This window comes from Pantoea dispersa (assembly GCF_014155765.1).
In the GTDB taxonomy this organism is placed as follows: Bacteria; Pseudomonadota; Gammaproteobacteria; order Enterobacterales; family Enterobacteriaceae; genus Pantoea; species Pantoea dispersa.
Window position 1 is genome coordinate 167,893 of record NZ_SCKT01000008.1, and the last position, 55,158, is coordinate 223,050.

The 55,158-nt window shown below is 56.9% G+C and carries 55 protein-coding genes (1 of these 55 only partly in view); 31 read left to right on the plus strand and 24 right to left on the minus strand.

What is annotated here, in order from left to right; all coding sequences use genetic code 11:
- From H7K56_RS19430 to coaD, 6 genes are all read left to right on the plus strand, one after another.
- On the plus strand, positions 1-866 hold the 3' portion of the coding sequence (locus H7K56_RS19430; protein ID WP_150361002.1) for a glycosyltransferase. Its footprint begins 124 nt before the window's first position; the window shows 866 of its 990 coding nt (coding positions 125-990); its start codon lies beyond the left edge, outside the window; its stop codon occupies positions 864-866.
- A gap of 73 nt (positions 867-939) precedes the next feature.
- Entirely contained in the window at positions 940-2,016 is a 1,077-nt protein-coding gene (rfaQ, locus tag H7K56_RS19435) for a putative lipopolysaccharide heptosyltransferase III (RefSeq protein ID WP_088516670.1), read from the plus strand.
- Positions 2,009-3,142 carry a glycosyltransferase family 4 protein gene (locus H7K56_RS19440; RefSeq protein ID WP_150361003.1) on the plus strand — a complete coding sequence of 378 codons (1,134 nt, stop codon included), beginning with the start codon at positions 2,009-2,011 and terminating at the stop codon, positions 3,140-3,142. The genes rfaQ and H7K56_RS19440 overlap by 8 nt, the downstream gene beginning before the upstream one ends.
- Before the next feature lie 85 nt (positions 3,143-3,227).
- Complete coding sequence (gene waaA, locus H7K56_RS19445) at positions 3,228-4,502, plus strand: lipid IV(A) 3-deoxy-D-manno-octulosonic acid transferase (protein WP_021507071.1); 1,275 nt, start codon at positions 3,228-3,230, stop codon at positions 4,500-4,502.
- A gap of 3 nt (positions 4,503-4,505) precedes the next feature.
- On the plus strand, positions 4,506-5,282 hold the full coding sequence (locus tag H7K56_RS19450; protein ID WP_150361004.1) for a glycosyltransferase family 2 protein: 777 nt from the start codon (positions 4,506-4,508) through the stop codon (positions 5,280-5,282).
- Positions 5,279-5,764, plus strand: a complete 486-nt coding sequence (gene coaD, locus H7K56_RS19455) for a pantetheine-phosphate adenylyltransferase (protein WP_021507073.1) — start codon at positions 5,279-5,281, stop codon at positions 5,762-5,764. Before H7K56_RS19450 ends, coaD begins: the two co-directional genes overlap by 4 nt.
- Here coaD and mutM read toward each other — a convergent pair whose 3' ends face one another.
- The 4 genes from mutM to radC form a co-directional block, all read right to left on the minus strand.
- Positions 5,765-6,574 (minus strand): bifunctional DNA-formamidopyrimidine glycosylase/DNA-(apurinic or apyrimidinic site) lyase, encoded by an 810-nt coding sequence (mutM, locus tag H7K56_RS19460; RefSeq protein WP_150361005.1) that lies wholly within the window; start codon positions 6,572-6,574, stop codon positions 5,765-5,767.
- Positions 6,575-6,644: 70 nt separating this feature from the next.
- Positions 6,645-6,812: a 50S ribosomal protein L33 gene (rpmG, locus tag H7K56_RS19465; protein ID WP_001051798.1), complete on the minus strand. Its 168-nt coding sequence runs from the start codon at positions 6,810-6,812 to the stop codon at positions 6,645-6,647.
- Between the two features lie 11 nt (positions 6,813-6,823).
- A complete protein-coding gene (rpmB, locus tag H7K56_RS19470; RefSeq protein WP_010616494.1) occupies positions 6,824-7,060 on the minus strand; it encodes a 50S ribosomal protein L28 in 237 nt (78 codons plus the stop codon).
- A 243-nt stretch (positions 7,061-7,303) separates the two neighbouring features.
- Positions 7,304-7,960: a RadC family protein gene (gene radC, locus H7K56_RS19475; RefSeq protein ID WP_021507076.1), complete on the minus strand. Its 657-nt coding sequence runs from the start codon at positions 7,958-7,960 to the stop codon at positions 7,304-7,306.
- A gap of 190 nt (positions 7,961-8,150) precedes the next feature.
- Here radC and coaBC point away from each other — a divergent pair, with 190 nt between their 5' ends.
- From coaBC to slmA, 3 genes are all read left to right on the plus strand, one after another.
- Positions 8,151-9,380 (plus strand): bifunctional phosphopantothenoylcysteine decarboxylase/phosphopantothenate--cysteine ligase CoaBC, encoded by a 1,230-nt coding sequence (gene coaBC / locus H7K56_RS19480; protein ID WP_104094253.1) that lies wholly within the window; start codon positions 8,151-8,153, stop codon positions 9,378-9,380.
- A complete protein-coding gene (gene dut / locus H7K56_RS19485) occupies positions 9,349-9,807 on the plus strand; it encodes a dUTP diphosphatase (protein WP_031279631.1) in 459 nt (152 codons plus the stop codon). The genes coaBC and dut overlap by 32 nt, the downstream gene beginning before the upstream one ends.
- 115 nt (positions 9,808-9,922) lie before the next feature.
- Positions 9,923-10,519 carry a nucleoid occlusion factor SlmA gene (gene slmA, locus H7K56_RS19490; RefSeq protein WP_021507079.1) on the plus strand — a complete coding sequence of 199 codons (597 nt, stop codon included), beginning with the start codon at positions 9,923-9,925 and terminating at the stop codon, positions 10,517-10,519.
- 451 nt (positions 10,520-10,970) lie between these two features.
- Here slmA and pyrE read toward each other — a convergent pair whose 3' ends face one another.
- The 5 genes from pyrE to H7K56_RS19515 form a co-directional block, all read right to left on the minus strand.
- Positions 10,971-11,612, minus strand: a complete 642-nt coding sequence (pyrE, locus tag H7K56_RS19495; RefSeq protein ID WP_021507081.1) for an orotate phosphoribosyltransferase — start codon at positions 11,610-11,612, stop codon at positions 10,971-10,973.
- A gap of 49 nt (positions 11,613-11,661) precedes the next feature.
- Positions 11,662-12,378 (minus strand): ribonuclease PH, encoded by a 717-nt coding sequence (gene rph, locus H7K56_RS19500; RefSeq protein WP_021507082.1) that lies wholly within the window; start codon positions 12,376-12,378, stop codon positions 11,662-11,664.
- Positions 12,379-12,463: 85 nt separating this feature from the next.
- Entirely contained in the window at positions 12,464-12,745 is a 282-nt protein-coding gene (locus H7K56_RS19505) for a DUF3574 domain-containing protein (protein WP_249042727.1), read from the minus strand.
- 133 nt (positions 12,746-12,878) lie between these two features.
- Positions 12,879-14,273, minus strand: coding sequence for a PglL family O-oligosaccharyltransferase (locus H7K56_RS19510; RefSeq protein WP_170264757.1), 1,395 nt, complete (start codon positions 14,271-14,273; stop codon positions 12,879-12,881).
- A 331-nt stretch (positions 14,274-14,604) separates the two neighbouring features.
- Positions 14,605-15,018 (minus strand): winged helix-turn-helix domain-containing protein, encoded by a 414-nt coding sequence (locus H7K56_RS19515; RefSeq protein WP_170264758.1) that lies wholly within the window; start codon positions 15,016-15,018, stop codon positions 14,605-14,607.
- A 329-nt stretch (positions 15,019-15,347) separates the two neighbouring features.
- Between H7K56_RS19515 and H7K56_RS19520 the strand changes: the two genes are divergently transcribed.
- The 6 genes from H7K56_RS19520 to H7K56_RS19545 all read left to right on the plus strand — a co-directional run bounded on the left by H7K56_RS19520 (position 15,348) and on the right by H7K56_RS19545 (position 20,874).
- The gene (locus H7K56_RS19520) at positions 15,348-16,211 is read left to right on the plus strand and encodes a YicC/YloC family endoribonuclease (protein WP_021507096.1); all 864 of its coding nucleotides are present in this window, start codon (positions 15,348-15,350) and stop codon (positions 16,209-16,211) included.
- 604 nt (positions 16,212-16,815) lie between these two features.
- Entirely contained in the window at positions 16,816-17,739 is a 924-nt protein-coding gene (gene lpxP / locus H7K56_RS19525) for a kdo(2)-lipid IV(A) palmitoleoyltransferase (protein WP_150361009.1), read from the plus strand.
- A 53-nt stretch (positions 17,740-17,792) separates the two neighbouring features.
- The gene (locus tag H7K56_RS19530; RefSeq protein ID WP_182689042.1) at positions 17,793-18,935 is read left to right on the plus strand and encodes an alanine racemase; all 1,143 of its coding nucleotides are present in this window, start codon (positions 17,793-17,795) and stop codon (positions 18,933-18,935) included.
- Between the two features lie 121 nt (positions 18,936-19,056).
- Positions 19,057-19,452, plus strand: coding sequence for a hypothetical protein (locus H7K56_RS19535; protein WP_058771009.1), 396 nt, complete (start codon positions 19,057-19,059; stop codon positions 19,450-19,452).
- 436 nt (positions 19,453-19,888) lie between these two features.
- Positions 19,889-20,155 (plus strand): hypothetical protein, encoded by a 267-nt coding sequence (locus tag H7K56_RS19540; protein WP_058771008.1) that lies wholly within the window; start codon positions 19,889-19,891, stop codon positions 20,153-20,155.
- A 74-nt stretch (positions 20,156-20,229) separates the two neighbouring features.
- A complete protein-coding gene (locus H7K56_RS19545) occupies positions 20,230-20,874 on the plus strand; it encodes an oligosaccharide flippase family protein (RefSeq protein ID WP_021507100.1) in 645 nt (214 codons plus the stop codon).
- A gap of 79 nt (positions 20,875-20,953) precedes the next feature.
- On the opposite strand, the gene H7K56_RS19550 is transcribed toward H7K56_RS19545, so the two are convergent.
- Positions 20,954-21,643 carry a response regulator transcription factor gene (locus tag H7K56_RS19550; RefSeq protein WP_058759435.1) on the minus strand — a complete coding sequence of 230 codons (690 nt, stop codon included), beginning with the start codon at positions 21,641-21,643 and terminating at the stop codon, positions 20,954-20,956.
- Positions 21,644-21,931: 288 nt separating this feature from the next.
- Here H7K56_RS19550 and H7K56_RS19555 point away from each other — a divergent pair, with 288 nt between their 5' ends.
- A complete protein-coding gene (locus H7K56_RS19555) occupies positions 21,932-22,549 on the plus strand; it encodes a trimeric intracellular cation channel family protein (RefSeq protein WP_031279636.1) in 618 nt (205 codons plus the stop codon).
- On the opposite strand, the gene ligB is transcribed toward H7K56_RS19555, so the two are convergent.
- A complete protein-coding gene (gene ligB, locus H7K56_RS19560) occupies positions 22,463-24,232 on the minus strand; it encodes an NAD-dependent DNA ligase LigB (protein WP_150361011.1) in 1,770 nt (589 codons plus the stop codon). The genes H7K56_RS19555 and ligB overlap by 87 nt on opposite strands.
- A 238-nt stretch (positions 24,233-24,470) precedes the next feature.
- Here ligB and gmk point away from each other — a divergent pair, with 238 nt between their 5' ends.
- From gmk to recG, 5 genes are read left to right on the plus strand one after another with little or no spacing between them, the layout of a single operon-like run.
- On the plus strand, positions 24,471-25,094 hold the full coding sequence (gene gmk, locus H7K56_RS19565) for a guanylate kinase (protein ID WP_021507104.1): 624 nt from the start codon (positions 24,471-24,473) through the stop codon (positions 25,092-25,094).
- 57 nt (positions 25,095-25,151) lie between these two features.
- A complete protein-coding gene (rpoZ, locus tag H7K56_RS19570) occupies positions 25,152-25,427 on the plus strand; it encodes a DNA-directed RNA polymerase subunit omega (RefSeq protein ID WP_021314198.1) in 276 nt (91 codons plus the stop codon).
- A gap of 20 nt (positions 25,428-25,447) precedes the next feature.
- Positions 25,448-27,559: a bifunctional GTP diphosphokinase/guanosine-3',5'-bis pyrophosphate 3'-pyrophosphohydrolase gene (gene spoT / locus H7K56_RS19575; protein ID WP_021507105.1), complete on the plus strand. Its 2,112-nt coding sequence runs from the start codon at positions 25,448-25,450 to the stop codon at positions 27,557-27,559.
- A gap of 3 nt (positions 27,560-27,562) precedes the next feature.
- Positions 27,563-28,258 (plus strand): tRNA (guanosine(18)-2'-O)-methyltransferase TrmH, encoded by a 696-nt coding sequence (gene trmH, locus H7K56_RS19580; RefSeq protein WP_031279638.1) that lies wholly within the window; start codon positions 27,563-27,565, stop codon positions 28,256-28,258.
- Positions 28,255-30,333 (plus strand): ATP-dependent DNA helicase RecG, encoded by a 2,079-nt coding sequence (gene recG, locus H7K56_RS19585; RefSeq protein WP_150361012.1) that lies wholly within the window; start codon positions 28,255-28,257, stop codon positions 30,331-30,333. The genes trmH and recG overlap by 4 nt, the downstream gene beginning before the upstream one ends.
- Here recG and H7K56_RS19590 read toward each other — a convergent pair.
- A complete protein-coding gene (locus tag H7K56_RS19590) occupies positions 30,330-30,815 on the minus strand; it encodes a MarR family winged helix-turn-helix transcriptional regulator (RefSeq protein WP_058780488.1) in 486 nt (161 codons plus the stop codon). The two genes, recG and H7K56_RS19590, sit on opposite strands and share 4 nt — an antisense overlap.
- A gap of 69 nt (positions 30,816-30,884) precedes the next feature.
- On the opposite strand from H7K56_RS19590, the gene H7K56_RS19595 reads away from it, so the two are divergent.
- The 3 genes from H7K56_RS19595 to H7K56_RS19605 all read left to right on the plus strand — a co-directional run bounded on the left by H7K56_RS19595 (position 30,885) and on the right by H7K56_RS19605 (position 35,101).
- The gene (locus H7K56_RS19595; protein WP_150361013.1) at positions 30,885-31,820 is read left to right on the plus strand and encodes a quinone oxidoreductase family protein; all 936 of its coding nucleotides are present in this window, start codon (positions 30,885-30,887) and stop codon (positions 31,818-31,820) included.
- 90 nt (positions 31,821-31,910) lie between these two features.
- Positions 31,911-33,299 (plus strand): nucleobase:cation symporter-2 family protein, encoded by a 1,389-nt coding sequence (locus H7K56_RS19600; RefSeq protein ID WP_021507110.1) that lies wholly within the window; start codon positions 31,911-31,913, stop codon positions 33,297-33,299.
- A 122-nt stretch (positions 33,300-33,421) separates the two neighbouring features.
- Entirely contained in the window at positions 33,422-35,101 is a 1,680-nt protein-coding gene (locus tag H7K56_RS19605; RefSeq protein ID WP_150361014.1) for an AsmA family protein, read from the plus strand.
- Positions 35,102-35,263: 162 nt separating this feature from the next.
- Here H7K56_RS19605 and fabY read toward each other — a convergent pair whose 3' ends face one another.
- The 5 genes from fabY to typA form a co-directional block, all read right to left on the minus strand.
- Entirely contained in the window at positions 35,264-36,211 is a 948-nt protein-coding gene (fabY, locus tag H7K56_RS19610; protein ID WP_021507112.1) for a fatty acid biosynthesis protein FabY, read from the minus strand.
- A gap of 59 nt (positions 36,212-36,270) precedes the next feature.
- Positions 36,271-36,708, minus strand: a complete 438-nt coding sequence (dtd, locus tag H7K56_RS19615; RefSeq protein WP_021507113.1) for a D-aminoacyl-tRNA deacylase — start codon at positions 36,706-36,708, stop codon at positions 36,271-36,273.
- Positions 36,705-37,571, minus strand: a complete 867-nt coding sequence (locus tag H7K56_RS19620) for a virulence factor BrkB family protein (RefSeq protein WP_021507114.1) — start codon at positions 37,569-37,571, stop codon at positions 36,705-36,707. The genes dtd and H7K56_RS19620 overlap by 4 nt, the downstream gene beginning before the upstream one ends.
- Before the next feature lie 6 nt (positions 37,572-37,577).
- Positions 37,578-38,174, minus strand: coding sequence for a glucose-1-phosphatase (gene yihX / locus H7K56_RS19625; protein ID WP_021507115.1), 597 nt, complete (start codon positions 38,172-38,174; stop codon positions 37,578-37,580).
- A gap of 183 nt (positions 38,175-38,357) precedes the next feature.
- Positions 38,358-40,178: a ribosome-dependent GTPase TypA gene (typA, locus tag H7K56_RS19630; protein WP_058771001.1), complete on the minus strand. Its 1,821-nt coding sequence runs from the start codon at positions 40,176-40,178 to the stop codon at positions 38,358-38,360.
- Between the two features lie 440 nt (positions 40,179-40,618).
- On the opposite strand from typA, the gene glnA reads away from it, so the two are divergent.
- The 4 genes from glnA to H7K56_RS19650 all read left to right on the plus strand — a co-directional run bounded on the left by glnA (position 40,619) and on the right by H7K56_RS19650 (position 44,925).
- Positions 40,619-42,028, plus strand: a complete 1,410-nt coding sequence (glnA, locus tag H7K56_RS19635; protein ID WP_031279641.1) for a glutamate--ammonia ligase — start codon at positions 40,619-40,621, stop codon at positions 42,026-42,028.
- 198 nt (positions 42,029-42,226) lie between these two features.
- Complete coding sequence (gene glnL / locus H7K56_RS19640; RefSeq protein WP_021507118.1) at positions 42,227-43,276, plus strand: nitrogen regulation protein NR(II); 1,050 nt, start codon at positions 42,227-42,229, stop codon at positions 43,274-43,276.
- 7 nt (positions 43,277-43,283) lie between these two features.
- Complete coding sequence (glnG, locus tag H7K56_RS19645; protein ID WP_031279642.1) at positions 43,284-44,693, plus strand: nitrogen regulation protein NR(I); 1,410 nt, start codon at positions 43,284-43,286, stop codon at positions 44,691-44,693.
- A 106-nt stretch (positions 44,694-44,799) separates the two neighbouring features.
- The gene (locus H7K56_RS19650) at positions 44,800-44,925 is read left to right on the plus strand and encodes a YshB family small membrane protein (RefSeq protein ID WP_150361015.1); all 126 of its coding nucleotides are present in this window, start codon (positions 44,800-44,802) and stop codon (positions 44,923-44,925) included.
- A gap of 29 nt (positions 44,926-44,954) precedes the next feature.
- Here the strand turns inward: H7K56_RS19650 and hemN are convergent, their stop codons facing one another.
- Both hemN and yihI read right to left on the minus strand, forming a co-directional pair.
- Complete coding sequence (hemN, locus tag H7K56_RS19655) at positions 44,955-46,328, minus strand: oxygen-independent coproporphyrinogen III oxidase (RefSeq protein WP_150361016.1); 1,374 nt, start codon at positions 46,326-46,328, stop codon at positions 44,955-44,957.
- A 237-nt stretch (positions 46,329-46,565) separates the two neighbouring features.
- Complete coding sequence (gene yihI, locus H7K56_RS19660) at positions 46,566-47,084, minus strand: Der GTPase-activating protein YihI (RefSeq protein ID WP_058770999.1); 519 nt, start codon at positions 47,082-47,084, stop codon at positions 46,566-46,568.
- 555 nt (positions 47,085-47,639) lie between these two features.
- On the opposite strand from yihI, the gene yihA reads away from it, so the two are divergent.
- Complete coding sequence (yihA, locus tag H7K56_RS19665; protein ID WP_031279643.1) at positions 47,640-48,281, plus strand: ribosome biogenesis GTP-binding protein YihA/YsxC; 642 nt, start codon at positions 47,640-47,642, stop codon at positions 48,279-48,281.
- Between the two features lie 87 nt (positions 48,282-48,368).
- Here yihA and spfP read toward each other — a convergent pair whose 3' ends face one another.
- The 5 genes from spfP to H7K56_RS19685 all read right to left on the minus strand — a co-directional run bounded on the left by spfP (position 48,369) and on the right by H7K56_RS19685 (position 53,868).
- Positions 48,369-48,416 (minus strand): small protein SpfP, encoded by a 48-nt coding sequence (gene spfP, locus H7K56_RS23585; RefSeq protein WP_071892919.1) that lies wholly within the window; start codon positions 48,414-48,416, stop codon positions 48,369-48,371.
- 275 nt (positions 48,417-48,691) lie between these two features.
- Positions 48,692-51,481 carry a DNA polymerase I gene (polA, locus tag H7K56_RS19670; RefSeq protein ID WP_150361017.1) on the minus strand — a complete coding sequence of 930 codons (2,790 nt, stop codon included), beginning with the start codon at positions 51,479-51,481 and terminating at the stop codon, positions 48,692-48,694.
- 422 nt (positions 51,482-51,903) lie between these two features.
- The gene (gene dsbA / locus H7K56_RS19675; protein WP_021507125.1) at positions 51,904-52,533 is read right to left on the minus strand and encodes a thiol:disulfide interchange protein DsbA; all 630 of its coding nucleotides are present in this window, start codon (positions 52,531-52,533) and stop codon (positions 51,904-51,906) included.
- Between the two features lie 26 nt (positions 52,534-52,559).
- Positions 52,560-53,546 (minus strand): serine/threonine protein kinase, encoded by a 987-nt coding sequence (locus H7K56_RS19680; protein WP_150361020.1) that lies wholly within the window; start codon positions 53,544-53,546, stop codon positions 52,560-52,562.
- Positions 53,547-53,592: 46 nt separating this feature from the next.
- On the minus strand, positions 53,593-53,868 hold the full coding sequence (locus H7K56_RS19685; RefSeq protein WP_021313943.1) for a YihD family protein: 276 nt from the start codon (positions 53,866-53,868) through the stop codon (positions 53,593-53,595).
- Positions 53,869-53,939: 71 nt separating this feature from the next.
- On the opposite strand from H7K56_RS19685, the gene mobA reads away from it, so the two are divergent.
- Positions 53,940-54,512: a molybdenum cofactor guanylyltransferase MobA gene (gene mobA, locus H7K56_RS19690; protein ID WP_059011685.1), complete on the plus strand. Its 573-nt coding sequence runs from the start codon at positions 53,940-53,942 to the stop codon at positions 54,510-54,512.
- A complete protein-coding gene (mobB, locus tag H7K56_RS19695) occupies positions 54,512-55,015 on the plus strand; it encodes a molybdopterin-guanine dinucleotide biosynthesis protein MobB (RefSeq protein WP_059011687.1) in 504 nt (167 codons plus the stop codon). Before mobA ends, mobB begins: the two co-directional genes overlap by 1 nt.
- Positions 55,016-55,158: the final 143 nt, after the last annotated feature.

Genomic DNA, 55,158 nt, shown 5'->3' on the forward strand with positions numbered 1-55,158 from the left:
ATGATGGCTCCACCGACGGTTCCGGCGAGCGCGCCGACGCGCTGGCGCAGCAGTACCCACATATCCAGGTGATTCATCAGCCGAACGGTGGCGTGTCGCGTGCGCGCAATGCCGGGCTGGCCGTGGCGCGGGGTAAATACGTCAGCTTTCCCGACGCTGACGACACCATGGACCCGGCGATGTACCAGACGCTGGTCGACATGGCGGAGCGCGATCGTCTGGACGCTGCGCAGTGCAACGCCGAGTGGTTTTTCAAGGCCAGCCAGACAACTAAGCCGATGATTCCGCGGGATCGCCTCACCAGCACTGGCGTGTTAAGCGGGCCGGAGTGGCTCGACAAGGCGCTGAAAACCCGGCGTTACCTGCACGTCGTGTGGCTCGGTATCTACCGCCGTGAGCTGATCGAACAGCTTAATCTGCAGTTTGAACCCGGTCTGCATCATCAGGACATCCCGTGGACCACCGAGTTCATGCTCAACGTTAAGCGCGTGCGCTACACCGATCGGGTGCTGTATCGCTACTACATGCACGATGCGTCGATCAGCAACCGCAAGCGCACCGGCCAGCACAACGTCGACTATCAGCGTCACTACCTGAAAATCGCGCGCATGCTGGAAGAGATCAACACGCGCTATCGTCACAAGGTGAAGATTTACCCGAGCTTCCACGCGCAGATTACCCGCGAAGCGCTCAGCGTGTGCCACGCTATCCGGCGCGAACCGGACGCCGCAGCGCGCCAGGCAATGATCGCCGATCTGTTTAGCAGCCAGACGCACAAACGCATGTTGCGCAATGCGCGCGGCGCGCGTCAGTGGTATCAGCTGCTGCTGTGGCTGAGCCGCATTTATCGCTGGCGCAATAAATAAGCGCCCGCCGCGGCTTTAACCCCTCCAGGGTTTGCCCTACAATCAGCTCACTGAATTTTGAGATGATTTGAGTATGGCAAGCCCGATTCCAGCCCACTTTGCACCGCAAAATATTTTGCTGATAAAGCTGCGTCATCATGGCGATATGCTGCTGACCACGCCTGCCATCAATGCGCTGCGCCAGCGCTATCCGCAGGCCAACATTGATGTGCTGCTGTATAAAGAGACGCGCCCGATGCTGGAAGCGCATCCGGCGATCCGTCAGCTGCATATCATCGATCGCAACTGGAAAAAGGAAGGCGGCTGGCAGAAGTTTCGCCATGAGGTCGCGCTGGTGCGGGCGGTGCGCGCCTGCCATTACGATGTGGTGATTAATCTGGCCGACCAGTGGCGCAGCGCCATTATTACCGGCCTGTCCGGTGCGCCGGTGCGCATTGGCTTTGCGTACCGCAAGCGCGACAACGCGTTCTGGCGCTGGTGCCATAACCAGCTGGTTTCTACCGACCGTCACCATCAGTTGCATACCGTGGAACAAAACATGACGGCGCTGCAGCCGCTCGGCATTCCCACCGCCGGGGCGACAGCCTCCATGCATTTCAGCGCCGCCGACCAGCAAAAAGTGCAGGACGTCCTCGCTCAGCAGCCGATTACCGGCCCGTTTGTGGTGCTGCAGCCCACCTCGCGCTGGGTTTTTAAGTGTTGGGAAGATGAAAAGGTGGCGCAGCTGATTGATGCGCTGGCCGCTGATGGTCGCAGCGTGGTGCTGACCGCCGCGCCCGATCAGAAAGAGCTGGCGATGATCGCCCATATCCAGTCGCTGTGCCGCACGCCGAACGTGGTGTCGCTGGCGGGCCAGCTCTCGCTGCCGCAGCTGGCGGCGCTGATCGACGCGGCACAGCTGTTTATTGGCGTCGATTCCGCACCGATGCACATGGCCGCGGCGCTGCAGACGCCGTGCCTGGCGCTGTTCGGCCCGACCAAGCTGCAGCACTGGCGCCCGTGGGGCGACAATAACCGCGTTATCTGGGCGGGCGACTATGCGCCGCTGCCGTCACCGGATTCGATCAATACCAATACCGAGCAGCGCTATCTGTCTGCCATCCCGGTTGAGGATGTGCTTGCCGCCGCCAGGAGCCTTTTGCATGACTAAGTTACGGCTGGCGATTGTCCGGCAGAAATACCGGCCGGACGGCGGTGCCGAGCGCTTTATCTCACGCGCGCTGGAAGCGCTGGACAGCGAGCAGCTCGATCTCAACATCATTACCCGCAGCTGGCAGGGCACGCCGAACCCGGCCTGGCACCTGCACATCTGCAATCCGGCAAAATTCGGCCGCATTTCGCGTGAACGCGGCTTTGCCCGCGCGGCGCGCGCCTGCTGGGAGCGGGAAAAGTTCGATATCGTACAGAGCCACGAGCGCATCGCCGGCTGCGATATTTTCCGCGCCGGCGACGGCGTGCATCGCGTATGGCTGGAGCAGCGCGCGCGCATTGTTTCGCCGTGGCAGCGGCTGAGCGCCAGCCTGAGCCCGTACCATCGCTATGTGCTGCAGGCGGAAGCGGAGATGTTCAACGCGCCCTCGCTGAAAGCGGTGATCTGTAATTCGCACATGGTGAAGCAGGATATTTTGCGCCATTTCGCGCTGGATGCCAGCAAAATCCACGTGATTCACAACGCCATTGATAGCCAGCGTTTTCAGCCTGCCAGCGATACGCTGCGTCACGCCGCGCGTCAGCGACTCAACCTGCCGCAGGACGCCACGGTGATGATCTACGTCGGCTCCGGCTTCGAACGCAAAGGGCTAAAGGCCGCTATCGAAGCGGTCGCTAATAGCGATCGCTACCTGGTGGTGGTCGGCCAGGACAAACAGCTGGCGCGCTATCAGCAGCTGGCGAACCAGCTTAACTGTCTTGACCGCCTGCGCTTTGCGGGCGTGCAGCAGGACGTTCAGCCGTTTTATCACGCCGCCGATGCGCTGCTGTTGCCAACGCTGTACGATCCGTTCCCCAATGTGGTGCTGGAGGCGATGGCCTGCGGGCTGGCAATCATTACCAGCACCGGCTGCGGCGGCGCAGAATTTATCACCAACGGTGAAGAGGGTTTTGTCTGCGATGCGTTGGATATCAAAGCGTTAAACGAAGCGGTAATGGCAACGCCTGCACTTTCGCACAATCCGGCGCTGGGCGAAGCCGCACGTCGCAAAATTGAACCTTATGGTCCGCAGAGACTGGCGCAGGCACTGACTTCGCTTTATCAGCACGTCCTGCAAACCCGTTGACGAAGTGGTATGAGCAGGCGGTCAGTTTCTGTTAACATGCCGCCTTTCCTGTGTTTTTTGACGCGAACTGGTCGTAACCTTAACTATGACGACTCTCTATACAGCCCTGCTTTATCTGATTCAGCCACTGATCTGGCTGCGCCTGTGGCTGCGCGGTCGAAAAGCACCGGCCTATCGCAAACGCTGGGCGGAGCGCTACGGCTACTGCAGCGGTAAAGTGGCGCCGCACGGCATTGTGCTGCACTCGGTTTCGGTCGGTGAAACGCTCGCCGCCGTACCGCTGGTGCGCGCGTTGCGTCATCGCTATCCGACGCTGCCCATTACCGTGACCACCATGACGCCCACCGGCTCCGAGCGCGCCCAGTCGGCGTTTGGCAAAGACGTGCACCACGTCTATCTGCCGTACGATTTGCCCGGTTCAATCAACCGTTTCCTCGATACCGTCGACCCGCGGCTGGTGATTATTATGGAAACCGAGCTGTGGCCGAACATCATTCGCATTCTGCATCAGCGCCAGATTCCGCTGGTGATTGCCAATGCGCGCCTGTCTGAACGCTCCGCCAGAGGTTATAAAAAGCTCGGCGGTTTCATGCGTGACCTGCTGCAGCGCATTACGCTGATCGCCGCGCAGAACGTTGAGGACGGCGATCGTTTCCTCAGCCTCGGCCTGAAGCGCTCGCATCTGGCCGTGACCGGCAGTCTCAAGTTTGATATCTCCGTTACGCCTGAGCTGGCAGCACGCGCGGTGACGCTGCGCCGCCAGTGGGCGTCGCGCCGGCCGGTGTGGATCGCCACCAGCACGCACGAAGGCGAAGAGGCCATCGTGCTCGACGCCCATCGTCGCCTGCTGCAACAGTTCCCGGACCTGCTGCTGATTCTGGTGCCGCGCCATCCGGAACGTTTTAAAGATGCCTGCAACCTGACGCAAAAACGCGGCTTCAGCTTTACCCTGCGCAGCAGCGGCGAGATCCCCTCCAGCGCCACGCAGGTGGTGATTGGCGATACCATGGGCGAACTGATGCTGCTGTACGGCATCGCCGATCTGGCCTTTGTTGGCGGCAGCCTGGTGGAGCGCGGCGGCCACAATCCGCTCGAGCCCGCTGCACATGCCATTCCGGTGCTGATGGGCCCGCACATCTGGAACTTCAAAGATATCTGCGCCCGTCTGCAACAGGCGGAAGGGCTGATTACCGTTACTGATGTGGTGTCGCTGGAAAAAGAAGTGGCGAACCTGCTGCAGGATGACGATTATCGCCGCTACTACGGCCGCCACGCGGTAGACGTGCTGCACCAGAATCAGGGCGCACTGCAGCGTCTGCTACAGTTACTCGAACCGCATCTGCCTCCACGAGCTCATTAACGCATGTCGCAACGCCAACGTCTCTCCGTGGTTATGATCGCCAAAAACGAAGCTGAACTCCTTCCGGAGGCGCTGGCTTCCGTCAGCTGGGCAGATGAAATCATTCTGCTGGATTCGGGCAGCAGCGATGCGACCATTGAGGTTGCACGCGCGCACGGTGCACAGGTCTATCAGGCAGACGGCTGGGCCGGCTTTGGTAAGCAGCGTCAGCGCGCCCAGGCCTTTGCCAGCGGCGATATGATTCTGATGCTGGATGCCGATGAACGGGTTACGCCAGAACTGCGCCGCGCCATTGAGCAGGTGCTGATACAGCCACCCAGCGATAAGGTTTACAGCCTCGGGCGCAGTAATCTGTTTCTCGGCCGCTTTATGCGCCACAGCGGCTGGTATCCCGACCGCGTGCTGCGCCTCTATCCGCGCCATCTGCGCTATAACGACAATCTGGTGCACGAATCGCTGGAGACCCAGGGCACGCCGGTGGTGGCGCTGCCGGGTGATTTGCAGCACCTGACCTGCCGCGACCTGATCGCCTTCCAGCGCAAGCAGATGAACTATGCCGAAGCCTGGGCGCAGGAGCGCTTTCAGCGCGGTAAGCGCTGCAGTATTCTCTCTGTTTTCAGCCACACCGCAGGCGCGTTTATTAAGACACTGCTGCTGCGCGCCGGTTTTCTCGATGGTAAACAAGGCTGGATTCTGGCGGTGGTCAACGCACAATACACCTTTAATAAATACTCGGCGCTCTGGGCGCTGCATCACACCTCAACACAGGGCCGCGTATGAGCACTAAAGCGATTTATCCCGGCACGTTTGACCCGATGACGCTGGGCCATCTGGATATCGTCACGCGCGCAGCGCAGATGTTTGATCGCATCGTGCTGGCGATTGCCGCCAGCCCGAGTAAGAAGCCGCTGTTTAGCCTTGATGAACGTGTCGATCTGGCGCGCCAGGTTACGGCCCATCTGCCCAATGTTGAGGTGGTTGGCTTTAGCGATTTGATGGCGAATTTTGCCCAGGCGCAGAACGCGAACGTGCTGGTGCGCGGCCTGCGTGCGGTATCGGACTTTGAGTATGAGCTGCAGCTGGCGCACATGAACCGTCATCTGCTGCCCACGCTGGAGAGCGTGTTTCTGATGCCCTCCGAAGGCTTCTCATTTGTCTCGTCGTCGCTGGTCAAGGAAGTGGCGCGTCATCAGGGTGACGTGCAGGCATTTCTGCCTGCCGTGGTGCATCAGGCGCTGCTGGCGAAGCTGGCGCAGCCGTAATCAGTGCTGGCAGCGTGGACACCAGAAGGTGCTGCGCTGACCGTGTTTACCGCTGAGGATCGGCGTACCGCAGGCGCGACAAGGCTCGCCGGTGCGTCCATACACCTGCAACTGCTGCGCAAAATAGCCTGGCTTACCGTCGGTCTGCAGGAAATCACGCAGCGTGGTGCCGCCCTGCTCAATCGAACGCAGCAGTACGGCTTTGATGGTGTTCGCCAGCAGTTCCGCTTCCGCTTCACTCAGGCTCATCGCCGGACGATCGGGTAAGATCCCGGCGGTAAATAGCGATTCGCTGGCATAGATGTTACCCACGCCCACCACCACTTTGTTATCCATCAGCCACTGCTTGATCACCGTGCGTTTGCCGCGCGACTTTTCATACAGATACCCGCCGCTGAAGACATCACTCAGCGGTTCCGGCCCGAGGTGCGCCAGCACGCTGCTGCCTTCCGGATCGGTAGTCCACAGCCAGGCGCCAAAACGCCGCGGATCGGTATAGCGCAGCACTTTGCCATTGCTCATCACCAAATCGACGTGGTCGTGCTTCGCAGCCGGCAGTTCGCCGGGCAGAACGCGCAGGCTGCCGGACATGCCAAGATGAATGATGATCCAGCCGTGCGGCAGCTCCAGCAGCAGATACTTGGCGCGGCGCTGTACGCTGAGCACCGGCTGGTCACTCAGCGCGTGGATTTCATGGGAAACCGGCCAGCGCAGACGCGGATTGCGCACAATGGCATGCAGAATGGTTTCTCCCACCAGGTGAGGTTCTATACCGCGTCGGCTGGTTTCTACCTCAGGTAATTCAGGCATCTCATCTCCTCAACGTAGCGCAGAAACAAAAAACCCGGCCGGAGCCGGGTTTTTCGCAAGAACACCAAAATTACTTAATTTTGGCTTCTTTGTAGATCACGTGCTGACGTACAACCGGATCGAACTTTTTCAGTTCCAGTTTCTCAGGTTTAGTACGTTTGTTCTTCGTGGTGGTATAGAAGTGACCTGTACCAGCAGAGGAAACCAGCTTGATCTTCTCACGAATACCTTTAGCCATGATTCAGTTCCTTAGTACTTCTCACCACGGGCGCGGATTTCGGCCAGAACCGTATCGATGCCCTTTTTATCAATAACACGCATACCTTTAGCAGATACACGCAGAGTAACGAAGCGCTTCTCGCTCTCAACCCAGAAACGGTGAGAGTGCAGGTTCGGCAGGAAACGGCGTTTCGTCGCGTTCATTGCGTGGGAACGGTTGTTACCGGTCACCGGACGCTTTCCAGTTACCTGGCAGACTCGTGACATTTCTATTCTCCAAAAATCAAATCAGCTCGAGCTTTAAAAACTAGGTTTTGGCCGCCTCGTCAGGCCTTAGCCCGCCCAGGCGAGTTCCATGTGAACCCGCTAAGCTGGCCCAAACGCCAAACCCGAGATTCTCAAAGGTGGCGTAGTATACGCCGCTAAGCCGAAGTGCTCAAGTCCCGAACAGATAAAGATCCCTCCGGATCGCGCAAAAACGCCGGATTTCTGCCCAGTTGACGCCGCGAATTACAGCCAGCCGCGCTCGGCGAAAGAGGTAAACTCGCCGTGACCAATCACCAGATGATCTAATAAACGGATATTCAGCAGCGCGCAGGCCTGCGCCACCTTGCTGGTAATCTCACGATCGGCACGGCTCGGTTCCGCCATGCCGGACGGATGATTGTGCGCCAGTATCACCGCAGCCGCGTTGAGCTTTAGCGCCTCACGCACGATTTCACGCGGATGCACTTCCACGCTGGCAATGGAGCCGGAAAACATCTTCTGCGCCTGCAAAACGCGGTGCTGGTTATCCAGAAACAGCGCCATAAAGATTTCACGCTCCTGATGTGCCAGCACGCTTTGCAGGTAGTGGCGCGTGACCTGCGGATTCTCCATCACATTTTCGCGCGCCAGCTGGCTGGCAAAAAAGCGCCGACCCAGTTCCGCAATGGCATGCAGTTGCGTCATTTTGGCGCTGCCGACGCCCTTTATCTGCCCCAGCTCCTCTTTACTGGCGGTCATGATGCGATACAGCGAACCGAATTCATTCAGCATCAGCCGCGCCAGCCCCATCACGCTGTTGCCGCGCGTGCCGGTACGTAAAAAGATCGCCAGCAGCTCGGCATCGCTTAGCGCCTCGGCGCCCAGCAGCGTCAATTTTTCCCGTGGTGCCAGTTCCGTCATCGTTCCGCCCTCCCTGCAATGCCGCCATTCTGCGCCGGTGCATTGCAGGCCACCAGCGGCGCGTGACAAATTCCAGAGCCGGCTCGCAAAGGGCGCAGGCAGTGAAAAGGCGGGTCGCCGATTTTGTGATAAAGTTGCCTGCATCTGTCGCGCCAGGCGCGGCACTCTGCGTTGAAGTGAGGCAAACAACATGATGGGATTAGCCGGAAAAAAAATTCTGCTGGGCGTCAGCGGCGGCATCGCGGCCTATAAAGCACCGGAACTGGTGCGCCGCCTGCGCGATCGCGGCGCGGATGTCCGCGTGATGATGACCGATGCGGCCAAAGCCTTTATTACGCCGCTCAGCCTGCAGGCGGTTTCCGGCTATCCGGTGTTTGATGACCTGCTCGACCCGGCGGCCGAAGCGGCAATGGGCCATATCGAACTGGCAAAATGGGCCGATTTGATTGTGCTTGCGCCCGCAACCGCCGATCTGATTGCGCGCATTACCGCTGGCATGGCAAACGACCTGGTCACCACCGCCTGCCTGGCCAGCGCGGCACCGGTCGCCATCGTGCCGGCCATGAACCAGCAGATGTACCGCGCGGCAGTCACGCAGGAGAATCTGCAGCGTCTGGCGCAGCGCGGCGTGCTGATCTGGGGACCGGACAGCGGCAGCCAGGCGTGCGGTGATATCGGCCCGGGCCGCATGCTGGACCCGCTGGCCATCGTTGCGCATGCGCTGGAGTGGGCCGCGCCCGTCAACGATCTGCAACATCTCAACATTATGATCACCGCCGGTCCAACCCGAGAAGCGCTGGATCCGGTGCGCTATATCAGTAATCACAGCTCCGGCAAGATGGGCTATGCGGTTGCCGCGGCTGCGGCGAAGCGCGGCGCAAACGTGACGCTGGTTTCCGGTCCGGTGAACTTAGCCACGCCCGCCGGCGTGACGCGTATTGATGTCAACAGCGCACTGGAGATGGAAGCGGCGGTGATGGCGCAAATCAGCCAACAAGATATTTTCATTGCCAGCGCAGCCGTGGCAGACTACCGGGCGGCAAACATTGCCGCAGAGAAAATTAAAAAACAGGGTGGCGATGATAACGTCACGCTGCAGCTGGTGAAGAACCCGGATATTGTCGCAGGCGTCGCGGCGCTCAAAGTGCAGCGCCCTTTCGTGGTGGGATTTGCTGCCGAAACCCAGAATGTGGAAGAATACGCGCGGCAAAAACGGGTGCGGAAAAACCTGGACCTGATTTGCGCCAATGATGTGGCGCAGGCCGGGCAGGGCTTCAATAGCGACACCAATGCTCTTCACCTTTTTTGGCAGGAGGGAGAGAAAGTCTTACCGCTCAGTGATAAGACGCTCCTTGGCCAACAATTAATAGACGAGATTGTCAGCCGTTATGATGAAAAAAATCGACGTAAAAATACTTGATGCGCGCGTAGGCAAGGAATTCCCACTACCCACCTATGCGACCTCTGGCTCCGCGGGTCTCGATCTGCGCGCCTGCCTTGATGACGCACTGGAAATCGCACCGGGCATGACCACGCTGGTGCCGACCGGCCTGGCGATTCACATTGCCGATCCGTCACTGGCTGCCGTAATCCTGCCGCGCTCCGGTCTCGGTCACAAACACGGCATCGTACTGGGTAACCTGGTAGGGCTGATTGACTCCGACTATCAGGGCCAGCTAATGGTTTCAGTGTGGAATCGTGGCCAGGATAGCTTCACGCTGCAGCCTGGCGATCGCCTGGCCCAGCTGGTGTTTGTACCGGTGGTGCAGGCCGAATTTAACCTGGTGGAAGATTTTGACGCCAGCGATCGCGGCGCAGGCGGTTTCGGTCACTCTGGCCGTCAGTAATACGCTCACTTTTCGCATAGCCATCTTTTTATTTCTTGTCGCCACAGGCCGCTTTATCTGTGGCAGATAAGGCAGTATTGCCTGTTTTTGGTGAATTTCAGGGGTGTTGAAGGTCATGGCAGAAAAAAAAGTCGCGAAACGGAATCGTCGCGAAGAGATTTTGCAGGCGCTGGCGCAAATGCTGGAGTCGGGCGATGGCAGTCAGCGTATCACCACCGCCAAGCTGGCCGCCAATGTCGGCGTTTCGGAAGCGGCGTTATATCGCCACTTTCCCAGCAAAACGCGCATGTTTGATAGCCTGATTGAGTTTATTGAAGACAGTCTGATTACCCGCATCAATCTGATCCTGAAAGATGAAAAAGAGACGATGGCGCGCCTGCGCCTGATCGTGCAATTGCTGCTGGGATTTGGTGAGCGTAATCCAGGGCTGACGCGCATCCTGACCGGCCACGCGCTGATGTTTGAACAGGATCGTCTGCAGGGGCGCATTAATCAGCTGTTTGAGCGTATCGAAGTTCAGCTGCGCCAGGTGATGAAAGAGAAGAAGATGCGCGACGGCGAAGGTTTCCAGACCGATGAGACGCTGCTCGCCAGCCAGCTGCTGGCGTTCTGCGAAGGTTTGCTGTCACGCTATGTGCGCTCGGAGTTCCGCTATCGTCCGACCGCCGATTTCGACAGCCGCTGGCCGCTGATTGCAGCACAGCTGGTTTAATACGCACAGCGGATTTGTAGCGGCGCGATCCATTGCGCAATAAATTGCGCCGCTACGCTATCGTGCGGTGCTGAATATCGCGCTAAACCTTAAATGCCGTACTCTTTGCGATACGCCCCGACCTTCGCCACCTGGTGCGCATCAATGCGCACCCTACGCCCTGGCATCCTGCGACTGTAGAGGCGCCATTCATGGCGACCGCGGCAAACCTTAAATGCCGTACTCTTTGCAATCGCCCCGACCTTCGCCACCTGGTGCGCATCAATGCGCACCCTGTGACCTGGCATCCTGCGACTGTAGGGTCGCCATTCATGGCGACCGCAGCAAACCTTAAATACCGTACTCTTTGCGATACGCCCCGACCTTCGCCACCTGGTGCGCATCAATGCGCACCCTGTGACCTGGCATCCTGCGACTGTAGGGTCGCCATTAATGGCGACCGCGGCAAACCTTAAATACCGTACTCTTTGCGATACGCCTTCACCTTCGCCAGATGATCGGCCATCTCTGGCTTCTCCGCCAGGTAATCAATCAGCTCGCTCAGCGTAATGATCGCGGTGACCTTGCACTGATAATCGCGCTCCACTTCCTGAATCGCGGAAATCTCGCCACGGCCACGCTCCTGGCGGTCGAGTGAAATCAGCACGCCGGCCAGCGTAGCATTGTGGGCGTTAATGATGTCCATCGATTCACGAATTGCCGTGCCGGCGGTGATCACATCATCGACCAGCATCACTTTGCCCTGCAGCGGGCTGCCCACCAGTAAACCGCCTTCGCCGTGATCTTTGGCCTCTTTACGGTTAAAACAGTACGGCACATCGCGGTCATGATGATCGGCCAGCGCCACGGCGGTAGTGGTCGCAATTGGAATGCCTTTGTAGGCCGGGCCAAACAGCAGGTCGAAATCGACGCCGCCATCCACCAGCGCCTGCGCATAGAAACGGCCCAGCAGCGCTAAATCACGCCCGGTATTGAACAGACCGGCATTAAAGAAATAGGGACTTTTGCGGCCGGACTTCAGGGTGAACTCACCAAACTTCAATACCCCTTTGTTCAGGGCGAACTCAATAAACTGACGCTGCCAGGCTTTCATTTCTCACTCCTCAAATAAAGAAAAGGCGACTCTGTGGTCGCCTGTTACATCAATCAATTAACGCCGCTTTCTGCGCCTGAATCAGCTGCTCAATGCCGCCGCGCGCCAGCGCCAGCAGCTGCAACAACTCGTCATGGCTGAACGGCTCGCCTTCTGCGGTGCCCTGCACCTCAATCATGCGGCCATCTTCGGTCATCACCACATTCATATCCGTTTCAGCGGCGGAGTCTTCAACATACTCTAAATCACACACCGCTTCACCGGCCACGATGCCGACCGAGATCGCCGCCACCATACCTTTCAGCGGGCTGGCTTTCAGTTTACCGGCTGCCACCAGCGCGTTCAGCGCATCCGCCAGCGCCACGCAGGCACCGGTGATTGCCGCGGTGCGCGTGCCGCCGTCGGCCTGAATTACGTCGCAGTCCAGCGTGATGGTGAATTCACCCAGCGCCTGCAGATCAACCGCCGCACGCAGCGAGCGGGCGATAAGGCGCTGGATTTCCAGCGTACGACCGCCCTGCTTGCCTTTGGCGGCTTCACGCGCCATACGGCTGTGCGTCGAACGCGGCAGCATGCCATATTCTGCGGTTACCCAGCCCTGACCTTTGCCTTTGAGAAAACGCGGCACGCCCTCTTCAACGGTCGCGGTGCACAGGACTTTGGTTTCGCCGAACTCGACAAGAACCGAGCCTTCCGCATGTTTGGTAAAGTGACGAGTGAGGGTGACGGGACGCACTTCAGAAGTGCTACGGCCTGCTGGACGCATGGTTTCTCTCCGGCTTGCTTGGGTTTGGCTGCGCATTATACGGACTTCACAGGCGGCTGTCCTGCCCGCGTGCAGGCAGCGCGTGTTACAGCGCCGCGCACACCAGCGAGTCGATACGCGTTACCGGTTGTGTCGCAAAACGATTTTTAAACTTGTCGCGCAGCGCGTTAATGCTTTCGGAGCTGGCCCGATCCGCCGGATGAAGCAATACCAGTACCTTGCGATTGCCCTGCGGGCCGCGGCCATCGTAAATCGTCAGCGGCGAGGGAAAGTGCGGCGTGATGTCGCGTTCAGCAAACTGCGACCAGCCCGCTGCGCTGCTAGCGGAGGACGGCAGGTCAAACCACAGCGTGGTTTGCATCATCATCTCGCCGGCCCCGCACACGGCCACGGGCGCGGTGTGCGGCGGAATAACCTGCGGAGTGGGCGGAGAAGTCTGACATCCGCTTAACATCATGGCGAAGCCCAGCGGCCTCATCCATTTATTCAACATCTTAGCCTCAGAAGTTGCCTGTCTCATCTGTCACAGCATAGGCCGCGGACGACCATTCCGTCATCATTTTTGCTTTCAGCTGCAGCAGGCTTTCATCTGTCGGATAGAGGGTCAGTGCCTGACGCAGCAGCCTGCGCGAGCGCTGATAGTGACGCAGATGCCACTCAATCATCACCGCATTCCGGAACACGTTGAGATCGTTATGGCGCTCCAGCCACAGGGAAGACTGCTGCACAAAGCGCGCCAGCAGGCGCTCATCCCGCGTCTGGTTGTAGCGCATCAGGCAATGCACCATTTCACCGAACTCATAGCGCTCGCCCTGAATCCACGGATTCCACAGCTGATCGCGTGAAGGATAGGAGAGGAACTGACCGCGCTCCGCCTGGGTGGGCAGCGCGTTGGTCTGCAGGCCGCTGAAGAAGAACACGGAGACGCCCAGAGTCAGCATGGCCAGTGTCAGCCGCAATGAAAAATGTCTCCGCTTTTCTTTACAAACACAAGGAGTGGCATTGTCTTCTGATGAACGCAGCGCCAGATGACCTAACAGTAATAGCAACCACAAATGTGGCAAAGATTGATAGAGGGGAAACTCAAGCATGGTATGCAAAACGACAGGAAGGGTAAGACTCCACAAAAGCTGTCGCTCAACATTCTTTCTCAGTTTCCAAAACGGCAAAAACCATGAAATTAAAATGGCCATCAGTCCTGTAAAGGCCAACATCCCACCTTCAATCCAGTAATAAAGAATCTCGTTATGAGGATGAACAACATCGAAAGAATTTTTATAGGCGTGCGCGTCCATGCGTATTCTGGCAAACTCATGTTCAAATGAACCAAAACCCCAACCACTAAACGGCTTCGCCAGAATCATTTCTACCGAATGTAACCACAGCTCGAAGCGTAACGTATTTGAGCCGGTATACTCTCTGGTTCCCAAAGATATTTGATAGCGTACAACGCTTGCAATGACAGCACCTAAAAAAATAACAAATATAATTTTTATTATTTTAATACGAACCTGCGGTGCGCTGATTATAAAAATAATCGACAATGCTAGCACAAATCCTAGGAAACTCGCCAAAACGTTAACCTGCTGAAAAATACCATAAGGCCTGATAGCTGAGGGATTAAACTTGAATTCAAGCAAAGAGTGTAACCATGTGGGAAAAATTACCTGAAGAATAGAAAGAACAGACTGTAAAACCGCGAATAAAACGATTCCGGTTAACAAAGTGATTTGTTGATTACGAAGCTGGGGAACCTGATTAAGTACCAGCCATAATATAAAAATAAAGCCGAGATTCAAAAAGCGAAAAACCCCAGAAACAAGCGCATGGTCACTTTCCTGCAAAAGAACGGCCAGAGCTATGCAAAATAACATGAATAACTGTGCATGCGTCATATCATTATCATCAAGGAGCATCGCAAAGCGGAACTTTCACGTTAACAAAATTCCCGTTACAAATAATGCCAGAAGCCCAGCCGTCATTAAGTTTAAAGGAAGGTCATAGGATGAGCCTCCATTGTTAGGTATGTAAATCAAGGTTGGAGCAAAAACCGCCAGGCAGGCTATTGACGCTACAGGAGCATGGTTTGATGCAGCGCTAAAAATGTCATGGGTATATTTTTTATATTGTTAAAAAAACATCAAATCAGCACCTCCACGCGCCTCAGATAAATACCGGGAGAGAAAGCAACATTTTTACTCGTTATCCGAACCGTGACACAACGAGTCATTTCGCTTCATGTGTAATAATCATGAAATCAGATTCACAATCAGGCCAATGTCTATTAAATAAATGCCAATAGCTTCTGGCCTTTACATTCAAAAGTTTATTAGCATCCAGAACGGCCAATGGTTTTTCATCATGAGTTTCAATGACAGGGATAAGTTTTTTAACAATGATGTCTTCATTTAGCCTGTAACCTTTCCTGTGCATCGTAACAAACAAATCACCTTCAATATTAAAATGTGAAAATTGTTTGCGTAATGTTGACAGAACCTGGCGCAGCGAATTATCCGTGACAAGTACCCCCTGATTTCCCCATCCTTCTCTCAACAGCGCTTCACGGCTAATAACATCCCCGGGATTATGCAAGAATAATGACAAACAGCGTGATGCACTCGCGTTGAGTTGTAAAGTCACCTTTCCTTTATTTTCAAGCGTCCTGCTTTCCGGGTTGAATAATATCTAATTATTAATCAGCCACATAATAACCTCAAAACAAATCGACCTGACTAAACACACTCAGTAACAGCGTAACAGGCGACACAAAAAGCAATTATCTTAAATATATTTAACTTAATTATTAATCAACTCCTGCCTGGTTATAATTAATGAAGAATAAATTAATCATTTATAAATTAAGATTTTTCATTATTAATACAGCCCTAATATCCCCCATGAATTTATCTACCATGCACAAGCCACCCTCGCTATAATTCGAAGAACATTTCCTGAATGAGTAGAAGCTTATGATCCGCAGTATGACCGCATACGCCCGCCGTGAAGCCAAAGGCAGCTGGGGCAGCGCCGCCTGGGAACTGCGTTCCGTCAACCAGCGTTACCTCGAAACCTACATCCGCCTGCCGGAGCAGTTTCGCAGCCTGGAGCCGGTGATTCGCGAACGCATCCGCAACCGCCTGACGCGCGGCAAAATCGAGTGCAACCTGCGCTTCGACGCCGATGCCAGCGCCCAGGGTGAGCTGCAGCTGAATGAGTCGCTGGCTAAACAGCTGGTGCAGGCGGCGAACTGGGTGAAGATGCAGAGTGATGAAGGCGCAATTAACCCGCTGGATATTCTGCGCTGGCCGGGCGTGATGACCGCGCAGGAGCAGGATCTGGACGCCATCAACGCTGAACTGCTGGCGGCGCTGGATGGCGCGCTGGACGATTTCATCATTGCGCGTGAAAGTGAAGGCAACGCGCTGAAAGCGCTGATCGAACAGCGGCTGCAGGGCGTGACCGAGCAGGTCAGTAAAGTACGTGCGCAGATGCCAGAAGTGCTGAAATGGCAGCGCGAGCGTCTGGTGAGCAAGCTGGAAGAAGCTGAGGTTCAGCTGGAGAATAATCGCCTTGAGCAGGAACTGGTGATGATGGCCCAGCGTATTGATGTAGCCGAAGAGCTGGATCGCCTCGATGCGCACGTGAAAGAGACTTACAACATTCTGAAGAAGAAAGAAGCCGTCGGCCGTCGCCTCGACTTTATGATGCAGGAGTTCAACCGCGAGTCGAACACGCTGGCGTCGAAATCGATCAATGCGGACATCACCGCCTCAGCGATTGAGCTCAAGGTGCTGATCGAACAGATGCGCGAGCAGATTCAGAACATCGAGTAACGCTTATCTCTGTAAAGCCCTGCTCAGGGCTTTATCCTTCCTTGCTAACAGCAGCCATTACGCCGGTTTGTATAGCGCCTGGTTGCTGGATGGCACGATTTTACGGCCTGCCGCAGGTATGCGGTGAAATTTTGCCGCACACCGTAGCCATAGGGTAAGCCTGATTGAGCTATAACGCTTCCACACAGACACAATAGTGTCTGATCATGGCTTTTTTAGCGTCAAATGGACACTACTGTGACTGAAACTGGCTTGCAGAAGCTACCAGTTGCAGTGGTAGACCAATATTTAATTTTCGCAATGTAAGGATTATTGCCTGAATGATGAACAACTGTGTCTGTTACTGACCGAAAATGACATATAAATTTGGCCAGCCAATCCAGCAACCTGTTGTTTTTACGCAGTTTAAACCCAATCCGATTTCATTCTCACGCCAGTTAGTGCACGATCTATCAATCATCTGAATCCTGAAGATTGCAGAGTTTACATATCTTATACGGCACTATTTGCTAAAGTGGCGGTCGTAATAACTACAGTTGTACCGCACCGGGAACCATGGACCGACTTCTTCGCGCGTTACATTCACTCCTGACATGAAGGCGCTATGAAGAAAACCGGGCAGTTCTGTTCCAAACTTTTGCATCCCCGCTACTGGTTTACCTGGTTCGGGCTGGCAGTGCTCTGGCTGCTGGTGCAGCTCCCCTATCCAATGTTGATCCGGCTGGGTGCGACAGCGGGCCGGCTATCACGCCACTTCCTGAAGCGGCGCGAACGCATCACGCGGCGTAACATCGAACTCTGCTTCCCGCACATTAATGAAGACGAGAAAGAGGTGATGATTGCCGGCAATTTTGAGTCGCTGGGCATGGCGCTGGCGGAAACCGGCATCGCCTGGTTCTGGTCCGATGCGCGCGTGCGTCAACTGTTTCAGGTGCACGGCATCGCCAATCTTCAGCATGCGCAGAGCCAGCAGCGCGGCGTGATGGTGATTGGCGTGCACTTTATGTCGCTGGAGCTGGGCGGTCGTATCACCGGACTGTGCCAGCCGATGATGGCCATGTATCGCCCGCACAATAATCAGGCGATGGAGTGGGCGCAAACCAAAGGGCGCATGCGATCCAATAAAGCAATGATTGATCGACGCGATCTGCGCGGCATGGTTCAGGCGCTGAAACAGGGCGAAGCCGTCTGGTTCGCGCCGGATCAGGACTACGGCCCGAAAGGCAGCGTGTTTGCTCCGCTGTTCGCGGTCGAGAAAGCGGCCACCACTAATGGCACCTTTGTGCTGTCGCGGCTGGCGAAACCGGCGATGCTGACCATCGTGCTGATTCGTAATGCGCGCAAAGACGGCTATCAGCTGATCATTCAGCCGCAGCTGGAAAACTACCCGCATGATGATGAAGCGGCCGCCGCGGCGTACATGAATCGGGTGATTGAGAAAGAAATTCTGCGCGCGCCTGAGCAATATCTGTGGCTGCATCGCCGCTTTAAAACCCGTCCGCCAGGCGAAGCTTCACTTTACGTCTAACCGGCGCTCGTGAATGATAGTCCGCACCAAGACATAACCTGCGGACTATTATAATGGAACACTCTGAGACAGCAGGCTGGCTGCGACCGCTGCACGCCGACCGGCTTACGCCCTACCTGGAAGTTGATGCTGTGCGCCTGCAGCGTAACCTGCAACTGATGCAACAGAAAGCCGATGCCGCCGGCGTCGCGCTGCGTCCCCACATCAAAACCCATAAAAGCGTCTGGATCGCTGAACAGCAGCGCCAGCTGGGTGCGCGCGGCATTACCGTGTCGAAACCGAGCGAAGGCGTGGCTTTTGTGCACGGCGGGGCACGCGATGTGCTGCTGGCCTATCCCGTGGTGCACGCCGCCGCGCTGACCGAACTGTTGCAGCTGGCGGAACAGCATCAGGCACGCATTACCTGCATCACAGATTGCGCGGCGGGCGTGAGCGCCATTGCCGCCGCCCATCAGCAGCAGCCGGACTGCGCGCTGGCGATCGCAATTAAAGTGGATGTGGGTCTGCATCGCGTTGGCGTCGATCCGCATAGCGATAGCGCGCTGACGCTGGCGCAGCAGATTGTCGCCAGCGGATTGCCCTTCGCCGGGCTGATCTCGCATGCGGGTCATGCGTACGCTGCGGGTCATGCCACGGCGATAGCTGAGGTGGCGCAGCAGGAGATCGCGCTGATGCGTGACCTGCAACGGCGGCTGCTGGATGCCGGTTTTGCCCCTTGTCCCGTCTCGGTTGGCTCCACGCCCACGGCGCTGGCGGCACCGGTAGCCGCTGGCAGCGATGAAATTCGTCCCGGCAATTATGCCCTGCTGGATCTCACTGCCTGGCGTCTGGGCTTGTGTGAGGCGGATGCGCTGGCGTTAACGGTCGTGACGCGCGTGGTGGCCGTTAATCCTTATTACGCCATCATTGATGCTGGCTCCAAAATGCTGAGCTCGGACAAAGGCCCGCACGGCACCAATGCCAGCGGTTTCGGCATCGCGGTGGACAAGCATGGCCATCAGTATGAAGTGCAGAAGTTGTCGGAAGAGCACGGCTTTTTAACCTACGGCGAACATGCGCCTGCAGTTGGCGCCCTGTTGCGCATCTTCCCTAATCACAGCTGCGCGGTGGTGGCGCAATCCGATCGCTTCGTGCTGCGTCAGCCCGACGGCAGCGCCGGACTGCATGACATTCAGGGCCGCGGTCGTTTTATCTGACAGAAAACGCTGTTGCAGCACACTTCCGTCACCGGGCCATTTGCAGTCCGGTGACCTTCAGTTAAGGTGACAGGCGATGTTTCAGGTTTAATTTGTCGTTTACCTGCCCCGCGGAGGCTCCATGCTGCCATCTCAGACAGTGACGCTCACCATTCCCCGTAACTGGTTAGATCTGTACGAAACCATCTGGAAACCCGAATGTTTTGCGAAGTGGGCCAGCGGCCTGAGCAGCAGAACGCTGACGCAGGAAGGCCAGTACTGGAAAGCGAAAGGCCCGGAAGGCACAGTGAAGATTCGTTTCACTCCCTATAACCCGTTTGGCGTGATGGATCACTGGATCGACACCGGCAGCGGTAAAGAGATTTATATGCCGATGCGGGTCATTGCCAACGAGCAGGGTGCCGAAGTCGTCATGGTGGTTTATCGCCAGCCGCTGATGTCTGACGAGAAGTTCGCCGGGGATGTTGCCTGGGTAAAACGCGATCTTGAGCGCCTCCTTCATCTGTTAACCCATTAGAATCAATGCATTATCCCACCAGCCACCCTTTATCCTCCGCTGGACGTAATCGTTAAAAAGCAGCATTTTTTTCGCGCAGCGGTGTTTAACTGTTTCACCGCGCGCAAAGCGCATTTTCGCACCATTCACCAGTCTGGCTAAAGCGTCGTAACCGGGAAAATTCCTGGTCGTGCCGGACTGGCGAGAGCTGAGTGCTTCTGATTTATCTCTGTTTTTTCCTGTGCGCTGACTTGTTCAACTTTGCAGCGCCATTAAAGGTGGAAAAAAACTAATAAATTGTAAAGATCAGAATTTATATATTCACATCCATATTCTGAAACCATTTATTCCTGCAGTCGATTTATAGGAGTTTTCTTATGGTGTTAATTTAAATAAAACACGGTATAACTCCTTCACACACAGCAGTACTTAATAATAAAAACAGCAGGGACATAACATGGATCGCTCAACCTATCCTTTGTTATCTGAAAAAGAATTTGTTGAGATTGCCAGACGGATACTGGCCGGGAAATATAATAATGCAAAAGGATTTTATAACGATCTCGCGGATTTCCTCCTGACCGGAGGAGATACCGCGCAGACGCCACAACAATTACGCGCCAGGGGCATCATTTTATTATCAGAGCATCACTTAATTAACAGCATCGCGACGTGGCCGGTACTGAAAGGTATCTCAGGACTGCGACAGGAAGCGCTGCATTGATGTGATCTGTACTCTGGGCCGCCGCCCGGGTGAACCCTTAATTGCACTGGTACATGTACCATAATGAGCAGAGTATGGCGATACGCGAAAGAAATCTGGCCAGCGCCAAATGGTCAGTGTTGTCATCCATAAAAATCGTTGGCATTGGGGTATTACAGCTTTCACTGCTGGCGCAAATCCTGCAGGCAAATGAGCTCAATTTGCTCGCGATTGCCGTAGTGATATTATTAGTGATTGATACACTAGCCGATCGCGGCTTTGGTAACGCACTTATTCGCTATCAAAGTTTAAATAACAGCGAACTCTCGACGCTTTACTGGGGTAATGTATTAAGCGGTTTATTTATTTTTGCCGCGCTATTTATCGGTAGTGACATTTACAGCCGAGTAATGGGACAGCCGGAACTGGCAATTATGCTGGAGATGATTTCCGTCATCTTTATTATTATTCCGCAGGGGCAGCACTATCGCGCCATCCTGCAACGGGAAAAACAATTTACGCGCATTGCCTTTACGGAAACGTCTTCCGTGCTGGCAGGGCTGGCAGTCACGCTGTTTACCGTGTGGCTGACACCGTCAGTGCTATGCGCCATCTGGGGTTACCTGGCGATGGTTTCCATCAGAATGCTGATCTACTGCTACTACGGACGTCCCTGGTTCCAGCCGGAGTACCGTTTTAGCCTGAAAGCTTTCGCCGCAGTGCGAGCAAGAAACGGATAATAACAACAAGTCTGTATGGTGGGCTCTGGGCATCTGCAAGATGCGTTCGCGTGCTGGTTACCAGCACGCTTTTTTCTTTTTATGCTTCCAGTAACTCTTCCAGCGAATGATAAGCCAGCTCGCTCAGCTTGCCATTGCGGTGCAGGCGCAGCCATCCCACCAGCATGCGCAGCTCGTCAATCACCATAAACAGATCGGCCATGTCGTTTTTGCTTTTCACCTGCAGGCGGGTTAACGCATTTAGCTTGTGTGCATTCACCGTTTTATGGCTGATACCGAGCCGGTTACCAATCTGCTCCGTGTTGTAGCCCCACGCCATCATCAGCAGCACCCGCAGCTGCCGGTCCGGTAGCAGAATGTCAGCCCCCTCCTGCAACTGCGGTATCCCGCCAGCGATACAGGCCAGCAGGCAACGACACAGCGCGGTGTGTGAGGACTTTAAATCGAGGACGCTGAGTCCGGGCAGATAACGACTGAGAGCGTGCATCATCGGCAACAGGCGTCGCGTCAGTACCAGCACCTGCATAGCCGGAAACTGCTGCTGCAGCGCATACAGCACTTTGAAGGTGCCACTCAGCGGCATATTCTCGTGAAAGATAAACACCAGCAAGCGGGGTCGCAGCTTTTCACACTGCGAGATGACGGTACTGAGCGACCAGAGCTCATGCACGCGGCAGCCTACCGGTAATGCCGTCAGCAGGCTTTCCAGCCCGAGTGCCGCCAGCTTATCGGAGGAGTAATAGAGGATGTCTTCGCTGTGTTTTTTCATGCCTGTCCAGAGTTGCTGCACGTCGCGCCCGTAAATGATGAGCCTGAATGAGCAGGCATTAATCAGGTACGACACATCATCGGCGAAACTTAAATCAGGGCCGATCCGCCGTCTCGCATCATTTTTATTGATGCGAAAACACCGGCTGATAACCGCGTTTCCTCTGTAACAAGCCCATCAGCAGGCTCGCCATTAAGATGGCTAATCCGAAAACATTTTTTTAGAAAATCTCAGTGGTCTACACTCTGGGAAATCTTTAGCCTTGCCGCCAGTTTACTGGAGTGCTCTATGTTATTAACCGTCCTGTACATCATTGGTATTACCGCCGAAGCAATGACCGGTGCGCTGGCGGCAGGCCGACGCAAAATGGACTTGTTCGGCGTCATTATTATTGCGTCAGTCACGGCGATTGGCGGCGGCTCGGTGCGCGATATTCTGCTGGGCCACTATCCGCTCGGCTGGGTGAAACACCCGGAATACATCATGATCGTCGCGGCGGCGGCCGTGGTCACCACCTTTGTCGCGCCGCTGATGAATCATCTGCGTAAAGTGTTTCTGGTGCTGGATGCGCTGGGTCTGGTGGTGTTCTCGATTATCGGCGCACAGGTTGCGCTGGATTCCGGCCATGCGGCGATCATCGCCGCCATCGCCGCAGTCATCACCGGCGTTTTTGGCGGCGTGCTGCGCGATATGTTCTGCAACCGCATTCCGCTGGTGTTCCAGAAAGAGCTGTACGCCGGTATCGCTTTTGCCTCCGGCTGGATGTATATCCTGCTGCTGAAAACGCCGCTGGCACATGAAGTGGTGGTGATCATCACGCTACTGTTCGGCTTCTTCGCCCGCCTGCTGGCGCTGCGCTTCCGCCTCGGTCTGCCGATTTTCAACTACCCCCACCCCGAGCACTGACGGCTGCGCCGGGATATTCTGCTGCTGCAGAAAGTGAATCAGCGACTGCAGGCGCGCATCCTGCAGCATCGTCACCAGTCGCTGTGCCAGGACGTTGCCGATACCCGGCAGCTGCTGCCAGCTGTCGGCTGAACGCGCCAGCAGCTGAGACCACTGCGTATCGGGCAACGCCTGTAGTGCCGTGCGCGGCAGCGGTAAGCCCAGCGCGCTGATCCAGCGGCGCAGCGGCTGCTGGCGCGTCAGGTTAAAGCGATGCCAGATCTGCCGGGCGCGTACGGTGGAGATGCCCTGCGCCTGCGCAATCTGCTCTGGCGTGAGCGTCAGCCAGGAGAACAGGTGGCTGATGCTGCCGCCGTCCAGCAGGCGCTGCCAGCTACTGCGCTGCATGCCAGCAATATCCAGCACTGACTTGTGACTCAGCCAGCTGAGGCGCGACAGAAACTGCGCGCGACACCCTGCGCTGAAGTGCAGGCAGCTCATCGGATTGAATACGTCGTCCTGTGGCGGCAGCGGATAGTCGCGCTGCGCCACACGCCAGATCACCCGTTCCAGCCGCGGAATACCCAGCCCGGCCAGCGACAGCGTGACCTGATCGCCGGCGATCACATCCCACTGCTTCCAGCGACGCAGCGAGCCCAGATTGACCCGCCGGACGGTTTTATCCTCCAGCTGCACCGGCTGCAGGTTCAGCACCACGGCAATTTTGCCGGTGCGTCCGACGTTGAAATCCACCGACAGCACCTCGCTGCTGACTTCGGCAGGCTGATATTTCCACGCGGCCGACCAGCTGCCCTGCCCGGGCTGCCAGTCGCGCCCGACGCGCTGCGGTGACTGATGAATCACCACACCATCGGTGACAAAAGGCAGCGGCTGGCGATACCAGCGCTCACGCCAGGCTGCGACCTCCTCTTCATTGCTGACCTGGCGACTCCACTGCTGCGTCAGGGCGAAGCCCCACTGCGTAAGCTGCGCCAGCCGCGCCTGCATCATCGGCGGCCCATCCGGCCATGCCCAGATAAACACACCAATGCGCGACAGCAGCGGACTGGCTTCGCGCCGCATCATGGCGCCCGCCACCTGGGCGCGCGCATTCTGACCGCCGTCGCGCGCCTGCTGGTGATCGGTCATCGTCAGAAACAGTTCGCCCTGTAACACCACTTCCGCACGGTCGGTCGCGATATGCTGCGGGATCGCCGCAATGTGCGGTGCTTTCGCCAGCCACTGTTCACCGCGCAGTCCGTCGCCCCGGCTGATCAGGCCAGCCAGTTCGCCGTGGCGATACACCAGCGTCACCGCCACGCCATCGACTTTCGGCTGCACCCACAGCGCCGGTTTATCCTGCATCCAGTAGGCCACCGCCAGCTTGTCACGCAGCTTGCGCACGCCGGTATGCGCCACCGGGTGCAGCGTGCTGCCGTCAGTGCTGAGCTGTGCCGCATAGCCGGGCAACGCCGGCGTGAAGCAGCGCTGCCACTGCTGTAAGCGCTGCTGTAGGCTGTCGTAGTCGGCATCGCTTACCGGGCTTTGCCCCTGACGGTAGTAGGCATCATCCCAGTGGCGCAGCTGGTTGTGCAGCACGCCCATCTCCTGTTCAGCGCGCACCGGTGACCAGTTGGGACAGACCGCCATCCCATTCGCACATCCCGCCAGCAACATCGCACACAGCCATCTCCATCCTTTCATCGTCGCCTCCTTTTTTGCTGATTGCAGCGTGCCGCGGTGAGTGACACCAGCGTTAAAAAGCCGATTGTGGAGCGAGGCTGACGGATTTTTGTGCGAATTGCAGAAAGTTGCGCTGCCGCTGGAGGGCGCGCACAGAAAAAGAATTGCCGCGTGCGGGCGGCAAACGCTGCGTGCTGCGCTTAAGCCGTGTATACTGTGCAGGAAATCGACTCCGCTCTTTACTCAATTCAAGATAACCATGGCTCAAGGCACGCTCTATATTGTTTCCGCCCCCAGCGGCGCAGGTAAATCCAGCCTGATTCAGGCGCTGTTAAAGACACAACCGCTGTACGATACGCAGGTGTCTGTTTCTCATACCACCCGCGGCGTGCGCCCCGGCGAAGCGCATGGTGAACACTACTTTTTCGTCTCAAAGCCTGAATTCGAACGCATGATCGCCGAGGATGCTTTCCTTGAGCATGCGGAAGTGTTTGGCAATTATTACGGCACCTCACGCGCGGCGATTGAGCAGGTGCTGGCGACCGGCGTTGACGTGTTTCTCGACATTGACTGGCAGGGCGCACAGCAGATTCGCCAGAGAATGCCTGCCGCCCGCAGTATCTTTGTTCTGCCGCCGTCCACCGAAGAGTTGGATCGCCGCCTGCGCGGCCGCGGTCAGGACAGCGAAGAGGTGATCGCCCGCCGCATGGCGCAGGCAGTGGCAGAAATGAGCCACTATGCCGAATACGATTATTTGATTGTTAATGATGATTTCGATCTGGCGCTGTCGGATCTGAAAACCATTATTCGCGCAGAACGTCTGCGTATGGGTCGCCAGAAAGCGCGACATGATGCTTTAATCAGCAAACTATTGGCAGTCTGAAGTCACTTTCAGTATTATGCCCAGTCATTTCTTCATCATCTGTGGAGTAGCACACCTATGGCACGCGTAACCGTTCAGGACGCAGTAGAGAAAGTTGGTAACCGTTTTGACCTGGTGTTGGTCGCTGCACGTCGTGCACGTCAGATGCAGGTAGGCGGCAAAGATCCGCTGGTTCCGGAAGAGAACGATAAAGCCACCGTTATCGCCCTGCGCGAAATCGAAGAAGGCCTGATCACCAACCAGATTCTGGATGTCCGTGATCGTCAGGAACAGCAAGAGCAGGAAGCCGCTGAGTTACAAGCCGTTACCGCTATCGCTGAAGGTCGTCGTTAACAGCACTCTGCAGGTCAACCTTGTATCTGTTTGAAAGCCTCAATCAGCTGATTGAAAAATACTTGCCTGAGGAGCAAATCAAGCGCCTCAAGCAAGCTTACCTTGTCGCACGTGATGCCCACGAGGGCCAGACACGCTCCAGCGGCGAACCCTATATCACCCATCCCGTTGCGGTTGCCTGCATTCTGGCCGAGATGAAGCTCGACCACGAAACGCTGATGGCGGCGCTGCTGCATGATGTGATCGAGGATACGCCCGCCACCTATCAGGACATGGAACAGCTGTTCGGAAAAAGCGTGGCCGAGCTGGTAGAAGGCGTTTCCAAGCTCGATAAGCTGAAATTCCGCGACAAGAAAGAAGCGCAGGCTGAAAACTTCCGCAAAATGATCATGGCGATGGTGCAGGACATTCGCGTCATCCTGATCAAACTGGCTGACCGCACGCACAACATGCGCACGCTGGGCGCGCTGCGTCCGGATAAAAAACGGCGCATCGCGCTGGAAACGCTGGAGATTTACAGTCCTCTGGCGCACCGCCTCGGTATTCATCACCTGAAAACGGAACTGGAAGAGCTCGGCTTTGAAGCACTCTATCCAAACCGTTTCCGCGTGATTAAAGAGGTGGTGAAAGCGGCGCGCGGTAACCGTAAAGAGATGATTCAGAAGATCCTGTCGGAAATCGACGGGCGTCTGCAGGAAGCCGGCATTCCGTGCCGCGTCAGCGGACGGGAAAAGCATCTCTATTCGATCTACCGCAAAATGCACCTGAAAGAGCAGCGATTTCACTCGATCATGGATATTTATGCCTTTCGCGTCATCGTGAAAGACCTTGATACCTGCTATCGCGTGCTCGGTCAGATGCACAGCCTGTACAAACCGCGTCCCGGACGCGTGAAAGATTACATCGCCATTCCCAAAGCCAACGGCTATCAGTCACTGCACACCTCGATGATCGGCCCGCACGGCGTGCCGGTTGAGGTGCAAATCCGTACCGAAGATATGGATCAGATGGCGGAGATGGGGGTGGCGGCCCACTGGGCTTATAAAGAAGCCGGCGAAAGCGGTACCACCGCGCAGATTCGCGCCCAGCGCTGGCTGCAAAGCCTGCTGGAGCTGCAGCAGAGCGCCGGCAGCTCGTTTGAATTCATCGAGAGCGTAAAATCCGATCTGTTCCCGGATGAGATCTACGTGTTTACGCCGGAAGGCCGTATCGTCGAACTGCCCGCTGGCGCCACGCCGGTGGATTTCGCCTATGCGGTGCACACCGATATCGGCCACGCCTGCGTCGGTGCGCGCGTCGATCGCCAGCCGTATCCGCTGTCGCAGGCGCTGACCAGCGGCCAGACGATTGAAATCATTACCGCCCCTGGCGCCCGGCCAAATGCCGCGTGGCTCAACTTTGTGGTGAGCTCAAAAGCGCGTGCCAAAATTCGCCAGCTGCTGAAAAACCTCAAGCGCGAAGATTCCGTTAACCTCGGCCGTCGTCTGCTGAGCCACGCGCTCGGCGGCAGTAAAAAGCTGGCCGAAATTCCTGCAGAGAATATTCAGCAGGAGCTGGAGCGTATGAAGCTCTCCAGCATCGACGATCTGCTGGCGGAGATTGGCCTCGGCAATGCCATGAGCGTGGTGGTGGCGAAGAACCTGCTGCAATCCGGTAGCGAACCGTCATCTGGCAGCAGTAAGCGCAGCAAAAAGCTGCCCATCAAGGGCGCTGATGGCGTGCTGATTACCTTCGCCAAGTGCTGCCGTCCAATCCCTGGCGACCCGATTGTCGCGCACGTCAGCCCCGGTAAAGGTCTGGTGGTGCATCACGAATCCTGTCGCAATATTCGCGGCTACCAGAAAGAACCGGAAAAATTCATGCCGGTTGAATGGGATAAAGTGACCGATCAGGAGTTTGTCGCCGAGATTAAGGTGGATATGTTTAACCACCAGGGCGCGCTGGCCAACCTGACCGCGGCAATCAATACCGCAGGTTCGAATATTCAAAGCCTTAATACCGAAGAGCGTGACGGCCGCGTTTACAGCGCCTTCATCCGCCTCACCGCGAACGATCGCGTCCATCTGGCCAATATCATGCGTAAAATCCGCGTGATGCCGGACGTGATTAAAGTTCACCGTAACCGTAATTAGTGCATGAACGCTCAACGTTTTGCTCGTATCCAGGAGATGCTGGCCATGCGCCAGCACGATCTCACCGTCTGCATGGAGCAGGTGCATAAGCCGCACAATGTCTCTGCGGTGATCCGCACCGCCGACGCCGTCGGCATCCACGAAGTGCACGCGGTATGGCCCAGCGTGCGTATGCGCACCATGGTGTCCGCGTCGGCGGGCAGTAACAGTTGGGTGAAGGTGAAAACCCATCGCCACATTGCTGATGCGGTGCGCCATCTGAAAGATCGCGGCATGCAAGTGCTGGCGACCCATCTGTCTGACAAAGCGGTCGATTTCCGCGAGATCGATTACACCAAACCGACCTGTATTTTGATGGGCCAGGAGAAAACCGGCATCACTGCTGAAGCGCTGGCGCTGGCCGACCGCGATATCATCATTCCGATGGTCGGTATGGTGCAGTCGCTGAATGTCTCCGTGGCCTCCGCGCTGATTCTGTATGAAGCCCAGCGCCAGCGGCAAAACGCCGGCATGTATCGCCGCCAGCACAGCCTGCTGGACGAGGATGAGCAGCAGCGCCTGCTGTTTGAGGGCGGGTATCCGGTGCTGGCGCGCGTAGCGAAGCAGAAAGGCCTGCCCTATCCGCACATCAACGCGCAGGGCGAAGTCGAAGCCGATGCCGCCTGGTGGTCCACCATGCAAGCGACGGGTAAAAAATGAAAGGCCGTCTGCTGGATGCCATTCCGCTCAGTACCCTGACCGGCGTCGGCGCCAGCCAGGCGGGTAAACTGGCGAAACTCGGCCTGTTTACTATTCAGGATCTGCTGCTGCACCTGCCGCTGCGCTACGAAGACCGCACCCAGCTGTACAAAATTAACGATCTGCTGCCCGGCATCTGGGCGACGGTGGAAGGTGAAGTGCTGCACAGCGAAATCACCTTTGGCCGCCGTCGCATGCTGGTATGCCAGATCACCGACGGCAGCGGCGTGCTGACGATGCGCTTCTTCAACTTCAACGCCGGCATGAAAAACAGCCTGGCACCGGGCCGTCGCGTTACCGCTTATGGCGAGATCAAACGCGGCCAGCGCGGCGCTGAAATCATTCATCCGGAGTATCGCGTCCAGGGCGAGTTGGGTGGCGTTGAGCTGCAGGAAACCCTGACGCCGGTCTATCCCACCACCGAAGGTATTCGCCAGGCCACGCTGCGCAATCTCACCGATCAGGCACTGACGCTGCTGGAGAGCTGCCCGATTGCCGAGCTGCTGCCGCCGGAATTGAGCGGCGGTTTGATCAGCCTGCCGGAGGCGCTGCGCACCCTGCACCGGCCGCCGCCGGACCTGCGCCTGAGCGAGCTGGAAACCGGCCGTCATCCGGCGCAGAAGCGTCTGATTCTCGAAGAGCTGCTGGCGCACAATCTCAGCATGCTGGCGGTACGCGCCGGCGCGCAGCGCCATCACGCCCTGCCCATGCCGGCACGCCACCAACTGGTGGATAAACTGCTGGCCGCGCTGCCATTCTCGCCCACCGCGGCGCAGCGGCGCGTGGTCGCAGAGATTGAGCGCGATCTGGCGCATGACTTCCCGATGATGCGCCTGGTACAGGGTGATGTCGGCTCCGGTAAAACGCTGGTGGCTGCGCTGGCGGCGCTGAATGTGATCGCCCACGGCAAGCAGGTAGCGCTGATGGCGCCGACCGAACTGCTGGCAGAACAGCACGCCAGTAATTTCCGCCAGTGGTTTGCGCCGCTTGGCGTAGAGGTTGGCTGGCTGGCCGGAAAGCAGAAAGGCAAAGCGCGCGAAGCGCAGCAGGAGGCGATTGCCAGCGGTCAGGTGGCGATGGTGGTGGGCACGCACGCGCTGTTCCAGGAACAGGTGAAGTTCAACGGCATGGCGCTAGTGATCATTGATGAGCAGCACCGTTTCGGCGTGCATCAGCGGCTGGCGCTGTGGGAAAAAGGCGAAGAGCAGGGTTTCCATCCGCATCAGCTGATCATGACCGCCACCCCGATTCCGCGCACCCTGGCGATGACGGCCTACGCCGATCTCGATACCTCAACCATTGACGAGCTGCCACCGGGCCGTACGCCGGTGACCACGGTGGCGATTCCCGATACCCGCCGCAGCGACATCATCACCCGGGTGCAGAGCGCCTGCCACGAGGGCCGTCAGGCCTATTGGGTGTGTACGCTGATCGATGAATCCGACGTGCTGGAAGCGCAGGCGGCGGAAGCCACCTGGCAGGAGCTGAAAGTGGCGCTGCCGGACCTGCAGGTCGGTCTGGTACACGGGCGTATGAAGCCGGCGGAGAAACAGGCGGTAATGGCGGCGTTCAAGGCCAACGAAATCCAGCTGCTGGTGGCTACCACAGTGATTGAGGTCGGCGTGGATGTGCCCAACGCCAGCCTGATGATCATCGAAAACCCGGAACGGCTTGGTCTGGCACAGCTGCATCAGCTGCGCGGACGCGTTGGCCGCGGTGCCGTCGCCTCACACTGCGTGCTGCTGTACAAAGCGCCGCTGAGTAAAACCGCGCAGAAACGCCTGCAGGTGCTACGCGACAGCAACGACGGTTTTGTCATCGCCCAGCACGATCTGGAGATTCGCGGTCCGGGTGAATTGCTCGGCACGCGCCAGACCGGCAACGCCGAGTTTAAAGTTGCCGATTTACTGCGCGATCAAAGCATGATTCCGGAAGTTCAGCGCGTGGCGCGCCATATCCACCAGCATTATCCCGAACAGGCTCAGGCGCTGATCGAGCGCTGGCTGCCGGAAACCGAGCGCTACAGCCACGCTTAATCCAGCTGCGGCTGTCGATCCACCGCCATAAAATCCCCGACGAAGCGCTGTAACAGGCGCGTTAACTCAGCGCGCTCTTCAGCTGGCCAGCCAGCGAACAGCTGCTGATAGATCTGGGTGCGCGCCGCGTCGATTTTGTCCGTCATCGCTTTTCCCGCCGCGGTGATCACCGCCTCATTGATCCGCTTGTCTCTGGCATTTTTCTGCCGCTGCGCCAGCCCCAGCTCTTCCAGCTTCGCCACCTGGCGGCTGACAGTGGTGTAATCGCGCCCGGCGCGATCGGCCAGCTCGACCACGCCGAGGGGACCAAAGCGGCCAATCTGGATCAGCAACGGAAACAGGGCGCGATCCAGCTGGATACCGGACTCTTTTATTAATAATTCATCGCGTTGCGGACGATTAAAGGTGCCGACGATCATCAGCAGCGCGTTGTGCAAATCATCGAAGCCGGCATTATTATGTGTATTTTGCACGCTTTTCATTGACGTCATCCCAGAGCAGGCCTAATGTGTGCATATTACACATATTATCCGATGAACTGAAGGTGAAACATGAAAGCAGCTATTGTCAGTGCCGCAGGTGAGAAACCGGTATGGGGCGATTTCCCGGCACCGCAGGCCGATGAACAGCATGTGGTGGTAACGGTGAAGGCCGCCGCCATCAGCCAGCTGGCGAAAGCGCGAGCTGCCGGCGCCCATTACAGCGCCGATAGCCACTATCCGTTTATCGCCGGTATTGATGGCACCGGCACGCTGAGCAACGGCGATCCGGTCTATTTTCTCGCCTTTAGCGCACCGTGGGGCAGTATGGCGCAGCAGACCCGGGTGCCGGCTGCGGCGGTGGTTGCGCTGCCGCCGACGCTTGATCCGCTGCTGGCTGCGGCAATCGCCAATCCCGGCATGTCCTCGTGGGCCGCACTGACGCGTCGCGCGCAGTTTCAGGCGGGTGAAACCGTGCTGATCAACGGTGCAACCGGCACCTCCGGCGGGCTGGCGGTGCGCATTGCGCGTCACCTCGGTGCCGGGAAAATCATCGCCACCGGCCGTAACCGCGCGGTGCTGGAGCAGCTGCGCACGCAGGGTGCGGATATCATCCTGACGCTGGATGAACTGCCCGGCGCGCTGCCAGCGCTGATGCAGCAGGGCATTGATGTGGTGCTGGATTATCTGTGGGGCCAGAGTGCGCTCGACATCATGCACGCGGCGGTGGCCGGCGGTGAGAAAACGGTGCGCTTCGTGCAGATTGGCTCGCTCAGCGGGCAGGAGATCGCGCTGCACAGTAAACTGCTGCGCTCATCCGGGCTGACGCTGATGGGCAGCGGACTGGGCAGCGTCTCTGACAGCGAACTGATCGCCTGCATTGGTGAGATGCTGAACGCCGCCGCTGAAAGTGACTTCTCCATCGCTTTTCAGCAGCGTCCGCTGAGTGAGGTAGAGCAGGCGTGGCAGCTGGATGACAGCCGCTGCCGCACGGTGTTTACGCTCTAGATCAATCGCAACTAAAAGGGGCATTGCAAACGATTGCTTTCACAACGCAACCGTTTAAAATCGCCCCTTTGTTGTTATTGAGAAGCCACCATGTCCGTCAATACTGCTGAATCCCGCCAGCCTGCCACTGCGCCAGGCGAGAGCAAAAGTGAACTGATTTACCGTCTTGAAGATCGTCCGCCGCTGCCGCAAACGCTGTTTGCCGCCTGCCAGCATCTGCTGGCGATGTTTGTGGCGGTGATTACCCCGGCACTGCTGATCTGCCAGGCGCTCGGCTTACCGGCGCAGGACACGCAGCACATCATCAGCATGTCGCTGTTTGCTTCGGGCGTGGCATCCATTCTGCAAATCAAAACCTGGGGACCGGTGGGTTCTGGCCTGCTGTCGATTCAGGGCACCAGCTTTAACTTTGTCACGCCGCTGATCATGGGCGGTATGGCGCTGAAAAACGGCGGTGCCGATGTGCCAACCATGATGGCGGCGCTGTTTGGTACCCTGATGGTGGCTTCCTGTACCGAGATGCTGCTGTCACGCGTGCTGCACCTCGCGCGCCGCATCATCACGCCGCTGGTGTCCGGCATTGTGGTGATGATTATCGGTCTGTCGCTGATTCAGGTCGGCCTGACCTCGATTGGCGGTGGCTTCGCCGCCATGAACGATCACAGCTTTGGGGCGCCGAAAAATCTGCTGCTGGCCGGTGCCGTGCTGGTGGTTATCATCCTGCTCAACCGCCAGCGCAACCCTTATCTGCGCGTCGCGTCGCTGGTGATCGCCATGGCGGTGGGTTATGCGCTGGCCTGGGCGCTGGATATGCTGCCCGCTACCTCTGCACCAACCAACCAGGCGCTGCTGGCCGTGCCATCGCCGCTCTATTACGGCCTGGGTTTTGACTGGAATCTGCTGATCCCGCTGATGCTGGTGTTTATGGTGACCTCGCTGGAAACCATCGGCGATATTACCGCCACCTCCGATGTCTCCGAACAGCCGGTCAGCGGTCCGCTGTATATGAAGCGTCTGAAAGGCGGCGTGCTGGCCAATGGTCTCAACTCGTTTGTGTCGGCGCTGTTCAACACCTTCCCTAACTCCTGCTTTGGTCAGAACAACGGGGTGATTCAGCTGACCGGCGTGGCCAGCCGCTACGTGGGCTTTGTGGTGGCGCTGATGCTGATCGTACTCGGCCTGTTCCCGGCGGTGAGCGGCTTTGTGCAGCATATTCCGGAACCGGTACTGGGCGGAGCCACCATCGTGATGTTTGGTACCATTGCCGCTTCTGGCGTGCGCATCGTGTCGCGCGAACCGCTCAATCGCCGCGCCATTATGATCATCGCGCTGTCGCTGGCGGTGGGCCTTGGCGTATCGCAGCAGCCGCTGATTCTGCAATTTGCCCCGGACTGGCTGAAAACCCTGCTGTCATCCGGCATCGCCGCCGGGGGTATCACCGCTATTGTGCTTAACCTCGTCTTTCCGCAGGAAAAGTAATGCTGCTGGCAGGCTACGGCCTGCCTGTTATTTATCCGCTTTTTCATCCAGGCTGTTGAGCTGTAACGGTAATTCAGGCATAACAACCACTCACCGGATAAATATCGGGATGGATGGATGCGATGAAATTTTTAGGCAAGTTTTTCCTTACCTTGTTACTGCTGATTCTGCTGGCGCTGGTGGTTCTCTATGTGCTGCTGCAAACCCAGTGGGGCGCAGGCTGGTTTAGCCGTTGGGTAAGCGATAAAACCGCCTGGCATTTGTCGCTGAGTAAGATTGAGCACAACTTCTCCTCGCCTTCCCACATCATCCTGGATGACTTCAGCTTCGGCCACGACGGCCAGCCGGCGGTACTGGTGGCGAAGCGCGTCGATCTCGGTCTGGCACTGGTGCAGTTCAGCGATCCGCTGCATTTCGACAGCATTGAAGTGCGCGACGGCGACATCAACCTCGCTAACCAGTCACCACAAACCACGCTGCCGATTCAGGCCAACCGGTTGCAGCTCAATAACGTACAGATCGAAAGCCCGCACAGCGCCCTGCCGCTGGCAGCGCAGCGGGTCAACGGCGGCATTGTGCCGTGGAAGCCCACGCCTGACGATATGCTGGGCAGCGATGCGCAGTTTCAGATGAGCGCAGGTGCCATGACGCTGGACGGCGTCGCCGGTAACAACGTGCTGCTGCAGGGCAATATCGCCAAACGCCGGCTGGTGCTGAGCAATATCGGCGCCGATCTGGCGCGCGGCTCAATGACCGGACGTGCCGAGCGCGACGCGCAGGGTAACTGGCAAATCAACCAGCTGCGTCTTAACGATATCCGCCTGCAAACCCAGCAGAGCCTGAGCGAGTTCCTCAGTCCGCTGCGCGACGTGCCTTCGGTGAGCATCAACCGGCTGGATATGACCGATGCGCGCCTGCAGGGGCCGGACTGGGCCGTGACCGATCTCGATCTGAGCCTGAAAAACATCACGCTGCGCGGCGATGACTGGCAGAGCGACGACGGTTCGCTGGCCATGAACGCTGGCAACTTTATTAACGGCAGCTTTGAACTCAACGATCCGATCGTCAACGCAGAATTCTCACCGCAGGGCATTCAGCTGACGCAGTTCAGCTCCCGCTGGGTCAACGGCGTGATTCGCGCCAGCGGCAGCTGGACGCGCAGCGATAAGCGCCTGACGCTTGACGATTTAGCCATTGCCGGCCTGGAATACACGCTGCCGCAAAACTGGCGCGATCGCTGGCAGCAGACGCTGCCGGGCTGGCTGGATAGCGTGCTGGTGAAGCGTGCGACCGCTAACCGTAACCTGGTGATTGATATCAATCCGGCCTTCCCGTTCCAGATGACCGCGCTCGACGGTAATGCAGAGAATCTGCTGCTGGCGCGCCAGCATCAATGGGGCATCTGGGCGGGCAAAGCCAGCTTTAACGCGGCGGAAGCCACCTTTAACCGCACCGATTTGCGCCATCCGTCGATTAGCCTGAACGCCAGCGATCGGCAGATTGAGGTCAGCGAGATGAGCGCCTTCAACGGTAGCGGATTACTGGAAGGCACGGCAACCGCAGGACAGGAAGCACAGCGTCCGTTTACACTGAACCTGAAAGGCCAGGCGGTACCGGCAAACGTGCTGCAAAACTGGGGCTGGCCTGCGCTGCCGCTGAGCGGCAGCAGTAATTTGCAGCTGCAGCTGAAGGGCTCGCTTAGCGCGGGCGCCCCGCTGCGTGCCAGCGCAGAAGGCAGTTTGTCGGTGACGACGGATACGCAGTCGGTGCAGCAGACGATGCGTGGCGGGCAGGTGCAGTGATGATTGCATGACCGATCGCGCTGAAAAGCGCGATGCGGGTCAGTTGCGCTTTTTTGGTCGCCATTAATGGCGACCCTACAAAATCAATGCACCGTTTTTCCAGGGTGCGCATTCATGCGCACCGGGGTGATCGGATTAATTTTGTGGCTGCGCGCTGCGTGGTTAATTAATACGCGCGCCTGAACCGCCCTCTTCCAGCGGTCCGTCGGGATCGGCGGGTAACACGATGTAGACACCTTCAAACACCGCGCCCAGCTCATCATCCCCAAACAGCTCCACCTCCATCTGTACGCGTGCTTTTCGTCCGCGCGCCAGCCGGTCGAGATCGCCGCTCAGCGAGCCGAGATCGGCGATGGCGCCGGGCCGTCCGCTGATCGGTTTGCTGTAGCGAATATGCGCATCGGCCAGAATGATGGTGCCGCCGAGATGGCGTTCGCGCAGCAGCAGCCAGATCAATCCCCAGCCGGTAAGCGTGGCGAGTGAAAACAGGCTGCCGGCAAACAGCGTGTGGTGCGGGTTCTGGTTGCCGGCTTCCGGCATGGTGGTAACAAACTTCTGCCCGGTATACTGCAGAATGCGCACGCCCATCTTTTCGCTCAGCGGGATGTGTTCGTACCACGCCTGCTGCAGCTGTCCACACCAGTCGGCGCGATGCAGAATATCATCCAGCGTCACCACCGGTTTAATCATCAGGAAGTGACGCACCGGCGTGGTTTGCGGTGCGGTAATTTCGCCCTGATTAACAAAGCCGAGCTTGGCAAAGAACTCCACCGCATCCTCGCGCGCGCTACAGGTGACGCGTTTGGCCCCTTCCTGGCGCGCCACCGACTCCAGCGTCATCGCCACCAGCGTACCCAGCCCTTTGCCCTGCACCGACGGGTGCACCGCCAGAAAGCGGATCGCCGCTTCATTTTCCGCATTGATATACAGCCGGCCTACCGCTACCGGTTTGCCGTGCTCATCCACCACCATCTGGTGATGCGCCAGCGCATCCCAGGCATCACGTTCTGAGCCCTGCGGCTGGCGCAGCGGCTTCCGTAACATTTCCCAGCGGAACTGGTAATACATATCCAGCTCTTCCGCCGTTTGCGGTACGCGAAGATGATACATAAAGTGATTCTCTCGTTCGGAGCTTGCGTGGCTGATCCCTTGCCGCTCGGCTAAAAATCTCACACCTGTAACCAGAAGGTCACCGGACCATCGTTAATCAGCGAAACCTGCATATTGGCGGCGAAGCGCCCGTTGGCGGTGGTGACGCCCAGCGCCCGGCAGCGATCGCTGAAGTCGTGATAGAGGCGCTCCGCTTCCGCCGGATGCGCGCCGCCAGAGAAAGAGGGACGCATGCCTTTTTGCGTGTCGGCCGCCAGGGTGAATTGCGAAACCACCAGCACGCTACCGCCTGTCTGCTGTACGCTGAGATTCATTTTGTCGTTCTCATCGCCAAAGATGCGGTAGCCCAGCACTTTCTCCGCCAGGCGCTGTGATTTCTGCTCATCATCGCCCTTTTCTACCCCCAGCAGCACCAGCAGACCGGCGCCAATTTCGCCCACCGTGGCGTTATCCACGCTGACGCTGGCGCGCGTCACACGCTGAATCAAAGCAATCATGTTTCCTCTCGTTCTTTATCGCGTTCCTGCTGTTTTAACTGGCGATAGTCATCCAGAGTGACGGTCACTTCCGCGCCTAACAACACAATACACCAGGTCCAGTAAACCCACAGAAACAGGATGGGGATCACCGCCAGCACGCCGTAAATTAACTGATACGAAGGAAACATCGTAACATAGAGCGCAAAGCCTTTTTTGCCCAGCTCGAACAGCAGACCCGCGACCACCGCACCTATCAACGCATCGCGTCCCGGCACGCGCCGCGTCGGCACAATGCTGTACAGCAGCCAGAAGGCGAGAATCGACAAAACCAGCGGGAAGATGCGCAGCGCCTGATCGATCAGGCTGGTGACGCCGGTCACGTTCACCCAGCGCAGCGACAGCAGATAGGAGCTGATGGCCAGACTGGCACCGGCCAGCAGCGGTCCCAGCGTCAGGATCATCCAGTAGACCGCAAAGGAGTAAACCATCGGGCGCGGCTTGTCGCTGCGCCAGATGGCGTTGAGCGCGCTGTCGACCGAGTGCATCAGCAGCAGCGCAGTGACTATCAGCCCGACCGCTCCCACTGCCGTCATTTTATTGACGTTGGCGACAAACTGATCGAGATAGCGCTGAATCACATCCCCGGCGGCCGGCATGAAGTTAGTGAAGATGAAGTTCTTCAGCTGCACGCTGATGTCGGAGAACACCGGGAAGGCGGCAAACAGCGCGAATACCACGGCAATCAGCGGCACCAGCGCCAGCAGTGACACGTAGGCGAGGTTACCGGCCTGCGTGGTCATGTTGTCTTCATCGATGCGGCGCCACAGCAGTTTGATCCACAGGAAAAACGCATGCGCCGAGTGGCGCAGATGAGTTCGCATGGTCACTCAGCGACGGCTCGCAAACCAGTCAGGCACGGTTTTCGCATCTTCGACCAGCACGCTCTCAATACCCAGCGCGCGCGCCGCATCAACATTGGCCTGGTTGTCATCAAAGAATACCGCCTGATCGGCGGTGAAGCCTTCATGCTCCAGTACGTAGTGCCAGATGCGCGCTTCTGGTTTGCGCATGCCGATATCCTGCGACATATAGATGTGGTCGGCAGCCTGCTGCACTTCCGGATACTGCGTTGGCCAGAACTCGAAATGCAGCTGGTTGGTGTTAGACAGAATCACCACGCGCTCGCCGCTGGCGCGCAGCTGGTTCATGATCGCCAGTGTTTCCGGACGCACGCCGACAAACACCGCCTGCCAGCCAGCGGTGAACTGCGGATAGCTCAGGGCAATATCGAGCTGGTCACACAGCCGCGCGGCAAACTCCGGGTCGCTGATTTCGCCCCGCTCGTGCTGCTCGAAAGTCTCGTCCATGCGAAAACGGCTCTGCAGCGTGGCAAGCGGCACGCGTCCCAGATCGCTCCAGACGCCGAGTACCCGATTGAAATCGATATCAACAATCACATTGCCTAAATCAAAGATGTACAGCATGACACCTCTCCTCTACGTTCCCTGGATCATTCACTCTAGCGGTAAAAGGCAAGCCTGAACAGGTACGCTTAGGGGAAATCCGCATTCCGCAAGCGGGGTCTGATTTCGTGCGGGTCGCGCTGCCTCAGACGGCAGGCAAAAAAAAGCCCCGCGGGTGCGGGGCTCATTATCAGACGATTTCGCTTACTCTTTGCTGCCGCGAGACGCGCGTTTGCGATCGTTCTCGGTCAGGTGGCGTTTACGAATACGTACTGACTGCGGCGTCACTTCTACCAGTTCGTCGTCATCGATGAACTCGATAGCCTGCTCCAGCGTCATTTTCTGCGGTGGTACCAGGGTGGTAGCTTCGTCAGTACCTGACGCACGCATGTTGGTCAGTTTCTTACCGGTCAGGCAGTTTACGGTCAGGTCGTTAGAACGGCTGTGAATACCGATGATCTGGCCTTCATACACTTCCGCACCGTGACCGAGGAACAGCTTACCGCGATCCTGCAGGCCGAACAGGGCGAAGGCAACCGCTTTACCCTGACCGTTGGAGATCAGCACGCCGTTCTGACGCTGGCCCACTTCGCCCGGACGCACGTCGTCGTAGTGGCTGAAGGTGGAGTACAGCAGACCGGTACCGGAAGTCATAGTCATGAATTCGTTACGGAAGCCGATCAGACCACGGCTTGGGATCACGTAGTCGAGACGTACGCGGCCTTTACCATCCGGATCCATGTTTTTCAGGTCGCCTTTACGCTCACCCATCGCCTGCATCACTGAACCCTGGTGGGTCTCTTCGATGTCGAGGGTAACGTTTTCGAATGGCTCCTGCTTGCGGCCTTCGAATTCACGGTAGATAACTTTCGGACGGGATACCGCCAGCTCGTAGCCTTCACGACGCATATTCTCGATCAGAACTGACAGGTGCAGCTCACCACGACCGGATACGCGGAATGCATCAGCATCTTCAGTTTCTTCTACGCGCAGCGCTACGTTGTGCACCAGCTCTTTGTTCAGACGCTCAAGGATCTGACGCGACGTCACAAACTTACCTTCTTTACCACAGAACGGTGAGGTGTTGACGTTGAAGAACATGGTTACGGTTGGCTCATCCACGCTCAGCGCTGGCAGCGCTTCCACATTCTGCGTGTCGCAGATGGTGTCGGAGATGTTCAGCTCGCCCAGACCGGTGATAGCGATGATGTCGCCCGCTTCAGCCAGATCGGATTCAATACGCTCCAGACCCAGATGGCCCAGCACTTTACCGACTTTCGCGTTACGGGTTTTCCCTTCGCTGTCGATCACAGTAACCTGCTGGTTTGGCTTCACTTTACCGCGCTTGATGCGGCCGATACCGATTACGCCGAGGTAGTTGTTGTAGTCCAGCTGCGAGATCTGCATCTGCAGTGGGGCTTCAACTTCAACCTGCGGTGGAGAAACGTGGTCGACGATTGCCTGATACAGCGGGGTCATGTCGTCAGCCATGTCGGTGTGATCCAGACCGGCGATACCATTCAGCGCAGACGCATAAATGATCGGGAAATCGAGCTGCTCGTCAGTCGCGTCGAGGTTAACGAACAGGTCAAATACCTGGTCAACAACCCAGTCCGGACGCGCGCCAGGACGGTCAACTTTGTTGATGACTACAATCGGCTTCAAACCGTGGGCAAAGGCTTTCTTGGTTACGAAGCGGGTTTGCGGCATAGGGCCATCCATCGCGTCTACAACCAGCAGCACCGAATCCACCATGGACATGACGCGCTCAACTTCACCACCGAAGTCGGCGTGTCCTGGGGTATCAACGATGTTGATACGGTAGTCGTTCCATTTGATGGCGGTGTTTTTCGCGAGGATGGTAATCCCACGCTCTTTCTCCAAATCGTTGGAGTCCATCACGCGCTCAGTCGCTTCGGTACGGGCATCAAAAGTACCGGACTGTTGCAGCAGTTTGTCAACCAGGGTGGTCTTTCCATGGTCAACGTGCGCGATGATGGCGATGTTACGCAAATTTTCGATCACAGCTTTGCCTCAGGCATTATAGAAATAACGCGGTATTGTACACGGATTAAGCGAAAGACTGAACATGATCACAGTTTTCGCCGAAAGATTCTCGCAGTGCGCGTTTTTAGCACCAATAACGGTGCATTAAGCTGCACTTTGATGGCGCTTTGCACCATTTAAGTGCTTACCCCTAAACTGACGGCACTATTTTGGTGCATTCCATCCACGCTGGTGCAGCCGTCGTCTCACCGCAGGGCGCATCACAGCGCCATTTTCACCATTGTAATAAAGTTGGCACAGAATTCGCTTTATATCTTTTAAGCGAAAACGACAGTTGCACAACGGTTGAAGAGCTTGCCGAGATCTTGGTCAGGGGTGGTCAGTAGTCGTGACACATTCCCGGCAACAGAAGTTCTCTCACCACGACGACAAAATGACCATTTCCAGGAGAGTTGAGTATGTCCGCTGAACACGTTCTCTCGATGATGAACGAGCACGAAGTTAAGTTTGTTGACCTGCGTTTTACCGATACCAAAGGTAAAGAACAGCACGTTACTATCCCTGCTCACCAGGTTAACGCTGACTTCTTCGAAGAAGGCAAAATGTTCGATGGCTCTTCCATCGGCGGCTGGAAAGGCATTAACGAATCAGACATGGTGCTGATGCCGGATGCAACAACTGCCGTAATGGATCCGTTCTTCGAAGATCCAACGCTCATCATCCGCTGTGACATTCTCGAGCCAGGCACGCTGCAGGGCTACGATCGCGACCCGCGCTCCATTGCCAAGCGCGCAGAAGAGTTCCTGCGTTCTTCCGGCATCGCCGACACCGTACTGTTCGGACCTGAGCCAGAGTTCTTCCTGTTTGACGACATCCGTTTCGGCTCTTCAACTTCCGGCTCACACGTGGCTATCGACGACATCGAAGCAGCCTGGAACACCGGTAAAGAGTACGAAGGCGGTAACAAAGGTCACCGTCCAGGTCTGAAAGGCGGCTACTTCCCGGTGCCACCGGTTGATTCATCACAGGACATCCGTTCTGCCATGTGTCTGACCATGGAGCAGATGGGTCTGGTGGTAGAAGCGCATCACCACGAAGTGGCTACAGCTGGTCAGAACGAAGTGGCTACCCGCTTCAACACCATGACCAAGAAAGCTGACGAAATTCAGATCTACAAATATGTCGTGCACAACGTCGCGCACGCCTACGGCAAAACGGCTACCTTTATGCCGAAGCCGATGTTTGGCGACAACGGTTCCGGTATGCACTGCCACATGTCACTGTCTAAAGGCGGCGTAAACCTGTTCTCTGGCGACAAATACGGCGGCCTGTCTGAAACTGCCCTGTTCTACATCGGCGGTATCATCAAGCACGCTAAAGCCATCAACGCCCTGGCAAACCCGACCACCAACTCATACAAGCGTCTGGTCCCAGGCTACGAAGCACCGGTAATGCTGGCTTACTCAGCGCGTAACCGTTCTGCCTCTATCCGTATCCCGGTGGTGGCCAGCCCGAAAGCACGTCGTATCGAAGCGCGCTTCCCGGATCCAGCGGCTAACCCATACCTGGCGTTCACCGCACTGCTGATGGCCGGCCTCGACGGCGTGATCAACAAGATCCACCCTGGCGATGCGATGGACAAAAACCTGTACGACCTGCCGCCGGAAGAAGAAGCTGAGATTCCAAAAGTGGCCGGTTCACTGGAAGAAGCGCTGAACGCACTGAACGAAGACCGCGAGTTCCTGACCCGTGGCGGCGTGTTCACCGACGACGCTATCGATGCTTACATCGAACTGCGTAAAGCTGACAACGACCGCGTACGCATGACGCCGCACCCGGTTGAGTTCGAACTGTACTACAGCGTTTAATCCTTAAAAGATTCGCGCAGATGCACCGTAGCCGCCAACGCCGCGACGGTGCTAATCCTGGCGCTGAAGATTTTTTGTTGCCGTGGAAACTTTAGCCCATCTCCGGATGGGCTTTTTTCACCGCGAATTCATCGTTCGACGGATAGATTTGCGTCCCCAAAGGCTATAATGCACTAATTTAGTGCAGAGGAACGCTGTATGGCAACTGGCACGCTGCCCGACGCGGGGCAGATTCTCAACTCCCTGATCAACAGTATTTTGCTGGTCGATAACGATCTGGTTATCCACTACGCCAACCCGGCGGCCCAGCAATTACTGGCGCAAAGCTCACGAAAATTGTTCGGCACGCCCTTACCGGAACTTACCGGCTATTTTTCGCTGAACATTGAGGTAATGAGCGAGAGTTTAGGGGCAGGCCAGGGCTTTACCGATAGCGAAGTCACGTTAGTGGTGGATGGCCGCGCGCACATTATGTCGCTCACGGCACAGCGCCTACCCGACGGATTTATTCTGCTGGAAATGGCGCCGATGGATAATCAGCGCCGTCTCAGCCAGGAGCAGATTCAGCACGCCCAGCAGGTTGCCGCGCGCGATCTGGTTCGTGGCCTGGCGCACGAAATTAAAAACCCGCTCGGCGGATTGCGCGGCGCGGCGCAGCTGTTATCGCGCGCCCTGCCCGATCCGGCGCTGAATGAATATACCAAAGTGATTATTGAGCAGGCCGACCGGCTGCGTAACCTGGTCGACCGCCTGCTGGGTCCGCAGCAGCCCGGACTGCACGTGACCCAGAGCATCCATCAGGTGGCTGAACGTGTGGTTAACCTGGTGTCGATGGAGCTGCCGGAAAACGTCTCGCTGGTGCGTGATTATGACCCCAGCCTGCCGGAGCTGCCGCACGACCCGGACCAGATTGAGCAGGTGCTGCTCAACGTGGTGCGTAACGCGCTGCAGGCGCTGGGCGAAGCGGGCGGCACCATTGTCATCCGTACCCGTACCGCGTTTCAGCTGACGTTACACGGCACGCGTTACCGGCTGGTGGCGCGTATCGACATTGAAGATGATGGCCCGGGCATTCCGGCCCAGCTGCAGGATACGCTGTTCTATCCGATGGTCAGCGGACGCGAAGGCGGCACCGGTTTAGGTCTCTCTATCGCCCGCAGCCTGATTGATCAGCATTCGGGAAAAATTGAATTTAACAGTTGGCCAGGCCACACCGAATTCTCGGTTTACCTGCCTATTCGCCAGTGAGGTTTCTATGCAACGAGGGATAGTCTGGATCGTCGATGACGATAGCTCCATCCGCTGGGTGCTTGAACGTGCGCTCACTGGAGCCGGTTTAAGCTGCGCCACCTTTGACAGCGGCAACGAGGTGCTGGATGCGCTCTCGACCAAAACCCCGGACGTATTATTGTCGGATATTCGTATGCCAGGCATGGATGGTCTGGCGCTGCTGAAGCAGATCAAACAGCGTCATCCGATGCTGCCGGTCATCATTATGACCGCGCATTCGGACCTCGACGCGGCGGTCAGCGCTTATCAGCAGGGCGCATTTGATTACCTGCCTAAGCCGTTTGATATTGATGAAGCGGTCGCGCTGGTAGAGCGTGCCATCAGTCACTATCAGGAGCAGCAGCAGCCGCGCAATCAGCCGGTAAGCGGCCCGACCACCGACATCATCGGCGAAGCGCCGGCGATGCAGGATGTCTTCCGCATCATCGGCCGTCTGTCGCGTTCGTCGATCAGCGTGCTGATCAACGGCGAGTCCGGTACCGGTAAAGAGCTGGTCGCGCATGCGCTGCATCGCCACAGCCCGCGCGCCAAATCCCCGTTTATCGCGCTGAATATGGCGGCGATCCCGAAGGATTTGATCGAATCGGAGCTGTTTGGCCACGAGAAAGGCGCGTTTACCGGCGCGAACCAGATTCGTCAGGGCCGCTTTGAGCAGGCCGATGGCGGCACGCTGTTTCTCGACGAAATCGGCGATATGCCGCTTGATGTGCAGACGCGCCTGCTGCGCGTGCTGGCCGATGGCCAGTTCTATCGTGTTGGTGGCTATGCGCCGGTCAAAGTGGATGTGCGCATCATCGCCGCTACCCACCAGAATCTGGAGCTGCGCGTGCAGGAAGGCAAATTCCGTGAGGACCTGTTCCATCGCCTCAACGTGATTCGCGTGCATCTGCCGCCGCTGCGTGAACGTCGTGAGGATATCCCGCGTCTGGCGCGCTACTTCCTGCAGGTCGCAGCGCGTGAGCTGGGCGTAGAAGCGAAAATTCTGCATCCGGAGACTGAAGCCGCGCTGACGCGACTGCACTGGTCGGGTAACGTGCGCCAGCTGGAGAACACCTGCCGCTGGCTGACGGTCATGGCCGCAGGCCAGGAAGTGCTGATTCAGGATCTGCCGCCGGAGCTGTTTGAGTCGAGTACGCCGGAAAATCCGGTGCAGTCGCTGCCGGACAGCTGGGCAACGCTGCTGGCGCAGTGGGCAGACCGCGCGCTGCGTTCCGGTCATCAAAACCTGCTGTCAGAAGCACAGCCGGAGATGGAGCGTACGCTGCTGACCACTGCCCTGCGTCATACGCAGGGCCATAAGCAGGAAGCGGCACGTTTACTGGGCTGGGGCCGCAATACGCTCACGCGTAAACTGAAAGAACTGGGCATGGAATAACGCGGAAAAGTGTAAAAGGGTTATTTATTGCACACTTTCTGCGCGTAACATCTGTACAGACCGGTGCCGTTCAGTATCATACGGGCGGCAATCGGGAGAGGCTAACATGTTGCAATCTGTCATCCAGCTGATCGCGCATAACGTGGCGGCAATCGGTAATGCTGTGACTCACTCACCGCAAACCGCGCTGGCCGCCGTGGTCTGCGCCATCAGCTTCAGTCTGTTCAGTTAACATAAAGGGAGCGCTGGCTCCCTTTATGCTTAAATTACCCGCGAAAATTGCTGCATCCGCGCTTTCTGCCGCAGATAGCGGTCAAAGCACATGCAGATGTTGCGAATCAGCAGACGGCCAATGCCGGTGACCTGCAGCCGGCGCTCACCGATCTCAAGCAAGCCGTCCGCCACCAGCGGCGCCAGCAGCGCTAAGTCCTCAGCAAAATAGCGTTCAAACACCACTGGCCACCGGGCTTCGATGTCGGCAAAATCCAGCGCAAAGTTACAGATCAGCGCTTTAATCACATCCCGCCGCAGACAATCATCTTCGCTGAGAGATAAGCCGCGCCACAGCGCATGGCCCTGCTGCTCAACGCTGGCATACCAGGCTTTTAACTCTTTCTGATTCTGCGCATAGCTGTCGCCCAGCATGCTGATGGCCGAAACGCCCAGCCCGAGCAGTTCGGTTTCGCCCTGCGTGGTATAACCCTGGAAATTGCGATGCAGCACGCCGGCACGCTGTGCTACCGCCAGCTCATCATCCGGTTTGGCAAAATGGTCCATGCCAATAAACTGGTAACCCGCACCGGTCAGCGTCGCGATGGTTTGCTGCAGGATCTGCAGCTTCTGCGCCGCCGTGGGCAGTTCCTCATCTTTGATTTTGCGCTGAGCGGCAAACAGCGCAGGCATGTGCGCATAGTTGAAGACGCTGAGGCGATCCGGATTGAGCGCAATCACCCGCTGCAGCGTAAAGGCAAAGCTCTCTGGCGTCTGTAGCGGCAGGCCGTAGATTAAATCCAGACTGACTGAGCGGAATCCCTGCGCGCGGGCACGCTGCACCAGGGCGAAAATGGTCTCTTCATCCTGAACGCGGTTGACCCGCTCCTGCACCGCCTTGTTGAAATCCTGCACGCCCATGCTCAGGCGATTGAAGCCCTCCGCGCGCAGATGATCGATCATCTCCAGCTCAATTTCACGCGGATCGACTTCGATCGACATCTCAACATCGTCAGCGATGTCGAAATGGCTGCGCAGCAGCGCCACCAGCCGGCTGACCTGCTGCTGATTAAGGAAGGTGGGCGTGCCGCCGCCCCAGTGCAGCTGCGTAACGCGACGGCCGGCAAACAGCGGAGCGCGCTGACGAATCTCCTGCGCCAGAACCTCCAGATAGCGATCGGCCTTGTGCAGCTGGCGCGTCACAATTTTATTGCAGCCGCAGAAGTAACACAGACGATGGCAGAACGGGATATGCACATACAGCGATAGCGCGCGCTCGGGATAGCGCTCAACCGCGCGCTGAAAATCGCTCGCGCCAAAGCTTTCACTGAATTCCAGCGCGGTGGGATAGGAGGTGTAACGCGGACCGGCGTAATTGTATTTTTCGATGAGCCGCTGATCCCACTCAATCTGCTGCGATGACATGCTCACTCCTTACGGTGACGTCGTCTGAGGGCGGGTCGCGTGGCAGAAGAGGAGACGAAGCGCTGGGCGGAACGCCGCCGTAAGCGCGATTTCAGCCGCGACAGGCGGCGTAGTTTAAACAATAACCACAGCAGATAACACGTCAGCAGCAGCGCTAAAATTGATCCAGGCCAAAACATAGGTGAATACCTGTTTAGCGCGGCATGCGCAAAGCCGCATGCCGATCAAAAATGGCGGTTAGTGGCCCTTAAGCAGGCGCATCATATCCTCTTCTGCCTGCTCGTCTTCGGCGTCGTCGTCCAGCGCAATGCCCAGCGTTTCCATCAGCTCGTCAATGCGATCCAGCGTCTCATCCAGCCACGCCTGATCTTCTGCGCTCAGGGTTTCGCCGCTCTCAAGGCGATCGAGCAGCGTGTCGAGACGCTCATCGTTCTCCAGCTTGGCCAGCTCTTCCTGCGGCGTCAGGCGCACTTTTTCGGCTTTGGGCTTTGGCTTCGCCACTTTCTTTTCGGGCAGGGTTTTGCCGTCCGCCACCAGCGCGACTGGCTTTTTGCTGCCCACGCGCGGATCGGCGCTCTTTTTGCTGTGCCCTTTACCGGCGCTTTGCGTTTCCGGGTTGGCGCGGCTGCCGGATTTGTGGCCGCTGTGCTTTTTATCGCGCTTGCGATCGCGGGCTTCCTGATTCAGTTCTTCACGCGATTTGCGTTTCGCTTTAGCAGCAGGTTTGCCACGCTGGGCTGGTGCAGGTTGCTTCATGTGTTCGGTCTCGGCGATGCCTGGTGAGTTCAGTATAGAATTGCGGCGAAATCTAGCAGAAAGATGACAAAGAAAAAAGGCGATAGCCTGTGCTATCGCCTTATTTCGCACCTTCATACGAAGGAAACACGCGTCAAATCCTTTACGGCTCACAACGTCCCGGTTGCTCCATCGCCACATCGCTCCTGCGAGTAATCCCTGTCCCTGTCCGATTCCTGCCTGAATCGCTCTCCTGCCATGCTCGCGGTCATCCCCGACGCTCCTGAGCTCATCATCCTGATGGGTGCTGCCGTGCACTGACAACAAATGTAGACCAAACAGTAAATTGAACAAGTGAGACTTGTCTCTAATTTAGAGCGGTCTTTTTCATGTTTAAAGTAAGCCAATGAAAATAAACGGTAATATAGCGAATGAATGTTCCATGAATCCGTCATCACTGGTAGCAGTTAGCGGCGATCTCTTACAAAATGGCGCGTTAAGACGCCTGTCGGGCACTTTTGCGCCATAACAGGTATAATCAGCGCCATTGCCCGATCATTCTGCTGGAGTTTTACATTGTCTGCTTTGAACTATCACGTCACCCATTTCATGCTCAGCGCGCCGGATATTCGTCATCTACCGGCGGATACGGGCATTGAAGTTGCCTTTGCCGGGCGCTCAAATGCAGGCAAATCCAGCGCGCTGAATACCCTGACCAACCAGAAAAGCCTGGCGCGTACCAGTAAAACACCAGGCCGCACGCAGCTGATTAACCTGTTTGAAGTGGTGGAAGGCAAACGCCTGGTGGATTTACCAGGTTACGGTTATGCGGAAGTCCCGGAAGAGATGAAGCGTAAATGGCAGCGCGCGCTGGGTGAATATTTGCAGAAACGTCAGGCCCTGAAAGGACTGGTGGTACTGATGGATATCCGCCATCCGCTTAAAGATCTCGATCAGCAAATGGTTGAGTGGGCGGTGCAGAGCGGTATCCCGGTTATGATTTTGCTGACTAAAGCCGACAAGCTGGCTTCCGGTGCCCGTAAAGCGCAGCTGAACATGGTGCGTGAGGCATCGCTGGCATTTATGGGCGATGTCCAGGTCGAGATGTTCTCATCGCTGAAAAAACTGGGCGTCGATAAGCTGCGTCAGAAACTCGATACCTGGTTTAGCGAGCTGACCCCGGCGCAGGAAGGCGACGGTGAAGCGCTGTCAGAATAGCGCCAGAGTGGGCCTTTGCGTCCGCTTTTTTTCAGAAAAAGCCCAATAAAAAACGCCCCAGTCATAAATGACTGGGGCGGCTAATATTCAGCCAAATCCGATTACGTGAAGTAAAAGGTCTGAAAGATAGAACATCTTACCTCTGTACCCTACGCGATGAACTTTACCCGATTTTTTCTGACCAACAAAGGGTTTTTTGTTGTTAAGTTTCAGAATTCGACATCTTTTTTACCAGCTTCGTCACATTTTCGCGCAGGGCTTGTAGTTTAATTACCAAAAAAATGCTTAGCCGATAAGCAGTTACTTAACCTGTATTTTACCGGCAGTTTTGATGACCGGCTGAACCGATTAAGTAAACTTTTTTCTTATGACGTTACCCGCCGCCTGCATCTGCGGCGGGCAGCGGGCCCTTAGTGCGCCTGATCCCAGTTATCGCCGGTTCCCACTTCAACCTGCAGCGGTACATCCAGCTTCATGCTGTTCTCCATCAGTTCGCGGATCGTCTGGCTGGCACCTGCGACGGCATCTTTGTGGATCTCAAATACCAGTTCATCGTGTACCTGCATGATCATTTTCACCTCGTCACTGTTCTGCTGCAGCACCCAGCCGTCAACGGCGATCATGGCACGTTTGATGATGTCTGCCGCGGTACCCTGCATCGGTGCGTTGATCGCTGCTCGTTCGGCGGCTTTACGGCGAATAGCATTGCTGGAGTTGATGTCCGGCAGCCACAGACGACGCCCATCCAGCGTCTCGACGTACCCCTTATCCGCAGCTTGCGCGCGCGTCGCTTCCATATAACGCAGCACGCCCGGATAGCGCTCAAAGTAGAGATCCATGTACTTCTTCGCTTCGCCGGCACCAATGTTCAGCTGACGCGACAAACCAAATGCGCTCATGCCATAAATCAGTCCGAAGTTAATCGCTTTCGCACTGCGGCGCTGCTCACCGGAAACCTTGCTCAGCGCCACACCAAACACTTCGGACGCCGTGGCGCGGTGGATATCCTCACCCTGCGCAAACGCATCCAGCAGGCCTTTGTCCTGCGACAGGTGCGCCATGATACGCAGCTCAATCTGCGAATAGTCGGCGGCCACGATGCGCTTATCCGCGCCCGCGATAAACGCCTGACGAATGCGCCGTCCCTCTTCGTTGCGCACCGGAATGTTTTGCAGGTTCGGGTCGGTCGAGGAGAGTCGTCCGGTGGCCGTCACCGCCTGGTGATAAGAGGTGTGTACCCGGCCGGTGATCGGATTGATCATCTGCGGCAGCTTATCGGTGTAAGTGGATTTCAGCTTCGACAGGCCGCGATGCTCAAGAATCACTTTCGGCAGCGGATAGTCGAGCGCCAGCTCAGCCAGCACTTCTTCACTGGTCGATGGCGCGCCGCCCGGCGTTTTCTTCGTCGGCTTAATCCCCTGCTTCTCAAACAGAATGGTTTGCAGCTGTTTGGTGGAGGAGAGGTTGAAAGGCTCGCCGGCCAGCTCGTGCGCCTTCTGCTCCAGCTCGGCCAGACGCGTGGTCAGCTCCTGCGAATGTTTCGCGAGGATATTCTGATCGATCAGCACACCGTTGCGCTCTACGCGGGAAATGACCGTCACCAGCGGCATCTCAATCGCCTCGAATACCTGCTTCGGACCGGCTTCCTGCTCCAGCTTCGGCCACATCTGCAGGTGCAGCTGCAGCGTGACGTCAGCGTCTTCTGCCGCATAGTGCGCCGCCTGCTCAAGCGCGATCTGATTGAAGGTGAGCTGATTTTTACCTTTACCGGCGATTTCTTCGAAAGTGACGGTTTTGTGGTTAAGCCAGCGGGCCGCCAGGCTGTCCATGTCATGCTTGCCGCCGACGCTGTTCAGGCAGTAAGACTCCAGCATGGTGTCGAATTTGATGCCGTTCAGCTCAATATCGTAATTTTTCAGTACGCCACGATCGTACTTCAGATTCTGCCCGACCTTCGCTGCTTTACTGTCCTCCAGCAGCGGTTTCAGCTGCTTCAGCACCGCGGCGCGATCCAGCTGCGGTGGCGCGTCAAGATAGTCATGCGCCACCGGCAGGTAAGCGGCCTCGCCCGGTGCCACGGCGAAGGCAATGCCGACAATATTGGCGCTCAGGGTATCCAGCGAATCGGTTTCCAGGTCAAAAGCAAACACGTCGGCGCTTTGCAGTTTTTTCAGCCAGTCGGCAAAGGTCGCCTCGTCGAGGATGGTGACATAGCCGTCGGATGACAGCACGCTGACCGTTTCCGCTGCGGCCACGACGGGTTCATCCGGCAGCGATTTCTGCGCCTGGCTATTACTCTTTTTACCCTGCAGCCATTTTCCTTCCTGCAGATCGGCTAGCCAGCGTTTGAATTCATAGCGGCTAAACAGCGTCTGCAATGCTTCAACGTCAGGCTCGTTAACCGTCAGCTGCTCGCAGGCCAGTTCCAGTTCCACATCGGTTTTGATGGTCGCCAGCTGGTAGGAGAGAAACGCCACATCGCGATTCTGCTCCAGCTTCGCCGCCATGGTTTTTGCTCCACGGAAGGAGAGGCCGGCCACTTTATCAAGGTTGTCGTAGATGGAATGCATGCCGCCCAGCCCCTGCAGCAGCGCCTGTGCGGTTTTCTCGCCCACGCCCGGAACGCCCGGGATGTTATCCGAGCTGTCGCCCATCATGGCGAGGAAATCGATAATCAGCGAAGGCGGTACTCCGTATTTCTGCTCGACTTCTTCCGGACCGAGCACGGTGTTGGTCATGGTGTTAATCAGGGTAATGCCCGGCGTCACCAGCTGCGCCATGTCTTTATCGCCGGTGCTGATCAGCACCGCACGCCCCTGCTTTTCCGCTTCCAGCGCCAGCGTGCCGATTACGTCATCGGCTTCCACGCCGGACACCGCCAGCAGCGGCAGCCCCATGGCTTTTACCATCTCGTGCAGCGGCGCGATTTGCGCGCGTAAATCGTCCGGCATCGGTGGACGATGCGATTTGTAATTTTCAAACAGCTCATCGCGGAACGTTTTGCCTTTGGCATCGAAGACCACAGCCACATGGCTGGGTTGATACTGCATCAGCAGGCTTTTCAGCATGTTGAGCACACCATACATGGCGCCGGTTGGCTCACCCGCACTGTTGGTCAGCGGCGGAAAGGCATGATATGCACGGTAGAGGTAGGAAGAGCCATCTACCAGAATCAGGGGATTTTCTGCAATTTGCGCCATAGGTTTGTATTTTCTTCGTTGCGATAATCAGGGTTATAAGGATGCCACAACCAGCGAACAATGTTGAAGTAACAGCAGAAAGTGAGGATCTTTTTCGCGGTTACGCGGCGCGGATCGCAAGGATCATCTTGTGGATAACTTTGTGCGTAAAATTCATAACGTATTGTTATTTACGTTAATTGCAATCATTTTACGATTAAAATGTTTTTACAATCAGTCAGTTATAATCTTGCCGTGATACGTAACACCTTTTTAAAAAGGCGATCGTCTATGTGGATATTAAGCGAAAGGGTAATCAAAAACGCTGGCGGTGAGGGATGAATGGCTCAGTGAATTAAGGATGTGGTGTGGGTTGGTTTCACTGGAGCGGCGGGTGATAACCGCGCCGCTACAGCATAAGCCATCGCGTTTTCAGCGCTTAATTACTTTTTCTCAACCAGGAATTTCACGACGTTGGCATAATCCGCCACGAAGTTATCCATTGAGCTGGTGTCCAGGCCACCGTTGTTAACCATGTATTTGCCGTTAACGAAAATCGCCGGTACGCCCTGCAGATTAACATCCGAGGCCGCTTTCTGCTGCTGTGCAACCAGCGCCTTCACGGCGAAGCTGTTCCACGCTGCATCGTAATCTTCAGAGGTGATACCCGCTGCTTTAATGAAGGTTTCTTTCAGGCTGGCTGCGTCGGTAATGGTCTGGGTCTTCTGGATGCCGTCGAAAATCGGTGCGGTCACTTTATCTTCCACACCCAGCGCCATTGCCACTGCCCACGCATGCGTGACCACCGGACCGAAGTCGCCGCCGAGGAAATCAACGTGATATTTGGTCACTTTGGTATCCGCTGGCAGATTCTTTCTCACCGCATCGCTGACGTGGTAAATGCGTTCAAACTGGTAGCAGTGCGGGCAGAAGAAGGAGAAGAATTCCATAACCTGCGGCTCACCGGCGACCGGTTTTGGCAGCGTAACGTACTGTTTACCGTCGTTGAACTGTGCCGCTGAGGCGCTAAATGCCAGCATCAAACCTACCAGCGCAAACCAAATCTTTTTCATCGTGAGAACATCTCCTGAGTACTTCATTAAAATTGCGGGCTAAGCTGTAACGGCGGTTCGTGTAACAGCCTTTCCTGCTCGATAAATAGTGCAATCTGCCGGCGCCAGAAGTCCTCATCGGTCATCCAGGGGAAGGCGCGCGGAAAAGCGGGATCCTGCCAGCGGCGTACCACCCAGGCCAGATAATAAACCATGCGCATGGCGCGTAAAGACTCAATCAGTGTCAATTCGTGTAAATCGAAATCACCAAATTCGTTATACGCTTCCAGCAAAATATCCCACTGGATCAATTGCTCCTGACGGCTGCCGTTCACCAGCATCCACAAATCCTGCACAGCCGGACCGGTGCGCGCGTCATCGAGATCGACAAACATCGGCCCATCGCACCACAGAATATTGCCGGGATGGCAGTCACCGTGCAGCCGGAGCGGTTGCCACTGGCTGTGCCAGCTCTGCTGCAGCGTGGCGCTGAGTTTATCTAACGCATTCAGTAGCGCATCCTTCAGCGAGGCGGGCACCAGCGCGCTCTGTTCCAGCTGCAGACGTGGCTCAACCACATACTCCTGCAGGCCCAGAGTGGGCCGCTGGAGGAACGGGCTGTGGCGTCCGGTTTGATGGATACGGCCAAGGAAACGACCTACCCACTCCATCTGCTCTTCATTGTCGGTTTCATACTGCCGGCCACCGAGGCTGGGAAACACCGCGAACATAAAGCCTGCGTGCTGATTGAGCGTATTGCCCTGCAGCGTCAGCGGCGCGGCAACCGGCACTTCATCGTCCAGCAGATCCTGAGCAAACCGATGCTCTTCAGCGATCTGCGCGGCGCTCCAGCGCTGCGGACGATAGAACTTAGCGACATAGCGTCGCTTATCCTCATCGCTGAACTGATAAACGCGGTTTTCGTAGCTGTTCAGGGCGGTTAAGCCGGACTCGACCCGCAGACCGGCATCCCAGAGCGCATCAAGGATGACGTCGGGATTCAGCGTCTGAAAATTAAAAGCGGCTTCGCTCATCATTGTGCCTGTGTGTTACCTGTGCGTTGAACGCGCAAGGATAACACTACTCATCATCCTTGATCACACCGCGTGCACGTAATAGCGCGCTTTTGAAGTCCACCTCATAATCTTTCTTCAGACCCGGGATCACAGCCTGACTACCGGCATCACGCATTTTGAGATGGTAAATCAATACGTCATCGCTTAATTCACTTAATGGGCCACTGAAACCTGATTCCTGCGCCAGTTTTTGTAAAAATGCCAGCAGGTTGAGATCGGGTTCTTGCTGCCAGGCAGGCTGCAGCAGTTCGAGCAGTTCATTGAGTCGGTGATATTTCATCATTGATTCCTTTGCGCAGGTGGTTCGCTACCGCGAGTTAAGTATCGTCCAGAATAAACAGGGAGACGAAGATGACCGCATTTACCGGTGTGATCCTCGCAGGCGGGCAAGGCAGCCGTATGGGAGGTCAGGATAAGGGCTTGCTGCCATTACAGGGCAAACCGCTTTATCAGCACGTTCTGCAGCGTTTACAGCCGCAGGTCAATATTGTGTTGATTAGCGCCAACCGTAACATTGATCGTTATCAGGCAAGTGGTTGTCAGGTAATTCGTGATTCGCTGCCTGATTATCCCGGTCCGCTGGCAGGCATGCTCAGCGGCCTGCGGCACAGCCAGACCGAATGGGTGGCGTTTTGCGCATGTGATACGCCGTGGCTACCGCAGGATTTTGTTGCACGGCTGTGGCAGCAGCGTGGTGCAGCAGCCGCCGTGTGGGTGACATCGGGTCAGCGTGATCATCCGGCGCTGGCTTTGGTGCATCGTGCGCTGGCTGATAATCTGGAAGCGTGGCTGCTGCGCGGAGAACGCCGTCTGATGCAGTTTATGTGTGAACATGGCGGACACAGCGTACTGTTTGATGATGATGAAGCCGCCTTCCGCAATATCAATACGCCTGACGATTTGGTTAATGAGGAAAGTTCGTGATGAGTGTGCCGTTACTGGCGGTGGTGGGCTGGAGTGGCACCGGCAAAACCACCCTGTTACAACAGGTGATTCCGCTACTGAGAGCGCAGGGCATTCGCCCCGGGCTGATCAAGCATACCCATCATCAGATGGACATCGATACGCCGGGAAAAGACAGTTATCTGCTGCGCAAAGCGGGAGCCGATCAGGTGATCGTCGCCAGCGAGAATCGCTGGGCGTTGATGTGTGAAACGCCACAGCAGCCGCTAAGTTTGATGGAGCTGGCAGGCCGTATGGACGCTGACGCGCTGGATCTGGTGCTGGTCGAGGGGTTTAAACAGGAACCCGTGCCCAGGATGGTGCTATGGCGGCGCGGCGTTAAGGGAGAAATTGATGAATTGCTGGATGACTGGGTGATTGCCGTAGCGACGGATGAAGCGTTAGCGCTTCAGGTACCGGTGCTGGATATCAATCAGCCTGATCAGGTTGCAGAGTATATTGTTCAGTGGCTAAAAAACCGTTAATCACACGTTTTTCGGCGGGAAATTTGCCGGAGTACGGACGTAAAAAAGCCCCGGACTTTCGTCCGGGGCTTCTTTACTGGTTTGATGCCTGGCAGTTCCCTACTCTCGCATGGGGAGGCCCCACACTACCATCGGCGCTACGG

Excerpts from the sequence above, each read along its gene's own strand:
- rfaQ (WP_088516670.1), top strand. The coding sequence starts at position 940 with ATGGCAAGCCCGATTCCAGCCCACTTTGCACCGCAAAATATTTTGCTG.
- H7K56_RS19440 (WP_150361003.1), top strand. The coding sequence starts at position 2,009 with ATGACTAAGTTACGGCTGGCGATTGTCCGGCAGAAATACCGGCCGGAC.
- waaA (WP_021507071.1), top strand. The coding sequence starts at position 3,228 with ATGACGACTCTCTATACAGCCCTGCTTTATCTGATTCAGCCACTGATC.
- H7K56_RS19450 (WP_150361004.1), top strand. The coding sequence starts at position 4,506 with ATGTCGCAACGCCAACGTCTCTCCGTGGTTATGATCGCCAAAAACGAA.
- coaD (WP_021507073.1), top strand. The coding sequence starts at position 5,279 with ATGAGCACTAAAGCGATTTATCCCGGCACGTTTGACCCGATGACGCTG.
- mutM (WP_150361005.1), bottom strand. The coding sequence starts at position 6,574 with ATGCCTGAATTACCTGAGGTAGAAACCAGCCGACGCGGTATAGAACCT.
- rpmG (WP_001051798.1), bottom strand. The coding sequence starts at position 6,812 with ATGGCTAAAGGTATTCGTGAGAAGATCAAGCTGGTTTCCTCTGCTGGT.
- rpmB (WP_010616494.1), bottom strand. The coding sequence starts at position 7,060 with ATGTCACGAGTCTGCCAGGTAACTGGAAAGCGTCCGGTGACCGGTAAC.
- radC (WP_021507076.1), bottom strand. The coding sequence starts at position 7,960 with ATGACGGAACTGGCACCACGGGAAAAATTGACGCTGCTGGGCGCCGAG.
- coaBC (WP_104094253.1), top strand. The coding sequence starts at position 8,151 with ATGATGGGATTAGCCGGAAAAAAAATTCTGCTGGGCGTCAGCGGCGGC.
- dut (WP_031279631.1), top strand. The coding sequence starts at position 9,349 with ATGATGAAAAAAATCGACGTAAAAATACTTGATGCGCGCGTAGGCAAG.
- slmA (WP_021507079.1), top strand. The coding sequence starts at position 9,923 with ATGGCAGAAAAAAAAGTCGCGAAACGGAATCGTCGCGAAGAGATTTTG.
- pyrE (WP_021507081.1), bottom strand. The coding sequence starts at position 11,612 with ATGAAAGCCTGGCAGCGTCAGTTTATTGAGTTCGCCCTGAACAAAGGG.
- rph (WP_021507082.1), bottom strand. The coding sequence starts at position 12,378 with ATGCGTCCAGCAGGCCGTAGCACTTCTGAAGTGCGTCCCGTCACCCTC.
- H7K56_RS19505 (WP_249042727.1), bottom strand. The coding sequence starts at position 12,745 with ATGATGATGCAAACCACGCTGTGGTTTGACCTGCCGTCCTCCGCTAGC.
- H7K56_RS19510 (WP_170264757.1), bottom strand. The coding sequence starts at position 14,273 with ATGACGCATGCACAGTTATTCATGTTATTTTGCATAGCTCTGGCCGTT.
- H7K56_RS19520 (WP_021507096.1), top strand. The coding sequence starts at position 15,348 with ATGATCCGCAGTATGACCGCATACGCCCGCCGTGAAGCCAAAGGCAGC.
- lpxP (WP_150361009.1), top strand. The coding sequence starts at position 16,816 with ATGAAGAAAACCGGGCAGTTCTGTTCCAAACTTTTGCATCCCCGCTAC.
- H7K56_RS19530 (WP_182689042.1), top strand. The coding sequence starts at position 17,793 with ATGGAACACTCTGAGACAGCAGGCTGGCTGCGACCGCTGCACGCCGAC.
- H7K56_RS19535 (WP_058771009.1), top strand. The coding sequence starts at position 19,057 with ATGCTGCCATCTCAGACAGTGACGCTCACCATTCCCCGTAACTGGTTA.
- H7K56_RS19540 (WP_058771008.1), top strand. The coding sequence starts at position 19,889 with ATGGATCGCTCAACCTATCCTTTGTTATCTGAAAAAGAATTTGTTGAG.
- H7K56_RS19545 (WP_021507100.1), top strand. The coding sequence starts at position 20,230 with ATGGCGATACGCGAAAGAAATCTGGCCAGCGCCAAATGGTCAGTGTTG.
- H7K56_RS19550 (WP_058759435.1), bottom strand. The coding sequence starts at position 21,643 with ATGAAAAAACACAGCGAAGACATCCTCTATTACTCCTCCGATAAGCTG.
- H7K56_RS19555 (WP_031279636.1), top strand. The coding sequence starts at position 21,932 with ATGTTATTAACCGTCCTGTACATCATTGGTATTACCGCCGAAGCAATG.
- ligB (WP_150361011.1), bottom strand. The coding sequence starts at position 24,232 with ATGAAAGGATGGAGATGGCTGTGTGCGATGTTGCTGGCGGGATGTGCG.
- gmk (WP_021507104.1), top strand. The coding sequence starts at position 24,471 with ATGGCTCAAGGCACGCTCTATATTGTTTCCGCCCCCAGCGGCGCAGGT.
- rpoZ (WP_021314198.1), top strand. The coding sequence starts at position 25,152 with ATGGCACGCGTAACCGTTCAGGACGCAGTAGAGAAAGTTGGTAACCGT.
- trmH (WP_031279638.1), top strand. The coding sequence starts at position 27,563 with ATGAACGCTCAACGTTTTGCTCGTATCCAGGAGATGCTGGCCATGCGC.
- recG (WP_150361012.1), top strand. The coding sequence starts at position 28,255 with ATGAAAGGCCGTCTGCTGGATGCCATTCCGCTCAGTACCCTGACCGGC.
- H7K56_RS19590 (WP_058780488.1), bottom strand. The coding sequence starts at position 30,815 with ATGAAAAGCGTGCAAAATACACATAATAATGCCGGCTTCGATGATTTG.
- H7K56_RS19595 (WP_150361013.1), top strand. The coding sequence starts at position 30,885 with ATGAAAGCAGCTATTGTCAGTGCCGCAGGTGAGAAACCGGTATGGGGC.
- H7K56_RS19600 (WP_021507110.1), top strand. The coding sequence starts at position 31,911 with ATGTCCGTCAATACTGCTGAATCCCGCCAGCCTGCCACTGCGCCAGGC.
- H7K56_RS19605 (WP_150361014.1), top strand. The coding sequence starts at position 33,422 with ATGAAATTTTTAGGCAAGTTTTTCCTTACCTTGTTACTGCTGATTCTG.
- fabY (WP_021507112.1), bottom strand. The coding sequence starts at position 36,211 with ATGTATCATCTTCGCGTACCGCAAACGGCGGAAGAGCTGGATATGTAT.
- dtd (WP_021507113.1), bottom strand. The coding sequence starts at position 36,708 with ATGATTGCTTTGATTCAGCGTGTGACGCGCGCCAGCGTCAGCGTGGAT.
- H7K56_RS19620 (WP_021507114.1), bottom strand. The coding sequence starts at position 37,571 with ATGCGAACTCATCTGCGCCACTCGGCGCATGCGTTTTTCCTGTGGATC.
- yihX (WP_021507115.1), bottom strand. The coding sequence starts at position 38,174 with ATGCTGTACATCTTTGATTTAGGCAATGTGATTGTTGATATCGATTTC.
- glnA (WP_031279641.1), top strand. The coding sequence starts at position 40,619 with ATGTCCGCTGAACACGTTCTCTCGATGATGAACGAGCACGAAGTTAAG.
- glnL (WP_021507118.1), top strand. The coding sequence starts at position 42,227 with ATGGCAACTGGCACGCTGCCCGACGCGGGGCAGATTCTCAACTCCCTG.
- glnG (WP_031279642.1), top strand. The coding sequence starts at position 43,284 with ATGCAACGAGGGATAGTCTGGATCGTCGATGACGATAGCTCCATCCGC.
- H7K56_RS19650 (WP_150361015.1), top strand. The coding sequence starts at position 44,800 with ATGTTGCAATCTGTCATCCAGCTGATCGCGCATAACGTGGCGGCAATC.
- hemN (WP_150361016.1), bottom strand. The coding sequence starts at position 46,328 with ATGTCATCGCAGCAGATTGAGTGGGATCAGCGGCTCATCGAAAAATAC.
- yihI (WP_058770999.1), bottom strand. The coding sequence starts at position 47,084 with ATGAAGCAACCTGCACCAGCCCAGCGTGGCAAACCTGCTGCTAAAGCG.
- polA (WP_150361017.1), bottom strand. The coding sequence starts at position 51,481 with ATGGCGCAAATTGCAGAAAATCCCCTGATTCTGGTAGATGGCTCTTCC.
- dsbA (WP_021507125.1), bottom strand. The coding sequence starts at position 52,533 with ATGAAAAAGATTTGGTTTGCGCTGGTAGGTTTGATGCTGGCATTTAGC.
- H7K56_RS19680 (WP_150361020.1), bottom strand. The coding sequence starts at position 53,546 with ATGAGCGAAGCCGCTTTTAATTTTCAGACGCTGAATCCCGACGTCATC.
- H7K56_RS19685 (WP_021313943.1), bottom strand. The coding sequence starts at position 53,868 with ATGAAATATCACCGACTCAATGAACTGCTCGAACTGCTGCAGCCTGCC.
- mobA (WP_059011685.1), top strand. The coding sequence starts at position 53,940 with ATGACCGCATTTACCGGTGTGATCCTCGCAGGCGGGCAAGGCAGCCGT.
- mobB (WP_059011687.1), top strand. The coding sequence starts at position 54,512 with ATGAGTGTGCCGTTACTGGCGGTGGTGGGCTGGAGTGGCACCGGCAAA.